Raw genomic sequence first — 56,030 nt, 5'->3', positions numbered from 1 at the left:
TTTCTCCCGCATGGAACCGGAGTTGCGCAAGGCCAATCTGGTGCAGGCGACGTTGGCCTGCCTCAAGCGCGACGGCTTCCAGGGCGCGTCGATCCGCAAGATCAGCGCCGAGGCCGGGGTGTCGGTGGGGCTGATCAGTCATCACTACTCGGGCAAGGATGAGCTGGTGGCCGAGGCCTATCGGTCAATCACCCGGCAGGTGATGGACCTGCTGCGGGATGCGATGGCCAAGGCGCCGCCCAGTCCGCGGGAGCGGCTGTCGGCGTTCTTTCGCGGCTCGTTCTCCCCCGAATTGCTCGACCCGCAACTGCTGGATGCCTGGCTGGTGTTCTGGGGGGCGGTCAAGACGGCCCCGGCGATCAACCAGGCCCACGAACACTCCTATGGCGAGTACCGCACCATCATGCGTACGGCCTTGGTGGACATGGCCGGAGAGGAGGGCTGGAAGCAGTTCGATGCCGATTTGGCGGCCATCGCCTTGAGCGCCTTGCTCGACGGCTTGTGGCTGGAATCGGGGCTCAATCCCGGCACCTTCACCCCGGAGCAGGGCATCCAGATCTGCGAAGCCTGGGTCGATGGCTTGCAGTCGGGCGGGCGCAAGCGCTTCCAGATCAAACCCTGAACTGACGATTCCGCGCCGCCTGGACGCAATGTCCGGGCCGGCATTTTCCCCTCGAAAAATATTTGCAGTTACCCGATTGCCTCCTTACTGAACACTCGTTTAGTATCGCCCCATGTCGCACCCCTCAAGCCAATTAAAATAATTCGAGGATTCCATGACTACAGATCCGTCCGTGCTCACTCAGGTGCAGGCAGGCGTTGCCTGGATCACCCTCAATCGCGGCCCCCAGCGCAATGCCCTGGACATCCCGACCCTCAAGCACCTGCACGCCTTGCTGGACGGTTTCAACCGCGATCCGGCTGTGCGCGTGGTGGTACTGACCGGCAGTGGTCGCAGCTTCTGCGCCGGTGCCGACCTTGCCGAATGGGCCGATGCCGAAGCCCGTGGCGCCCTCGAAACCTACGGCTGGACCGAAACCGCCCACGCCCTGATGACCCGCCTGCACACCCTCGACAAACCCACCCTCGCCGCCATCAACGGCACGGCGGTCGGTGCGGGCATGGACCTCACCCTGTGCTGCGACCTGCGCGTCGCCGCGCAATCGGCACGCTTCAAGGCCGGCTACACCAGCATGGCCTACTCGCCGGACGCCGGCGCCAGCTGGCATCTGCCGCGCCTGATCGGCAGCGAGCAAGCCAAGCGCCTGCTGTTCCTCGATGAATTGTGGAGCGCCGACCGCGCCCTGGCCGCCGGGCTGGTGGGCGAAGTCGTTGCCGACGAGCAACTGCATACCCACGTCGCCGAGCTGGCCACGCGCCTGGCCAACGGCCCGACCTTTGCGTTTGCCCAGACCAAAACCCTCATCCGCGAAGGCGCCGGGCGCAGCCTGCCCGAGCAGCTTCAGGCGGAACTCACCGCCGGTTTGCTGTGTGGACGCAGCGCCGACGGTGCTGAAGCCCTGCGCGCCTCGATGGAAAAGCGCCCACCGAACTTCTCCGGCAACTGATTCCCCTTCAAAACACCCTCGAACGATCGACAGGTAGCGCCATGAATTTCCAGCCCAGCCAAGAACAAGACATGTTGGTGGACGCGGTACGCAGTTTTGTTGCCAAGGAGTTGTTGCCCCACGAGGAGGCGGTGGACCGCGCCGATGAAGTTTCGCCGGAGCTTGCCGCGCAGATTCGTGACAAGGCCATCGCTGCCGGTTTCTATGCCTTCAACATGCCGGAAGACGTCGGCGGTGGCGGCCTGGATTACCTGTCACAGGCGTTGATCGAGCGTGAGTTGTCGAAAGTCTCCTGGGCGCTGCATGTGTTTGTCGCCCGGCCGTCGAAAATCCTCATGGCCTGCACCGGCGCGCAGATTGGCGAGTACCTGTTGCCGTGCGTGCAGGGCAAGAAGATCGACTGCTTTGCCCTGACCGAACCGGGTGCCGGTTCCGACGCCAATGCGATCAAGACCCGCGCCGTGCGCAGCGGTGATGACTTTGTGCTCAATGGCAGCAAGCACTTCATCAGCCACGCCGGCCACGCGGATTTCGCCATCGTGTTTGCCGTTACCGACACCTACGAACACAACGGTCGCCAACGCAATGCCGTGACCTCGTTCCTGGTGGACCGTGGCACGCCGGGCATGACCATTCGCCGGGGGCCAAAATGCGTCAGCAACCGCGGCTACCACACTTATGAAATGTTCTTCGACGACTGCCGCGTACCAGCCTCCAAAGTCCTCGGCGAAGTCGGCAAAGGTTGGGAAGTCGCCAATGCCTGGCTGACCGCAGGCCGGGTGATGGTGGCTGCCAACTGCGTCGGCCAGGCCCAGCGTGCGCTGGACGTTTCCCTGCAATGGGCGGCCGACCGCAAGCAGTTCGGCCAGCCCATCGGCACCTACCAAGGCATCTCGTTCAAGCTCGCCGACATGGCCACGCAAATCCGTGCGGCCGAACTGCTGACCCTGAACACCGCCTGGAAAATGGACCAGGGCACCATGACCGACGGCGAGGCCGGCATGGCCAAGTTGTTTGCCAGCGAAGTACTGGGCAAGGTTGCCGATGAAGCAGTGCAAATCTATGGCGGCATGGGTTTGATGGACGAAGGCCCGGTGGAGCGCATCTGGCGCAACGCGCGGATCGAGCGGATCTGGGAAGGCACTTCGGAAATCCAGCGCCACATTATTGCCCGCGAACTGTTGCGGCCACTGTTGCGTTGATCGGGTCGGAGAACGCTTATGTCCCAGGCTATTCGCGACAATCTCAAGCGCCTGCTGGCGCCCCGTCACCTGGCATTCGTCGGTGGGCGCAGCATGGCCCGTGCCCTCAAGCGCTGCGCCGAGGGTGGTTTTGCCGGCCAGATGTGGCTGGTCAACCCGCAACATGACAGCCTCGATGGCGTTCCCTGCGTGCGTCGCGTGGCCGATTTGCCGTGCGGTCCGGATGCGGTGTTTATCGCTACCAATCGCGAGCTGACCCTGACCTGTGTCGCCGAACTGGCGGCCATTGGCACCGGTGGCGCCATCTGCTACGCCTCCGGGTTTGCCGAAACCGGCGCCGAGGGCCAAGCCTTGCAGCAACAACTGCTCAAGGCCGCTGGCGAGATGGCACTGCTGGGCCCCAATTGCTATGGCCTGCTGGATTACCTGCACAGCTCGGCGTTGTGGCCGGTGGCCCATGGCGGCAAGCCGGTCGAGAAGGGCGTTGCGGTGCTGACCCAGAGCGGCAACTTTGCCTACAACCTGTCCATGAGCGACCGTTCGCTGCCGGTGGCCTATATGGCGTCGGTGGGCAACCAGGCGCAGTTGGGGGTTGCCGAGTTGATGGACGTGCTGCTCGACGAGCCGCGCGTTACAGCGATTGGCTTGCACCTGGAAGGCTTGAAGAATGTGCCGGGGTTCGCCCGTGCGGCCCACAAGGCCCTGGAGAAAGGCATTCCGATCATCGCCCTGAAAACCGGGGTGTCACAGATCGGCGCCGAGTTGGCTTTGAGTCATACCAGTTCGTTGTCGGGTTCCGATGCGCTGTACGACAGTCTGTTCGCGCGCCTGGGTGTGATCCGGGTCAGCGGGCCGGTGAGTTTTGTCGAGACCCTGAAGGCGGCGGCCTGCGGTAATCTGCCGGCGGGCAACAGCCTGATCGCCCTGGCCTGTTCCGGTGGTGATGCCGGGTTGATTGCCGACTACGCCGAGCGCAACGATTTGAGCCTGCCGAAGCTCGACGAAGGCCAGCGTGAAGAGTTGGCGCAGGTGCTGCCCAGCTACGCCAACCTGGTCAACCCGCTGGATTTCACCACGGCCATCTGGGGCAACAGCGACGCGCTAAATACGATGCTCGACACGGCACTGCGCACCGAAGCGGATGCGGCAATGCTGGTGCTCGACTACCCGGCGGAATTTACCGGTGAGCGCAAGGAGTGCGACCTGCTGCTGGAGCTGTTTTGCAGTGCGCTGACTCGCCACGGCAAGACTGGCTTTGTCACCTCTGCATTTCCCGAATTGCTGCCGGCCCACGCTCGCGAGCGTCTGCATGCCCAGGGCGTTGCCGCGTTGCAAGGCGTGGAAGATGCGCTGGCGGCCTGGGGCCGGATTGCCGACTATCAAAACAATCGCCGGGCGTTGTTGGCGCGGGGTGAGTCGATACTGGTGCCGCTGTGCCCGCAAGCGCTTGAACAACACGGACAGTCGCTTGATGAGTGGGATTCCAAGCAGGCTTTACGGGCTTTCGGCCTGACCACGCCAGCCGGTGTCTTGAGCACTCCCGAGCGGGCCATAGCCGATGCCAAAGTGCTGGGTTACCCGCTGGTACTCAAGGCCGTCAGTGCCGACTTGCCGCATAAAACCGAAGCTGGCGCCGTGGCGCTCAACCTGCAGGACGGCTTCGCCTTGACTGCTGCCCTGGCTCATATGCGCGAGCAAATCGCCGCTTATGCGCCGGATGTGCCGTTCGATCAGCTGCTGCTGGAGTCCATGGCTACGCCGCCGCTGGCCGAGCTGATTGTGGGCATCAAGCGCGAAAACGACTTCGGCCTGGCGCTGGTGATCGGCGCTGGTGGAATCCTCGTGGAGTTGCTCAAGGACAGCCGCAGCCTGCTGCTGCCCACCACCGACGACGCAATCCGCAACGCCTTGCTCGGCCTGCGCAGCGCCGCATTGCTGCAAGGCTTTCGCGGACGCGAAGTGGCCGACATGGAAGCCCTGGTGGCGGCGATTCGTGCGGTGGCCGACTACGCCTGCGCCAACGCCGGGCAGTTGCTGGAACTCGATGTAAACCCATTGCTGGTCAATGCCCGGGGCGCCACGGCGGTCGATGCATTGATCCGTCTCGCCCAGGCGTGAAGGAGATGACAATGCAAAGCAAAACCTTGACGGGCGGCCAGGCCCTGGTGCGATTGCTGGCCAACTATGGTGTCGACACGGTGTTCGGGATTCCCGGCGTGCACACGCTGGAGCTGTATCGCGGCTTGCCGGGCAGCGGTATTCGGCATGTGCTGACCCGCCACGAGCAGGGCGCCGGCTTTATGGCCGACGGTTATGCGCGGGTCAGCGGCAAGCCGGGGGTGTGTTTCATCATCACCGGGCCGGGGGTGACCAACGCCGCGACGGCGATCGGCCAGGCGTATGCCGACTCGATTCCGCTGCTGGTGATTTCCAGCGTCAACCACACCGCCAGCCTCGGCAAAGGCTGGGGCTGCCTGCATGAAACCCAGGACCAGCGGGCGATGACCGCGCCCATCACTGCGTTTTCAGCGGTGGCGTTGAGTGCCGAGGATTTGCCGGAGTTGATCGCGCGGGCCTACGCGGTGTTCGACAGTGAGCGACCGCGCCCGGTGCATATTTCGGTGCCGCTGGATGTACTGTCGGCGCCGATCAAACGGGACTGGAGCAATGAGGTGGTGCGCCGTCCCGGACGCGGTTTGCCATCGGCTGAAAGCCTTGATCAGGCAGTGGCAAAACTGGCCGCGGCCAAGCGCCCGATGATCATTGCCGGTGGTGGTGCACTGTTGGCGGCCGATGCCTTGCAGCGCTTGAGTACGCAGTTGGCGGCGCCGTTTTTCAGCAGTGTCGCCGGCAAGGGATTGTTGCCGGTGGAGCATCCGCTGAATGCCGGTTCGACCCTGTGTGTCGAGCCCGGCTGGCAGCTCATCGCCGAGGCGGATGTGGTGTTGGCCATCGGCACCGAAATGGCCGATACCGACTTCTGGCGTGAACGCCTGCCGATTAATGGCGAGCTGCTGCGGGTGGATATCGACCCGCGCAAGTTCAACGATTTCTATCCTTGCGCCGTCGCGTTGCACGGTGATGCCCAGCAAACGACGCTGGCTTTGCTGGAACGCTTGCCAGCCACGCCGCGCAACGCGGATGCCGCCACCGCTGCGGTCGCGACGTTACGCCAGGCAGTCAGCAGCGGCCATGGTCCGTTGCAACGCATTCACCAGGCGATTCTCGACCGCGTGGCCGCCGAGTTGCCGGCCAATGCCTTCATCAGCAGCGACATGACCCAACTGGCTTACACCGGCAACTACGCCTTTCCCAGCAACGCCACCCGCAGTTGGCTGCATCCCACCGGCTACGGCACCCTGGGCTATGGCCTGCCGGCCGGTATCGGCGCCAAGTTCGGCGCACCGCAACGGCCCGGCCTGGTGCTGGTGGGCGACGGCGGCTTTCTCTACACCGCCCAGGAACTGGCCACGGCCGTGGAAGAACTGGACAGCCCGCTGGTGGTGTTGCTCTGGAACAACGACGCCCTGGGGCAGATTCGCGACGACATGTTGAACCTGGACATCGAACCCATCGGCGTACTGCCGCGCAACCCGGACTTCGCCGCCCTGGCGCGGGCGTTCGGCTGCACGGTCAGCGAGCCACAGAACCTGGATGAGCTGCAGACGGATTTGCGTAACGGTTTCAAGCGCAACGGCGTGACCTTGATCGAGTTGAAGCATGCCTGTGTGAACCTTTAGAGGAGCAACACCATGAGCGAAAACAACAACAAAATGACTCAAGCGATGCACCGGCGGGACTTCCTCAAGCACAGCGCCGTAGCCGGTGCCGTGGCCGCCGCGTTTTCCATGGGCCTGCCGCTGCAGGCCTTTGCCGAGGAGGCCACGCCCAAGCCGGGCGGAGTGCTGCGCATGGGCCTGGCCGGCGGCAGCACCACCGACTCCCGCGACCCGGGATCCTGGGTCGACACCTTCACCTTCGTCGGCTTTTCGGCGGTGTACAACACCCTCACGGAAATCGCGGTGGACGGCAGCGCCATCCCCGAATTGGCCGAAAGCTTCGAGTCGACGCCCGACGCGCGCATCTGGACCTTCAAGCTGCGCCAGGGCGTGACCTTCCATAACGGCAAAAGCCTGACCGCTGACGACGTGGTGGCCTCGATCAACCATCACTTGGCAGCCAACTCCACCTCGGCGGCCAAGACGGTGATCGGCGATGTGGCCAGTGTCAGCGCCAAGGGCAGCGATGCAGTGGTGTTCGAATTGCACTCGGGCAATGCCGATTTCGCTTATGTAGTCGCCGATTACCACCTGGTGATCATGCCCGCCAAGGACGGCGCCGCCGACTGGCAGGCCGGGATCGGCACCAGCGGTTATCGCCTGAAAAGCTTCGAGCCGGGCGTACGCATGGACCTGGAGCGCAACCCTGATTACTGGAAGCCGGGCAGGGCACACTTCGCCAGCGCCGAGCTGTTGGCGATTGCCGACGGCGCAGCGCGGGTCAATGCGCTGGTCACCGGGCAAGTCGACGTGATCAACAAGGTCGACCTGAAAACCGTGGCCTTGCTCAAGCGCAATCCCACGCTGGTCATCGAAGAAACCAAGGGCGCCCAGCACTACACCTTCCCGATGTTGTGCGACAGCAACGAGTTCAAGAACAACGACATCCGCATGGCGATGAAGCATGCGATCAACCGCGAAACCCTGCTGGCCTCGGTGCTGCATGGCTATGGCCTGGTGGGCAACGACCATCCGATCCAGCCGGGCAGCCGCTTCATCAACGCCGCCCTGGAGCAGCGCACCTACGACCCGGACAAGTCGCGATTCTACCTGCGCAAGGCCGGTGTGGAGTCGCTGAAGGTGCGCCTGCAAGCTTCCGATGCCGCCTACACCGGCGCGGTGGATGCTTCGGTGCTGTTCAAGGAGCAGGCGCGCCAGGCCGGGATTGATATCGACGTGGTGCGCGAGCCGGCGGATGGCTATTTCTCCAACATCTGGATGAAGCAGCCGTTCACCACCTCGTTCTGGTACAGCAGCCTGACTGCCGACCGCATGTTCAGCATCGGCTACGCCAAGGGGGCGGCGTGGAACGAAACCCATTGGGATAACGACCGCTTCAACCAGTTGCTCAACGCAGCGCGAGGTGAGATGAACGCGCCGCTGCGCCAGGAGATGTACAACGAAATGCAGAGCCTGTGCCGGGACGACGGCGGGGCGATTGTGCCGTTGTTCGCCAGCTCCGTGGCGGCCCGCTCGAACCGCGTCAGCCATGGACCGCTGACGGCGCCGTATGGGGAACTGGATGGGTTGCGGTTGATCGAGCGATGGTGGCAGGCGTGAAGATTTCAGAAACGCCACAAATCAATTGTGGGAGCGGGCTTGCTCGCGAATGCGGTGGATCAGTCTCTATCTGTATTGGCTGACACACCGCTTTCGCGAGCAAGCCCGCTCCCACATTGAACATTTGTCGCCTTCGAGAACATGCCCCACTCATGAGAACCGAACATGAATAGCCTATTCAAACTGGTACTCCAACGCCTCGCCCTTGGCCTGCTGTCGTTGTTCGCCGTCTCGGTGATCATCTTCCTGGCGGTCGGCATGCTCCCCGGTGATATCGCCCAGGCCATGCTCGGCCAGTCCGCCACGCCGGAAACCGTCGCCGCCTTTCGCGCCCAACTGGGCCTGGACCTGCCGCCCCTGAGCCGGTTCGTGCAATGGCTGCTGCGCCTCCTGCACGGCGACCTCGGCGCTTCCCTGGCCAACCAGCGGCCCATCGCTGAACTGATCGGCGCACGCCTGGGCAACACCTTGCGCCTGGCGGCACTGGCGGCGTTGGTCTCGGTGCCCCTGGCGCTGGTGCTGGGGATGCTCGCCGCGCTGTACCGCAACAGCTGGTTCGACCGCCTGCTCAACACCTCGGCCCTGAGTGCGGTGTCGTTCCCGGAGTTCTTCGTCGCCTACCTGCTGATCCTGGTGTTTTCGGTCAAGCTGGGCTGGTTTCCCAGCCTGTCCAACCTGGCGCCGGATGCCTCATTCGCCACCATTCTCGAACGTTCGGTGTTGCCGGTGGCCACCCTGAGCCTGGTGGTGATCGCGCAGATGATGCGCATGACCCGTGCCTCGCTGATCAACCTGCTGGCCAGCCCGTATATCGAAATGGCCCGGCTCAAGGGCATCAGCCAGTCGCGGATTATCTGGCGCCACGCACTGCCCAATGCCCTGGCGCCGATCGTCAACGTGATCGCGCTCAACCTCGCGTACCTGGTGGTGGGCGTAGTGGTGGTGGAGGTGGTGTTTGTCTACCCGGGCCTCGGCCAGTTGCTGGTGGACTCGGTGTCCAAGCGCGATATCCCGGTGGTGCAGGCGTGCAGCCTGATCTTTGCCGCCACCTACATCCTGCTCAATACCGGCGCCGATGTGCTGTCCATCGCCACCAACCCACGCCTGATGCATCCCAAGGGGTAGACCATGAGCCTTCTCACACAACTGGCCCGGGCGCCATTGAGCGCGAAGTTCGGCCTGCTGGTCATCGTGCTGTACGTGCTGGTGGCGTTATTTGCGCCGGTGCTCGCACCTTACGGGGAAACCCAGGTGGTGGGTGACGGGTTTGCTCCCTGGAGCGGCCAATTCCTGCTGGGCACCGATAACCTCGGGCGGGACATGTTCAGCCGCCTGGTGTATGGCGCGCGCAACACCCTGGGCATCGCTTTTTTGACCACGGTGCTGGCGTTTTTGCTGGGCGGTTTGAGCGGCTTGATAGCCGCGATCAAGGGCGGCTGGGTCGACCAGGGATTGTCGCGGGTGGTGGATATCCTGATGGCGATCCCGCAACTGATCTTCGCCTTGCTGATCCTCAGCGTGGTGGGCACCAATGCCACCTCGCTGGTGCTGGTGATTGCACTGCTGGATTCGACCCGGGTGTTTCGCCTGTCCCGGGCCGTGGCGATGACCGTGGTGGTGCAGGACTTCGTCGAAGCCGCCCGGCTGCGTGGGGAAGGGCTGTGGTGGCTGGTCACCCGCGAAGTGCTGCCCAATGCCGCCGCGCCATTGATTGCCGAGTTCGGCCTGCGGTTCTGTTTCGTGTTCCTGTTTATCAGCGCGCTGTCGTTCCTTGGCCTGGGCATTCAACCGCCCACCGCCGATTGGGGCAGCATGGTCCGCGACAACGCGGTGCTGATCACCTTCGGCGACATCAGCCCGTTGCTGCCGGCGCTGGCAGTGGCGTTGATCACCGTCAGCGTGAATTTTGTCGTCGACTGGATGCTGCATAAATCCAGCGGCCTGAAGGAGTGTTGAGGATGGACAAGCCATTGCTGGAAATCCGCAACCTGCAGATCGAAGGGCATTACGAGGATGCCTGGCATCCGCTGATCAAGGGCATCGACCTGACGTTGCAACGGGGCGAGGTGCTGGGGTTGATTGGCGAGTCCGGCGCGGGTAAATCAACGTTGGGCCTGGCGGCCATGGGCTTTGCCCGCGACGGTTGTCGCATCACCGGTGGCTCGGTGTGCTTTGACGGCATTCAACTGTTGCAGGCCAAACCCGAAGCCTTGCGCAAGCTTCGAGGACTGCGCATTGCCTACGTTGCGCAAAGCGCTGCCGCGTCGTTCAACCCGGCCCACCGGCTGATTGACCAGCATGTGGAAACCGCCGTGATCAACGGTGGCATCAGCCGCGCCCAGGCTGAACGCGAGGCGGTGGAGTTGTACCGCGTGCTGCGCCTGCCCAATCCGGAAACCATCGGCCAGCGTTATCCGCATCAGGTCTCCGGCGGGCAACTGCAACGGGTGATGACCGCCATGGCGATGGCCTGTCACCCGGACCTGATCATCTTCGACGAACCCACCACCGCCCTCGACGTCACCACCCAGATCGAAGTGCTGGCGGCGATTCGCGATGCAGTAAAAACCTTCGGCAGCGCCGCGCTGTATATCAGCCATGACCTGGCAGTGGTCGCGCAGATGGCCGACCGCATCATGGTGCTGCGTCACGGCAAACTGGTGGAGGAGGCCGAGACCCGCACCATGCTCAGCGCCCCGCAGCAGGACTACACCAAATCCCTGTGGGCGGTGCGCAGCTTTCGCACCGAACCCAAGGCCTGTCCCCAGCAGCAGATGCCGTTGCTGGAAGTGCGTCAGGTGTGCGCCAGCTACGGGCATCAGCCGGTGCTGCATGACGTGTCGATGAGCTTGCATCGCGGCCAGACGTTGGCGGTGATCGGTGAGTCCGGCAGCGGCAAAAGCTCCACCGCACGCTTGATTACCGGGTTGCTGCCGGCTACGGCGGGGCAGGTGCTGTATGACGGTGAAGCGTTGCCGGCGGACTTTCGTCGGCGCAGCAAGGAGCAGTTGCGACGGATCCAGATGATCTACCAGATCCCCGATACCGCGCTGAACCCGCGCCAGCGCATCGTCGACATCATTGGCCGGCCACTGACCTTCTACCTCGGCCTCAAGGGCAAGGCCATGCGCGCCCGAGTCGCCGAGTTGCTGGAGATGATCGAGCTGGACCCGGCCACCTTCATGGAGCGTCAGCCCCGTGAGCTGTCCGGCGGCCAGAAGCAACGTATCTGCATCGCTCGCGCCCTGGCGGCCGACCCACAATTGATCATCTGCGACGAAGTGACCTCGGCCCTGGATCAGTTAGTGGCCGAGGGCGTGCTGAAACTGCTCAACCGCATTCAGCAGCAGTTGGGCGTGGCCTACCTGTTTATCACCCACGACGTGGCCACAGTGCGCGCCATCGCCGACGAAGTGGTGGTGATGCAGCGGGGCAGGGTGGTGGACCAGGGCAGTCGCAGCGCGATCTTCACCCCGCCGTATCAGGACTACACCGGCTTGCTGTTTTCATCGGAGCCGGAAATGGACCCCGACTGGCTCGACCATTTGCTGGCCAAACGGGCCACGCTTACTTCTTGAGGAGTTTTTATGAAGGTGTTGATTGTCCACGCCCATCCCGAGCCGCAGTCGTTTACCGCGGCCTTGCGTGACCAGGCCACGGCTACCCTGCAAGCGCAGGGGCATGAGGTGCAGGTCAGTGATTTGTACGCGATGAACTGGAATCCCGTAGCCAGCGCCTCGGACTTCACCTCGCGGGAGAACCCCGACTACCTGGTGTATGCCCTGGAGCAGCGCCTGGGGGTGAAAAGCCAATCCATCGCGGCGGATATCCAGCAGGAGTTGGACAAGCTGCTGTGGGCCGATCTGCTGATCCTCAATTTCCCGATCTTCTGGTTCTCGGCGCCCGCGATGCTCAAGGGCTGGATTGACCGGGTTCTGGTGTCGGGCGTGTGCTACGGCGGCAAGCGGTTCTATGATCAGGGCGGGCTCGCCGGCAAGAAAGCGCTCGTCACGGTCACCCTTGGCGGGCGCGAGCATATGTTTGGCGAGGGTGCGATTCACGGGCCATTGGAGGACATGCTGCGGCCGATCCTGCGTGGCACGCTGGCGTATGTCGGGTTTGAAGTGCTGGAGCCGTTTGTGGCGTGGCATGTGCCGTATATCAGCGCCGAGGCCCGGCAGACTTTCCTGCACAGTTACCAGCAGCGATTGGAAGGGCTGGCGGATGACCAGCCGTTGGTGTTTCCGAAGTTGGCGCAGTTTGATGAGGCTCTTTATCCACTTTAGTCAAGTGAATGAAGATCCAGTGTGGGAGCGGGCTTGCTCGCGAAAGCGGTGTGCCAGTTGATGCATGTGCTGGCTGAACCACCGCATTCGCGAGCAAGCCCGCTCCCACATTTGGTCTTCATTTGTCAGGCGCGATTGTGTGCCCGCAACCGTTCGGCAGCGCTGCGTAGCAGCTGTTCCGTGCCGTCCCAGCCCAGGCAGCCATCGGTGATCGACACGCCGTATTTCATCGACGGGCTCAATGGCTGGCAGCCTTCGAACAGGTGGCTCTCGATCATCATGCCGATCAGCGAGGTGTCGCCCTGCAGGCGCTGTTCCAGCACGTCGTTGAACACCGCCGGTTGGCGCAGCGGGTCTTTGCCGCTGTTGGCGTGGCTGCAGTCGACCATGATCCGCGGCGCGACTTTGCTCTTGGCAAGGTCGGCGTGAACCTGGGCCACGCTCTGGCGATCGTAGTTCGGCCCACGATGGCCGCCGCGCAACACGAGGTGAGTGTCGGGGTTGCCCGGGGTCTGGATGATCGCCGGATGGCCCTGGCTGTCGACGCCGAAGTGACGGTGCGGGTGAGCGGCGGAGCGCATGGCGTCACAGGCGATGGCCACGCCGCCGTCGGTGCCGTTCTTGAAGCCGACGGGCATGCCGAGGCCGCTGGCCATTTCGCGATGAATCTGCGATTCGGTGGTGCGCGCGCCAATGGCGACCCAGCTCAGCAGGTCATCGAAGTAGCCGGCAGCCATCGGTTGCAGCAGCTCGGTGGCGACCGGCAGGCCCAGGCGCAGCATTTCCCGCATCAGTTCCCGGGACAGGGTCAGGCCGGCGGCCATGTCGTCGCTGCCATCCAGGCGTGGGTCGTAGGCCAGGCCTTTCCAACCGATGGTGGTGCGGGGTTTTTCGACGTAGGCGCGGATCACCAGCAGCATCTGGTCACTGACTTCATGGGCCAGTTTTTTCAGGTTGCGCGCGTATTCCATGGCCGATTCCGGGTCGTGGATCGAGCACGGGCCGACAATCACCAGCAGGCGTGAGTCTTCACCCTGGAGGATGGCGCGCACGGCTTGGCGATGGGCGTGGATCTGTTCGTTGAGGAATGGGCTCAGGGGCAGTTGGTGCTTGAGCTCAAGGGCACTGGGCAAACGCTGGGTCAGCGCTTCATTGGCGCAGGACAGGGTGGAAACAGGCAGAGCGGCGATCGAGGCTTTCATATTCGGGCTTCCTGGGCAAGCGGCGGGCTGTTCCCGCACGCTCTGCCCTACTGGGGTGTTCGACAATTGGCCGTATTGGCTACGTGTGTTGGCTTGCCACCAATAGGTGACCGATCGGAGGCGGCAGGCTGTCCCGAACGGAGCTTGCTAAATCGCCAGGCGGTGGAGGTGTCGTAGCGGTAATAGGTGGCGTAGTTCATGGCGTGAGTCCTTTAAGTGTTCGGTGTGTGGCAAAAATAATAAGGGCTGAAAAAACAAAACCCCCGGTCGGGGAGCCGACCGGGGGTTAGATTTCTCTGGTAGGCGACCCCTTGAGTAGTGGGCGCCGATTTCAGGTATCAGGCGCGCCAGTGGCTAAACCAATACCCAAAATAAAAGCTGACCAGTGCGCTCAAACCGCTCACGCGGGCAGCCACGACCGAGCGCTGGGCGCTGGCAGCAGGGCAAACCTGGGTGTGGGTGAGTTGCAACATGGTGTGTCTCCAAATGATGGGGGGAGCTTAACTGAGGCGAGCGGGTGGATTCAATCAGTAATTTCTATTGAGGTTGGGTACTTACGGCTATGACCCAAGTGTCGATATGCTGCACGGACTTCACGATGATTGCCTGGATGCGACCATGACGGCCTTGACGATTGCTGCTGCCCAATCCATTTCCATTGCGGGCGACGTACCCGGAAATATCGCGCGTCACTTGGCTTTCATGCGCGTGGCGGCGGAGCACGGCGTGCAGTTGCTGGTGTTTCCGGAACTGTCCCTGACCGGCTATGAACCGTCACTGGCCGCCGGGCTGGCGATCGCGCCCGGCGATGAAGCGCTGGCGCCGCTGCGGGAGATGGCCCGTGAATTGCGCATTACCGCGGTGGTGGGCATGCCGATTCGCCTGGGGGGCGCCAGTGAGGTGTTGATCGGTGCGCTGGTGCTGGGGCCGGATGGCTCGGTGGCGGTCTATACCAAGCAGCATCTGCATCCCGGTGAAGGCGTGGCGTTTGCTGCGGGGCAGGGCGGGGCGGCCCTTGAATGGGGGGACGACCGGATCGCCCTGGCGGTATGCGCGGATTTTTCCCACGCCAGCCACCCTCGACAGGCTGCCGAGGACGGGGCGAACATCTACGCTGCGGGTGTGCTGATCAGCGAAGGCGGCTACGCGCCGGACACCGCCTTGCTACAGGGCTATGCCGCCGAGCACCGGATGCTGGTGCTGATGGCCAACCACGGCGGTCCATCCGGTGGCTGGGCCTGCGCCGGGCGCAGCGCAATCTGGGGCGCCGACGGTGGTTTGATCGCCGCTAGCCCGGGTGTAGGCGATACGCTGGTGATTGCACGACGCGACACCGGCGGCCAGTGGCAGGGAGAACAGGTGGCAATCTAGGGAGTTCAGGCACATGGCGTTTCAACTGCAGGCCGCGACCAGCCAACACCTGGCCTTCGCCCGGACCCTGACCCACCAGGCCATGGGTAATTATTATCGCCAATACGACTTGTCGTGGTCCGATGCCGGTTTCGATACCGCCTGGGCCGGACGAGAAAGCTGGCTGATCTGTCGCGATAACGAGGTGCTGGGTTTCATCAGCATCAGTCGTGACCCCAAGGCACTGTATATTCGCGAGCTGCACATCCTTGAGGCGTTTCGTCATCAAGGGGCTGGCGGCTGGGTTATCGAGCAGATGGTGTACAAGGCGCGCGCGCAAGGGCTGGGTCTTTTACGGTTGACCGTTTTCAAGACCAACCCGGCGCGAAGGCTCTATCAGCGCAAGGGCCTGGAAATCGTTGGAGCGGAGGATTGCTTCTGGCGCATGGAGCGCAATTGCCGGCCGTGATCGGGTGTGAGTACTGCCAATTTTGGGAAAACAGGCACTTGGTTTTAATAAGCGCATACTGACTTCAAGAAATGACTTCCTGATCTTGCCTTACGGTTTCTTCCTCCGTCGGAATGATCCCGTCTTTCATGCCCAACAGGACCGCCACCTTATGGGCTTCTCCACGTCGTCCCTTTTTGCGCCCAGCGAGCACTTGATAGGTGGTAGCCGGGTCCACGCCATGCTCCCGGGCGAATGCTTGAACAGATTTTCCTTGGTGTTCAAGCCAAGCCTTGGCTTGTGCAGCCGTGCGAATTCCGGGCATAGTTCAAAACCGTTCAAGTTTGTTTAACAAAGAGATGAGAGTGTCACCTCTTGGGGTGTGCCAAATAGGATCATACATCCAAATGAGTGGAATCGGTTCGCGGTTACGGCAAGAAAGAGAGCGACTTGGCCTGTCGCAGAAAACTTTTGGTGAAATAGGAGGCGTGGAAGCCAACGCGCAAGGCAAATATGAAAGTGGTGGTCGGGCGCCCAAGGCGGACTATCTGTCACGGGTAGCTGAAAGAGGTGTCGATATCCTGTACGTGCTGACGGGCACGTCTACTCCTATTCAATTGGATAACCTTAGCCAGCTGGAGGAAAAAGTCCTGGGCAATTACCGGGCAATGTTAAAGGAAGATCAAGATGCAATCCGGCGGTTGACCACTACGCTGGCCGAGCATTCAGCTTCATTGAATGGAAAAACAAAGCTCCCCCTCCAGGAATCCTGACCTTTTTCTCAGGAAATTCGGCCGCCTACCGCCCGGTAGACGGCCATTGTTCATTGAAACTCTATATATATGACGCTTGCGGCTAGGTCTGCGCCGTGGTTTTTTGCTAAGGTGTTCAGCAACCTATAAGACCATATCGCGAGGTGTCTGCTTGATTAGGGTGCTAGTAGTCGATGACCATGATCTCGTTCGTACAGGCATTACACGAATGCTGGCTGACATCGATGGCCTGCAAGTAGTCGGCCAGGCCGAGTCAGGGGAGGAATCCCTGATCAAGGCCCGGGAGTTGAAGCCCGATGTGGTTTTGATGGACGTCAAGATGCCCGGGATCGGCGGTCTTGGCGCCACTACGAAGTTGTTGCGCAGCCATCCGGATATTAAAGTCGTGGTAGTGACCGTGTGTGAGGAAGATCCTTTTCCTACACGGTTGCTACAAGCGGGCGCTGCCGGCTATCTGACCAAGGGCGCGGGCCTGGCGGAAATGGTCCAGGCCATTCGCCTGGTGTTTGCCGGCCAACGCTACATCAGCCCGCAGATTGCCCAGCAGTTGGCGATCAAGTCGTTCCAGCCCACCAGCGACTCGCCGTTCGATGCGCTGTCGGAGCGGGAAATCCAGATCGCCCTGATGATTGTCGGCTGTCAGAAAGTCCAGTCGATCTCCGACAAGCTGTGTCTGTCGCCGAAAACCGTGAACACCTACCGTTATCGGATTTTCGAAAAGCTTTCCATCAGCAGTGATGTTGAATTGACCCTGCTGGCGGTACGCCACGGCATGGTAGACGCCAGCGCCTGAAATGACAGCCTCTGAAATTAAAGTGCTGTTCGATCCGAGTGCGTTCCTTGCAACCTGCAGTGGCCGTCCTGGCGTGTATCGCATGTTCGACAGCGAAGCGCGCCTGCTCTACGTCGGTAAAGCCAAGAATCTGAAAAGCCGCCTGGCGAGTTACTTCCGCAAGACCGGCCTGGCAACGAAGACGGCGGCACTGGTGGCGCGTATCGCCCAGGTGGAAACCACCATCACCGCCAATGAAACCGAGGCGCTGCTGCTTGAGCAGACGCTGATCAAGGAATGGCGGCCGCCCTACAACATCCTGCTGCGTGACGATAAGTCCTACCCGTACGTGTTTCTCTCGGACGGCGACTTTCCGCGCCTGAGCATCCATCGCGGCGCCAAGAAGCAGAAGGGCAAGTACTTCGGGCCTTACCCCAGCGCCGGCGCCATCCGCGAAAGCCTGAGCCTGCTGCAAAAGGCGTTTTTCGTGCGCCAGTGCGAAGACAGTTTCTACAAGAACCGCAACCGCCCGTGCCTGCAGTACCAGATCAAGCGCTGCAAGGCGCCGTGCGTGGGCCTGGTTGAGCCTGCGGAATATGCCGAGGACGTGCGTCACTCGGTGATGTTCCTCGAAGGCCGCAGCAATGCCCTGGCCGATGAGCTGTCCGGCGCCATGGAGCAAGCGGCCAGCACCCTGGATTTCGAGCGCGCCGCAGAGCTACGCGACCAGATCTCCCTGCTGCGTCGCGTGCAGGACCAGCAGAGCATGGAGGGCGGCACCGGTGACGTCGACGTCATCGCCGCCTTCGTCAACCCGGGCGGCGCCTGTGTGCACCTGATCAGCGTGCGCGGCGGCCGGGTGCTGGGCAGCAAGAACTTCTTCCCCCAGACCGGTATAGAAGAGGAGGTCGCCGAAGTCATGGCGGCGTTCCTCGGCCAGTACTACGTCAGCAGCCCCGAGCGCGACCTGCCGAGCGAACTGATCGTCAACGTGGTGCACGAGGACTTCCCGGCGCTGATCGAAGCGATTCACGAACTGCGTGGCCGCGAGCTGGACATCAGCCACCGCGTGCGCGGCACCCGTGCGCGCTGGCAGCAGTTGGCCGTGACCAACGCCGAACAGGCCCTGGGCGCACGCCTGGCCAACCGCCAGCACGTCGCCGCGCGATTTGACGCCCTGGCCGAAGTGCTCAAGCTCGACGAGCCGCCCCAGCGCCTGGAGTGCTACGACATCAGCCACTCCAGCGGCGAGGCCACCGTGGCTTCCTGCGTGGTGTTCGGGCCGGAAGGGCCGATCAAGTCCGATTACCGGCGCTACAACATCGAAGGCGTCACCCCGGGCGATGACTACGCCGCCATGCACCAGGCCCTGACCCGCCGCTTCAGCAAACTGAAGGACGGCGAGGGCAAGCTGCCGGACATCCTGCTGGTGGATGGTGGCAAGGGCCAGCTGTCCATGGCCCGCGACGTACTCAACGAACTGGCGGTACCCGACCTGATCCTGCTCGGCGTGGCCAAGGGTGCCACCCGCAAGGCCGGTTTTGAAACCTTGTACTTGAATGATGCAGCCCATGAGTTCACCTTGAAGGGCGACTCCCCGGCGCTGCACCTTATCCAGCAGATCCGCGACGAAGCCCACCGTTTCGCCATCACCGGCCACCGTGCCCGACGTGGCAAAACCCGGCGTACCTCAACCCTGGAAGGGGTGGCAGGGGTCGGGCCGACACGGCGGCGGGACTTGTTAAAACATTTTGGTGGCTTGCAGGAGCTGTCCCGTGCCAGCATCGAAGAAATAGCCAAAGCTCCCGGTATCAGTAAAAAGCTCGCAGAGTTGATTTATGCAAATCTGCACAGCGAGTAGAATGCCTTCTCACCTCGTAGCCAGTTGTGCCGATGAATATCCCTAATCTGATCACCGTACTACGCGTCCTGCTCATACCGATTTTCATATTGCTGTTTTACCTGCCGTACGAATGGAGCTACATGGCATCCAGTTCGGTGTTTGCCTTCGCAGCCGCCACCGACTGGCTGGACGGTTACCTGGCCCGTCGCCTGGAACAGAGCACGCCGTTTGGCGCGTTCCTGGACCCGGTGGCCGACAAACTGATGGTAGCGGTCGCCCTGGTGCTGCTGGTGCAGGAACACGGCAACCTGTGGCTGACGTTGCCGGCGGCCGTGATCATCGGTCGCGAGATCGTGGTCTCCGCCCTGCGGGAGTGGATGGCCGAAATCGGCGCCCGAGCCCACGTGGCCGTGTCCAACATGGGCAAATGGAAAACTGCGGCGCAGATGCTTGCCCTGGTGATCCTGCTGGCCAACCCGTCGGATTTCTCCTTCTGGGTATTGCTGGGCTATGCCTTGCTGCTGATCGCTGCGGGCCTGACCTTGTGGTCCATGCTGCAATATTTGCGCGCCGCCTGGCCGCATCTGCGCACCGAGGTTGAAAAGAAATAAAACTTTTTTGAATCAAGGGGTTGACGGGTGATGAGGATTCTATAGAATGCGCATCACCAAGACGCGGGAATAGCTCAGTTGGTAGAGCACGACCTTGCCAAGGTCGGGGTCGCGAGTTCGAGTCTCGTTTCCCGCTCCAAACACAAAGAAAAAGCCACTCAATAGAGTGGCTTTTTTTTGCCTGTCATTTAAGGAATAGACGCTTCGGCGTCTTTTTTCGTTTCTACGCAAAACTACTGAAATCCGTCTCCAGCCACTTTTTTTAGTACATTTTTGAGTACATGGAATACGGGCAGTGGGCACAGCGGTTTTTGGGCGGAGCACCCCGGTCCGGCATCGTATACATCTCCTCGACCCGAAGCACTTGCCGCATTCCCGCCACCCGAAACAACAACGCCGGCAAGTGCCGGCGCTGTGTGCGGTTCAGGCATTACCCTCAGCGAAATGCCGGCACCACGTGCTTGATAAACAGCTCAAGGGATTTTTTCTTCTCCGCGTGGGGCAAGCTGTTATCACACCAGAAGCTGAACTCGTCCACACCCAGCTCCTGGTAGTACTGGATGCGCGGGATGATTTCTTCAGGCGTGCCAATCATTGCGGTCTTGTGCAGGCTTTCCAGTTCAAACTCCGGACGCCCGGCGAATTTTTCTTCCGGGCTCGGGTCAAGGAAGCCGTTGACCGGCACGGTCTTGTTGCCGAACCAGGCATCAAAGGTGCGATAGAATCGGGCGATTGCCTTGGCCCCGACTTTCCAGCCGTCAGGGTCGTCTACCGCGTGCACGTGGGTGTGACGCAACACCATCAGTTGTGGGCGTGGCACATCCGGGTTGTTGTCCAGGGCAGCCTGGAATTTATTTTTCAGGTCGAGGACTTCTTCGTCGCCCTTCATCAACGGCGTGACCATCACGTTGCAGCCATTAGCTACCGCAAAGTTATGCGAGTCCGGGTCGCGTGCGGCAATCCACATCGGCGGGTTGGGCTGCTGGATCGGCTTGGGCACGCTGGTGGAGGTGGGGAACTTCCAGATGTCGCCGTCATGGGCATAGTCGCCTTTCCACAACGCACGTACCACCGGCACCATCTCGCGCAGCGCCTGGCCGCCGGATGAGGCGGGCATGCCGCCGGCCATGCGGTCGAACTCCACCTGGTAGGCACCACGGGCCAGGCCGACTTCCATGCGTCCGTTACTGATCACGTCGAGCAGCGCGCATTCGCCTGCCACCCGCAGTGGGTGCCAGAACGGCGCGATGATGGTACCGGCGCCCAGGTGAATGGTGGTGGTTTTGGCCGCGAGGTAAGCCAGCAGCGGCATCGGGCTGGGCGAGATGGTGTATTCCATGGCGTGGTGTTCGCCAATCCAGACGGTGCTGAAACCACCGGCTTCCGCCATCAGGGTCAGTTCGGTCAAGTCTTCGAACAACTGGCGATGGCTGACACTTTCATCCCAGCGTTCCATGTGCACGAACAGGGAAAATTTCATGACGCTTACCTCGGATCTATTGTGATCGGCCTGTCGACTGCGGGCCCTTAGGTGCTCTCGCCAATGTGAAGCTTGCCAGTGATGAAGGCTATTCGGCGGATTGATTGTTGGTATACCATAATACGGAATATCTGCAAAACTTTTCTCTCCAGCGGTCGCACATTCACTTCACAAGGAAGGCGAGCTAGATGAACATAAAACAAAAATTGATCCTGGCCTTTGCGGTGATCGCCAGCCTGCCAGTCATTCTGGTGGCAGTGATGATCATCCTCAACGTGCGCCATGAGGCACGGGACGGCTTTATCGACGGCAGCGAACGCGAGATTCGCCAAGTCGACAATGCCATGCAATTGTTTTTTGAAGGTATCAGTCAGAACGTCGCCTACCTGGCGGCGCATCCGCAGTTGCAAAGTATCAACGGCGATGTGAAACGCTATCTGGCCAGCGACGCCGCCCAAGTCGCACTCGGCGAGCGCGATCAGCAGTTGTTCAAGCTGTTCGAGGGCCTGGCCAAGAGTCATTCGGCCTACACCTACCTGTCACTGGGTACTGAAGATGGCGGCTATGTATTCTGGCCGGGTGACCCGAAGCTGGCGAGCTACGACCCGCGCACCCGGCCCTGGTACAAGACGGCCATGGCGCAACCGGGCAAGACCCTGCGCACCGAGGCGTATTACTGGGCCGCCGATGACGTGGTGCTGGTCAGTACGGTGCGAAGCTTCAATGACCGCCAGGGCAACGCGAGCGGGGTGGTGAACATCGATGTTTCCCTCAAGCAACTGACCGACCTGGTCAAACAGATCAAGCTGGGTGACAGCGGCTACCTGATGTTGATGGAAGCCAATAACACCGTGTTGGTGGACCCGAATGACCCGTCTCACAACTTCAAGAAACTTAGTGAGTTGGGCGAGGGTTACCGGCAGTTGAGCGAGGCTGGGCAGGGCCTGGTGCAGGTCGAGTTGGCAGGCGAGCGCTACATGGCGTTTGTCTGGCCGTCCAGGGCATTGGGCTGGCGGTTTGTCGGGGTGGTGCGGGAAAGTGAAGTGATGGCCGGCGCGGCGCGCCTGACCTGGCTGATCGCGGCGATCGCCCTGGTGTGTGCCGTGTTGTTTGCAGTGGTGGGCGCCTGGTTTGCCGGGCTGATCGTCAAGCCGATTCGTGGTGTGGCCAGCGGCCTGGAAGGCATCGCCCAGGGCGAAGGAGACCTGACGGCGCGCCTGCCGGTAAAAGGGCGAGACGAGACGGCACAACTGGCCGGCTGGTTCAACCAGTTCCTCGAAGCGATCCGCACGCTGATCCAGCGCATCGGCCAGGCGGCCGGGCAGATCCACAGCAGTTCGGGGAGTGCCATGGAGGTCTCGGTGGAAATGGCTGAGGTCGCCTCACGCCAACGGGAGGCCGTGGACATGGTGTCCACCGCGTTTCATGAGATGGTCGCCACCTCCAATGAAGTCGCGCGCTCCTGCAGCCAGGCCGCCGACTCTGCCGACAACGGACAGCGCCAGGCGCACACCGGCCAGCAGCAGATCGACGCAGCAGTGAGCAGCGTAGGGCGCCTGAGTGAGGAAATCGGCCACTCCGCCCAGTCCATGGAGCAACTGGAAAAAGACAGCAACGACATCCAGTCGATACTCGGCACCATCCGCTCCATCGCCGAACAGACCAACCTGCTGGCGCTGAACGCTGCCATCGAAGCCGCCCGAGCCGGTGAACAGGGGCGTGGTTTTGCCGTGGTGGCAGACGAAGTGCGGGCCCTGGCCAAGCGTACTTCGGACTCCACCGGCGAGATCGACGGGCTGCTGGGCAACCTCGCCCGGCGTACCCATCAGATGGGTAAACAAATGCATGCCAGCCTGGAGGTGTCCCAGGAAACGGTGGTGTCGATCAACGACGCACGGGCCAGTTTTGGGTTGATTCGCGAGTCGGTGGACGTGATCCGCGACATGAATACGCAAATCGCAACGGCTGCCGAAGAGCAGCACCAGGTGGCTGAAGACATCAATCGGCACATCAGCCAGATTCACGGGGATGCACAGTTGGTGGCGAGCCTGGCTGATTCCACGCGCCAGGATGCGCAGCAATTGACGACGTTGTCTCAGACGTTGAATCAGTTGGTCAGCCGCTTCCGCACCTGACCGGTGGGCGCCCGGGCTGCCGGGCGCCTGCAACGGTAACGATCAGGCAATGGCGGGCAGGGCGCCCATCTTGCCGTGGCAATACACCAGTGGCCCGGCGTTCTGCCGGGGCACGATCAGGTTCTTCACCGCACCGACCATGATTGCATGGTCACCGCCTTCATACTCACGCCACAACTCGCACTCGATCACCGCCGTGGCATTGGCGAGGATCGGGTTGCCCAGTTCACTCAACGTCCATTCGATGCCCTGCGCCTTGTCTTTGCCCTTGCGCGCAAAAGCATAGGCTTCGCTTTGCTGCCCACCGGACAGCACATGAATGGCAAAGCGCTGGTTCTTGATCAGCACCGGATAGGAGTCGGAACTGTAGTTGGGGCAGAACAGCACCAGGGCCGGCTCCATGGACAACGAGCTGAACGCACTGGCGGTAAGTCCGACTATCTGCCCGTCATCATCGAGCGTGGTGATCACGGTGACTCCGGACGGAAACGAACCCATCACTTGTTTGTAGATGGCGGCATCGATCATGGGACGGTCCTCGTAGGGTGAAGCGGATTTTATAGATTTGTAGGTATGATGGTATACCGTAATACAATCTAATCAAGGGCTTTTTCAGGCGGCCGATGAACGTTGACCTTTGGTCTTATAGCCAATGAATACGGGGGTTAGCCCGCTGAATGAAGAGGGGCCGTGTGGCACAATAGCGGATCAGATGCGTGCCAGGACTACGGATCAGTCTTGTGAAAATGTTGGAATACCATAATATGGTGTTCGTATGGGGGTGGCCAGAGAGCTCCCCCGGTTTGGCGTCAAACAACTATAAGATCAGACAAACGCGAGTTCATTTCCATGCCCCAGATGTCCCGGCAAGATCCCCTGATCGAGAATCACACGGTCGATTACGTACCCTTCGCGGAGCGCCATGGAAAGGCCCGCGACCTGTTCACCCTATGGTTCAGCACCAACATTGCACCGCTGCCCATCGTCACCGGCGCTATGGTGACTCAGGTGTTCCATCTCAACCTGGTGTGGGGGCTGCTGGCGATTGCCCTCGGGCACATGCTCGGCGGTATTGTCATTGCCCTCGCGTCGGCCCAGGGCCCGCGCATGGGCATCCCGCAGATGGTGCAGAGCCGGGGTCAGTTCGGGCGCTACGGAGCGCTGCTGATCGTTTTCTTCGCGGCCCTGATCTACATTGGCTTTTTCATCTCCAACATTGTGCTGGCGGGCAAGTCCATCGTCGGCATCGTGCCGTCGGTACCGGTGCCGGCCAGCATCCTGATCGGCGCGCTCAGCGCCACGGCCATTGGCGTGATCGGCTATCGCTTTATCCATACCCTGAACCGCATCGGCACCTGGGTGATGGGCAGCGCATTGCTGGCGGGTTTCCTCTACATTTTTTCCCACGACCTGCCGGCAGACTTCCTCACCCGTGGCGGCTTCAATCCGGCCGGCTGGCTGGCGACGGTATCGTTGGGAGTGATCTGGCAGATCAGCTTCTCCCCCTATACCAGCGATTATTCGCGCTACCTGCCGGCTGATATCGGCATCACCCGACCCTTTGTCGCCACCTACCTGGGGGCCACTCTCGGCACCATTTTGTCGTTCTCCTTTGGCTTGGTCGCCGCCCTGGCGACACCCGAAGGCACTGAGGCGATGGTCGCGGTCAAGCAAGCCACCGGCTGGCTGGGGTCGATCCTGATGGTGCTGTTTCTGCTCAATATCATCAGCCACAACGCCCTGAATCTGTATGGTGCGGTGCTGTCGATCATCTCCTCGATCCAGACCTTCGCCAGCCAGTGGACACCCGGCATCAAAGTGCGTGTGGTGCTGTCCAGCGTGGTGCTGGCCGGATGCTGCGTGGTGGCATTGGGCGCGTCGGCGGACTTCATCTCGCAATTTATCGGCCTGATCCTTGCGCTGCTATTGGTGCTGGTGCCGTGGGCGTCGATCAACCTGATCGATTTCTACATCATCAAGCGTGGCGCCTATGACATTGCGTCGATCTTTCAGGCGGACGGCGGGGTTTACGGACGCTTTAACCTGCATGCGATCGTGGCGTATTTCATCGGCATCATCGTGCAACTGCCGTTTGCCAATACGTCGCTGTACGTGGGGCCATGGGCCAATCTGGTAGAGGGCGCAGACCTGTCGTGGCTGGTGGGGTTGGTGGTGACGTGTCCGCTGTATTACTGCCTGGCGACGCGCGAGCATAGCCGGAAGATGAGGACGGTAAAGTTGGGCTATACCGACTGATCATCGAATGAACTGAAATGCCCGGCCAATGCCGGGCATTTTTTTTATCTGCAGTTAAGGCCTGCCGATGCAGCCGTATCCTTGTAGCAAGCTGGCTTGATGATCAATGACATCCGGCCAGGTCCAATGTTAGCAGGCAAAAAAAGGCCGCCACAACCCGACGTTGTGGCGGCCCAAGGGTGACTCAATGGGCGCCGGCGGCCTTGTTCAGATCGCTTTCAGCCCATGCGGTATAGACGCAAGCATCCGCCGTGGCCCAGCGCACGCGCACCGGGTCGCCGGCCTTGAGTGGCATGCCCGCAGCAGACAACGCCTTGACTGTCATCGAGGTGCCGCCAAGGGTTTTCACGGTGCAGGTCTGGCTTTCGCCGAGGAACAGCACCTCGCCTACAATCGCTGACACCTCATTCCAACCCGCCGCCAATGCCTGCTCGGTAGCTTGCTCGACACTCAGCGCCAAGGCTTTTTCCGGGCGTACCATCAACAGCACCTCCTGCTCGGTTTGCAAGCCGCTGGTCAGGCGGATCGACAGCGATTGGCCTTCAAACGATGCCACCGCATTCCCCTGCGCCTTGAGCTTGAGGAAGTTGGAGTTACCGAGGAACGAGGCTACAAACGCATTTGGCGGGTTCTGGTACAGGTCGTAGCCACTGCCCAGGCCGACAATCTTGCCGTGGCTGAAAATCGCGATGCGCTGGGACAGGCGCATGGCTTCTTCTTGGTCGTGGGTTACGTAGACGATGGTTATGCCCAGGCGCCGATGTAATTGGCGCAGTTCGTCCTGCAGGTCTTCACGCAGTTTTTTGTCGAGGGCGCCGAGGGGTTCGTCCATCAGCAGGATGCGCGGCTCGTACACCAGCGCCCGCGCGATGGCGACGCGTTGCTGCTGGCCGCCGGAGAGTTGCGAAGGGCGGCGATGGGCAAATTGCTCAAGCTGCACCAGCTTGAGCATGGCGTCGACGCGCTTCTCGCGCTCGGCGCTGGCCAGTTTGCGAATCGCCAGGGGGAAGGCGATGTTGTCGCGCACCGACAAATGCGGGAACAGCGAGTAACGTTGGAACACCATGCCGATGTCGCGTTTGTGCGGCGGCACATTGACCAGGGATTGGCCGCTCACCAGGATCTCGCCGCTGCTTGGCGTTTCAAAGCCTGCGAGCATCGACAGGGTGGTGCTTTTGCCAGAGCCGCTGGAGCCGAGGAAGGTCAGGAATTCGCCGTCCTTGATGTCCAGCGAGATGTTATCCACGGCGGCAAATTCACCGTAGTACTTGTTCAGGTTGCGCAAGCTGACCAGGGGTTGGCCATGGTTTTGCGCGGTATCTTGGATCACTGCACTCATGTCTTGCTCCTGGGCGCTCAAGCGCGGGTTTCTGTGCGCCGGCGAAGGGCGGCGGCGATGACCATGACGAGCACCGAGAGGCCGATCAGCAACGTCGAGGCGACGGCAATCACAGGCGTCAGGTCCTGGCGCAGGGTGGTCCACATTTTTACGGGAAGGGTTTGCAGGGTCGGGCTGGCCATCATCACGCTGAGCACCACTTCGTCCCATGAGACGAGAAAGGCGAACAACGCGCCGGCCACCATTCCCGGGCGAATCGCCGGGAATGTCACCTTGAATACGGCCTGCAGGCGCGATGCGCCGCAGATCACCGCCGCATCTTCAATCGATTGGTCGAACAGCTTGAGCGAGTTGATGATCGAGATAATGGTGAACGGCAGCGCGACAATCACATGGCTCACTACAAAGGCGAACATCGTGCCGGTATAGCCGAGCTTGAGGAACAGTGCGTACACCGCCACCGCGATGATCACCAACGGCACGATCATCGGCAGGGTGAACAGGCCGTAGAGCAACTCGCGGCCAGGAAATCGCCCACGCACCAGGGCAAATGCGGTGGGCAGGCCCAGCGCCACGGCGAACACGGTGGTCAGTACCGCAACCTTGAGGCTCGCTACCGCCGCGTTCATCCAGTCGGCATTGGAGAAGAACTGGCCGTACCATTTCAGCGTCCAGCCCGGTGGCGGGAACACCAGCCATTGGGACGAGCCGAACGACAGCAACACGATGAACACGATCGGCAACAGCAAGAACAGGCCAATCATGCCGGTGGTGGTGTAGAGGCCCAGGCGCATCCTGCGGCTCATGGCATTGGAAGTCAGGAGCATGACGGCTTACCTCGCGTTGCTGGCGCCAACCGGGGATTCCGGCTGAAGCTTCAGGTAGAAGTAGAACAGCACCAGCGTGATAAAGATCAGCAATGCGGCGCCGGCACTCGCCAGGCCCCAGTTGAGGAACGACTGCACCTGCTGGATGATGAACTCAGGCAGCATCATGTTCTGCGCGCCGCCGAGCAGCGCCGGGGTGACGTAGTAACCGAGGGACATCACAAACACCATCAAGCCGCCGGAAAACAACCCCGGTCGGCACAGCGGCAGGAACACCCGGAAGAAGTTGGTCCAAGGGCTGGCACCGCAGATGGAGCCGGCCTGCAGGATCATCGGGTCGATGGCCTGCATGGTTGCCTGCAATGGCAGCACAATGAACGGGATCATGATGTAGCTCATACCGATCACCACGCCGGTCAGGTTGTGCACCATCTCCAGCGGCTGGTCGATGATGCCCATCGCCATCAGTGCCTTGTTGATCACCCCGGAGGCTTGCAGCAATACCAGCCATGAATAGGTGCGGGCGAGCAGGCTGGTCCACATCGACAGCAGCACGATGTTCAGGATCCAGCGCCCCCAGCCGCGTGGTACCAGGGTAATCACCCAGGCCAGCGGGAAGCCCAGCAACAGGCTGAACAGGGTCACCAGGCCGGCCACCGAAAAGGTATTGAGCAGTACCCGGGCGTATGCCGAGTTAGCGAACAGTTGCTCATAGTTGCCAAGGCCCGGTACGGGCTCCAGCACGCCGCGCAGCAACAGGCCGATCAGCGGCGCGAGGAAGAACAGGCCGAGGAACAGCAGCGCCGGGATCAGGTTGCTCGACCCCCGCCAGCGCTGCGCCAGGGATGGCGCACCTGGTTTGCAGGAAACTGCGCCAGCAACGCCGAGGGCGCTCCCGGTCGGCGTGGTTGCCGTCATTTTCATTTGACTAGCCATTCATTCCACCGTGTCGCAATGGCCGGACCGTTCTTGGCCCAGTAGGCGAAATCGAGGGTGATCTGGTCCTTGGCATACGCCGTCGGCAGGTTGGGCGCCAGCACTGAGTCCAGGCGCTGCACACTGTCGATGTTCACCGGTGCATAAGCGGTCAGGTTAGAGAAGTCGGCCTGGCCCTTGGCGCTGCTGGCACTGGCCAGGAACTTCATCGCCGCGCCTTTGTTTTTGCTGCCTTTAGGCACGACCAGGATGTCCGCCATCACCAGATTCTGTTTCCAGCTTACGCCTACGGGTGCGCCATCTTCCTGCAGGGCATGAATGCGGCCGTTCCAGAACTGACCCATGCTGACTTCGCCCGAGGCCAGCAGTTGCTGGGACTGTGCGCCGCCGCCCCACCAGACGATGTCTTTCTTGATGGTGTCGAGTTTCTTGAAGGCGCGGTCCAGGTCCAGGGGGTAGAGCTTGTCGGCTGGAACGCCGTCAGCCAGCAGCGCCAGTTCGAGCACGCCAGGGCTTGGCCATTTGTAGAGGGCACGTTTGCCGGGGTAGGTTTTGGTGTCGAACAGCGCGGCCCAGTCCTGTGGCTTGCCAGCGCCGAGCTTGCCCTCGTTGTAGCCGAGTACGAAGGAGAAGAAAAACGAGCCGACGCCATGGTCGGAGACAAACCGCGGGTCGATCTTGTCGCGCTGGATCACCGAAAAATCCAGGGGTTCGAGCAGCCCTTCAGCGGCGGCGCGCAAGGCGAAGTCAGCCTCCACGTCTACCACGTCCCACTGCACGTTGCCGCTCTCGACCATGGCCTTGAGCTTGCCATAGTCGGTGGGACCGTCCTGCACCACAGTGATCCCGCTGGCCTTGCTGAAAGGATCGGCCCACGCCTGCTTTTGCGCATCCTGGGTGCTACCGCCCCAGCTCACGAAATTGACGCTTTCGGCCGCCAGGGCCGCGTGAGTGGCCGTGGCCAGCAAACCCGCGAACAGCATCGCGGTTGCACGTTTGTTCAACACCATTTTCACGCCCTCATTTGTTTTGTTATTGAGCGGGCCTGGTAATGCCCGCCTATCGGGAGCAGTAGGTCTCTCGAAGCCTCTATTGCGAAGCCTCAAAAGTCGACCGTACCAAGGCTTGTTACTGGCGCTATCCCTGGCATGCGCAATTGGCAAAAGTACTCGGTCGATGGAATATCATATTATGGTATTCCAAGCTTTGTGCAAGCACTTTGCCTTACCGGTTATCCGTCATTCGGTGAACGGAATGCTCTCCACCACCTCCAGGTCGTAGCCTGTCAGCCCGGCGTATTTCAGCGGAGGGCCAAGGTGGCGCAGCTTGCAGACGCCAAGGTCCTGCAATATCTGCGCGCCGGTGCCGACTTCCGAATAGATCCGCGACTGCGAACGGCTGAACTGGCGCGGCGTCTGGGTCAACTGCGGGACGCGTTCGAGCAGGGCCTGGGAGGATTCATGATTGGCCAGCACCACCACCACGCCGCTGCCTTCTGCCGCGACGCGTTGCAGGGCGGCCCATAAGGTCCAGTTGGAGGGGCCGCTATACTCGGCGCCCACCAGGTCGCGCAGCGGGTCGATCACGTGCACGCGCACCAGGGCGGGCGTGTCGCGGTGTAACTGCCCCATGACCATCGCCATGTGCACGCCGCCATCAATGCGGTCCTCAAAGGTGATCAGGCGGAACGTGCCGTGCACTGTGGGCAGGTCGCGCTCGCCGATGCGCACTACGGTGCGCTCGGTACTGAGGCGGTAGTGGATCAGATCGGCGATGGTGCCGATCTTGATCCCATGCTTGTGCGCGAACACCTCAAGGTCAGGGCGACGTGCCATGGTGCCGTCATCGTTCATCACTTCGACGATCACCGAGGCTGGTGTGTGCCCGGCCAGGCGCGCCAGGTCGCAACCGGCTTCGGTGTGCCCGGCGCGCGTCAACACGCCGCCATCCTTGGCGCGCAACGGGAAAATATGCCCCGGTTGCACGATGTCGGCCGGCCCCGCATCGGCATTCACGGCCGCGGCCACCGTGCGCGCCCGGTCGGCGGCGGAGATGCCGGTGGTCACGCCGGTGGCGGCTTCGATGGACACGGTAAACGCGGTGCTGAACACGCTGCCATTGCTCGGCACCATCTGCTGCAGGCCGAGGCGCTGGCAGTGTTCGTCGGTGAGGGTCAGGCAAATCAGGCCACGCGCTTCCCGGGCCATGAAGCTGATAGTCTCGGCGGTGCAGCACACCGCGGGCAGCAACAGGTCGCCTTCGTTCTCCCGATCCTCGTCGTCCACCAGGAGCACCATTTTGCCTTGGCGGTAGTCTTCGATGATGTCTGCGATGTTGTTGAAAGACATGGTGGCTGCTCGATTTATTGGTTGTATGTATTATGGTATACCACAAAACCAAGCAAGAGGATGTCACGATGAAGGCTTACTGGATTGCCCATGTAAATGTGTCCGATGCAGAGCAGTACACGCAGTACACCCAGCGCGCGCCTGCGGCCTTCGCGAAGTTTGGCGGGCGCTTCCTGGCCAGGGGCGGGCGCAGCGCCGCGATGGAAGGCGGGCCTGCCAGGCAACGTAATGTGGTGATCGAGTTCGACAGCTACGAGCAGGCGCTGGCCTGTTATGAGTCTGCGGAGTATCAGGAGGCAAAGGCGCGTCGTGAAGGGGCGGGCGAGGCGCAGATCATCATCGTGGAAGGGCTGGTGCCTTAGGGGTATCAGGCATACACCACATTTTTGATCCGTGTCGGGTCTGACGATCAGCGGATGAAGTGAATCTTGCCGCTGTCGTCGTTACCGATGTAGATGCCATACACCCCAGCCTGGCGTTCCTCGATATAACGCTCGAGGATCTGCCGGATCGCCGGGTAGTAGATGCTGTCCCAGGGAATGTCCTCGGGCGCGAAGAACTTGTAGTCGAGGGTCTCCGGCCCGAACTGGCCGGTGATCTGCAGCGCGATGGCGCGGAAGATGATGTACACCTCGCTGATCTTCGGCACGCTGAAAATCGAGTAGGGCGAGAGGATCTCCGCGCGTACGCCGCTTTCTTCCCAGACTTCGCGTAGTGCGGCCTGTTCAGTGGTTTCGCCACCTTCCATGAAGCCGGCCGGCAGCGTCCAGGTGCCAGGACGCGGCGGGATGGCCCGCTGGCAAAGCAGATATTTGCCGTCCTGCTCGATGATGCAGCCGGCGATAATCTTCGGGTTGATGTAGTGGATGTAGCCGCAGCCCCGGCACATCAGGCGCTCATGGGTATCACCCGGTGGCAGCTGGTGACCGAGGTCACTGCTGCCACATGTCGGGCAAAAACTGGGGCTGGGCATGGTCAGTGACCTATGCGCGGTTCTTTGAGGGCGATGGGCAGTGTGATCTCGGGGATCTTGCCGGTCTCTTCCTGCTTGCGCTTGAGGTAATCCAGGGCCACGGCGGCGGCGGCGCGCACGTGGTCGACACAGGCCTGGTGGGCGGCGAGCGGGTCGCCGCTCTTGATCGCCTGGACCATACGCTCCATTTCCTGGTTGCTGGTACCGCGACGGTTTTCCTGGGATACCGAGGTCGCGCGCAAGTAGCTGATACGTGCCTGCAACTGACGCAGTTGGGTGGCCGCCACGTGGTTGCCGGAGCCTTCGAGCAACACGTCGTAGAATCCTTGTACCGAATCAATGACCTGTTGCAGCTCACCGTCCTTGAGGGCCTTGCGGTTTTCCTCGAGGGCTTTTTCCAGTGCCTTGATGTCCTTGGCCTTGGCGCGCAGGGTGAACAACTGCACGATCAAGCCTTCGAGCACGCAACGCAGTTCATAGATGTCGACGGCATCGGCCAGGGTGATGATCGCCACTTGCGGGCCCTTGGCATCGGCGAACTCCACCAGGCCTTCGGACTCCAGGTGGCGCAAGGCTTCGCGCACCGAGGTGCGGCTGACGCCGAGGCGGTCGCAAAGGTCGCGTTCCACCAGGCGGTCACCCGGCAGCAGTTGGAAGTTCATGATGGCGCTGCGCAGTTTTGCCAGCACGATTTCGCGCAGGGTGACCGGGTTGTGATTGACCTTGAAGCTGTCGTCGAGTGGCAGGCGTTTCATGGGGGCTGCTCTGAATGTTGCGGTTAACTGGAGGCCTCGGCGTCGGTTTCGGCGAAGGCTTCACGGGCCAGTCGGAAACTGTCCACGGCGGCGGGAACCCCGCAATAAATGCCGACCTGAAGCAGAATTTCGCGTATTTGTTCACGACTCAGCCCGTTACGCAAGGCGCCGCGCACGTGCAGCTTGAGTTCATGGGGCCGATTGAGGGCCGAAATCATCGCCAAGTTTATCATGCTGCGTTCTTTAAGCGACAAACCCTCACGGCCCCACACATGGCCCCAGCAGTATTCGGTGACCATCTCCTGCAGGGGGCGAGTGAAGTCGTCGGCGTTCTCGATCGAACGTTGCACATAGGCTTCGCCCAGCACTTGCGTACGGATTTTCAGGCCCCGTTGGTACTTGTCGTCGCTCATCAATCAGCTCCTCAGGCCAGGGTGGGCAGCGGGCCCAGCTTGCCCTTGTGGTAGATCATCGGTGTGACCGGTTGCTCGGGCAGGATCAGGTTTTTCACCGCTCCGACGATGATCGCGTGATCGCCACCGTCGTATTCGCGCCACAACTCGCACTCGATGATCGCCGTGGCCTTGGCCAGCAGCGGATTGCCCAGTTCGCTCAAGTGCCACTCGATGCCCTTGGCCTTTTCCTTCCCCTTGCTGGCAAAGGCATAGGCTTCGGCGGTCTGGTCGGCGGACAGCAAATGAATCGCAAAGCGCTTGCTGTCGCGCAGGATCGGATAGGTGTCCGATGCATAGTTGGGGCAGAACAGGACCAGTGCCGGGTCGATCGACAGCGCACTGAATGCGCTGGCGGTGATGCCGACGATGCCGCCATCCGGGTCGAGGGTAGTGACGACCGTCACCCCGGACGGGAATGAACTCATGACGTCTTTGTAAATGCCGGGTTCGATCATGGTCGGGGTCTCTTAACGCATCACAAAAGGATCAGGCATGGGCGCCTGGGAAAGGTTGATCCACACCGTCTTCAGCTCGGTGTAAGCCAGTACTGAATCGATGCCACTTTCACGTCCATAGCCGCTGTTCTTGAAGCCGCCAATGGGCGCCATGGCCGAGACGGCGCGGTAGGTGTTGACCCAGATAATCCCCGAACGCACGTCGCGGGCCAGGCGGTGGGCACGACCGAGGTCGCGGGTCCAGATGCCGGCGGCGAGGCCGAACTGAGAGTCGTTGGCGATGGCCAGGGCTTCGGCTTCGTCCTTGAAACGGATGACCGAGGCCACTGGGCCGAACACTTCTTCCTGCATGATCTTCATCGAGTTGCGGTCGCACTCGAACAGGGTCGGCTCATAGAACCAGCCTTCGCCCAGGTTCTGCGGACGCTTGCCACCGGTACGCAGGCGCGCACCTTCAGCGATGGCATCCGCCACCAGGCCTTCGACCACGGCCAGTTGCTGTGCGGTGGCCATGGGGCCCATTTCACTGGCGTCGTCCTGCGGGTTGCCGATGCGAATGCGTTTGGCGCGCTCTACCAGGCGCTCGACGAATTCGTCGTAGATTTCATCCTGCACCAGCAGGCGCGAGCCAGACACACAGCTTTGCCCCGACGCCGCGTATATCCCGGCAATCGCACCATTGATGGCGCTGTCGAGGTCGGCATCGGCAAAGATGATGTTCGGTGACTTGCCGCCCAGTTCCAGCGACAGCTTGGCGAAGTTCTCGGCGCTGCTGCGTACTACGTGCCGCGCCGTGGCTGCGCCGCCGGTAAAGGCGATCTTGCGCACCAAAGGGTGGCGGGTGAGGGCGGCGCCGGTGCTTGGGCCGTAGCCAGTCACCACATTGACCACGCCCGGCGGAATGCCAGCCTCCAGGGCCAGGCGCGCCAGTTCGAGGATGGTCGCCGAGGCGTGCTCCGACGGTTTGATCACGATGGTATTACCCGCTGCCAGGGCCGGCGCGAGTTTGATCGCGGTCAAGTACAGCGGGCTGTTCCATGGAATGATCGCGGCCACCACGCCCATGGCTTCGTGCACGGTGTAGGCGAAGAGGTCCGGCTTGTCCAGCGGCAGGGTGCCGCCCTCAAGCTTGTCGGCCAGGCCTGCCGTGTAATGGAAGAACTCCGGCAGGTAACTGACCTGACCGCGTGTCTCGCGGATCAGCTTGCCATTGTCGCGGCTTTCGAGCTGTGCCAGTTGTTCCTTGTTTTCGGCAATCAAATCTCCCAGGCGGCGCAGCAGTTTGCCCCGCGCGGTAGCGGTGAGGCCACGCCAGGCCGGGCTGTCGAAGGCGCTTTGCGCGGCCTGCACGGCGCGCTCCACATCCGTCTCGTCGGCGTCGGGCAGTTGCGCCCAGGGTTCGGCCAGGGCCGGGTTGAGGCTGTCGAAAGTCTTGCCGGACAGGGCATCGACCCATTCACCGCCGATGCACATCTGGAAGCGTGCGAGTGTCATGCAACGATCCCCTTTATTGGATTTTTTTGGGTGTACACCGTGTCAAGAAAGCCCAGCAGCAGTTGGTTGACCAGCCGCGGCGATTCCACTGGCATCATATGCCGTTGCTCGGCCAGCACTGCAACCGTCGCACCGGGAATGCGATCGGCCAGTTGCCGGGCCATCTCCGGGGTCGAGCCCGGGTCGAGTTCACCGGTGGCGACCAGGGTCGGCGTGCGCAAACCCTTGAGGTCGTCGGCGCGGTACATGTCCTGGGTCGCGAACAGCTCGTACGTGGTGAGGTAGCCCTGGGGGTCGTTGCCCGCCAGGGTTTCACGCAGCGCAGCGATCTGCGCCGGGTTGGCTGCCTGGTACTCGCGGCTGAACCAGCGTGACAGCGCGGCTTCGGCATTCGCATCCGGGCCATGCTCGGCGGCCTGGGCAGTGCGTGCGATCACCCCGGCACGCTGTTCGGCGCTGCGGTTGAACACACTGTTGAGCACCACCAGGCCTTGCAGGCGTTCGGGGTAATGCAAGGCAAACGCCCGCGCAACCAGGCCGCCCATGGAAAACCCGATCACCGTTGCCTGAGGCAGTTGCAGGTGGTCGAGCAGTTCCAGCAACTGGTCGGCATACCCCAGCAGCGGGGTGCCGGCAGCCGGGCGTGGGCTGGCGCCATGGCCCAGCATGTCATAGGTGATCACGCGATAATTCGTGGCCAGGCCAACGACTTGCCCGCCCCACATTTCTTTATTCAGGCCCACGCCGTGGATCAAAACCACAGGCTGGCCTTGGCCGGTCGCCAGATAACTGGTGCCAGCCGGGGTGCGATCAGCGGTGAGCTGAATCATGGAGCGCTCCTGCATGTTTTTTGTTTGGGTGACCGGTCTTGCTTACTGGGCTTTCTCGGCTGCCAGCTCTTCCAGGTCGATGTAACGGTTGCCGATGCGTGGGTGCAGGCGGCCGCCGTCGGCGCACCCAAGGACCACCACGATCTCGTCGGCACGCGGGGAATCTTCTATCTGCATTTCCAAGGTGATGTAGTGCGAGCGCAGCCCTTCGTCATCCTTGTGCATCATCGGGATTTGAATCGATGTGCCCGGGCCACCGCGCTTGTTGGTAAAACTCAGGTAGCTCTTGGCCTTGACCGCTTCGCGGTAGTGGTTGCCAAAGCGCAGGGTATGGATGATTGCCGAGGCGTGTTCGATTTCACCGTCGGCACCGACCACGGCGGCCTTGCCATAGGCTTCGATGTTGTCTGCACCACCGATAATGCCAATCAGGCGCTCCACCATCAGTGCGCCGAGATCCGAGCAGTTGGCACGGATTTCCGGTTTCAGGTCTTCGACAAAACCGCGACCCAGCCACGGGTTTTTCAGGACGACAGCCAGGCCCACCATAGTCACTGGCGTGTCGGAGGCCTTGCCGCCTTCAATAAAGGTTTCTTCTACATAGCTGACGATCTTGCGGATTTCAAAACTCATGGCTGCTCCACCTAGGTGCTGATTGGTTTGTGTATGATGGTATACCATAATACCGCAAGCGCAAGAGCTGCAAGCAAACTGAAGATGGGTTCGCGCGATAAAAGGTCGAGCGGATGGCTTTTTCTGGTCTTGAGATCCCAGTGGCTCTTATGCAGGGCGGGGCCCCAGGACGGCTTTCAATCCCAAGAACAGGTCTATCAGGGGATAACGTTGCAGCTATTAGAGTTTTCTGCGAACGAGGCTAATCTTTGAAAACGTCACTAAAAGGTGTGCCAAGCATGTCAACTGAATCGAAATGCCCTTTCAACCACGCTGCGGGTGGCGGCACCACGAACCGAGACTGGTGGCCCCAGCAACTGAACCTGAAGATCCTGCATCAGCATTCCTCCCTCAGCGACCCCATGGGTCAGGGCTTCGATTACGCCAAGGCGTTCAAGAGCCTTGACTTCGAAGCGGTCAAGCAGGATTTGCGCGATGTCATGACGCAATCCCAGGACTGGTGGCCGGCGGACTTTGGCCATTACGGCCCGCTGTTCATTCGCATGGCCTGGCACAGCGCCGGGACCTACCGTACCGCCGACGGTCGCGGCGGTGCCGGTTCCGGTCAGCAGCGCTTTGCACCGCTCAACAGCTGGCCTGACAACGTCAGCCTGGATAAGGCCCGTCGCCTGATCTGGCCGGTCAAGCAAAAGTACGGCCGGCGGATTTCCTGGGCCGATTTGATCGTACTCACCGGTAACGTCGCGCTGGAGTCCATGGGGTTCAAGACCTTCGGGTTCTCCGGCGGTCGCCCGGATGTCTGGGAGCCGGACGAGGACGTTTACTGGGGCGCCGAGACCACGTGGCTGGGGGGAGAAGAGCGTTACGGCGTGCAAAAGAAAATGCAGCAGCCGGGTGATGGTCCGTTGGTGGCTGAGCCGCAGAACCATGGCAACGAAGAAAGCCGCACCGGGGGCGGTGAGCGCAACCTGGAAAATCCCCTCGCCGCTGTGCAGATGGGCTTGATCTACGTGAACCCGGAAGGGCCTGAAGGTGTTCCGGATCCGGTCGCCTCGGCGAAGGATATCCGTGAAACCTTCGGTCGCATGGCGATGAATGATGAAGAGACCGTAGCCCTGATCGCCGGCGGTCACGCCTTCGGCAAGACCCACGGCGCAGGTCCGGCGGATAACGTCGGCCCGGAACCGGAAGCGGCTGGCCTGGAAGAGCAGGGGCTGGGCTGGAAAAACAGCTTCGGCAGCGGCAAGGGCGGTGACACCATCACCAGCGGGCTGGAGGTGACCTGGACTTCGACGCCGACAAGATGGAGCAATGAGTACCTCGAAAACCTCTTCGGCTTTGAATGGGAACTGACCAGGAGCCCGGCGGGCGCCCACCAGTGGACGCCGAAGAACGGTGCTGGCGCCGGCAAGGTTCCGGATGCCCATGACGCCGGCAGGCGGCATGCGCCGAGCATGCTGACCTCGGACCTGGCGCTGCGCTTCGATCCGGCGTACGAGCAGATCTCCCGACGTTTCCTGGCCAACCCGGACCAACTGGCAGACGCCTTTGCCCGTGCCTGGTTCAAGCTTACCCACCGCGACATGGGCCCGCTTGCGCGTTATCTCGGCCCGGAAACCCCCGCGGAAGAGTTGCTGTGGCAGGACCCGATTCCTGCGGTCGATCATCCACTGGTGGATGAGCAGGATGTGGCGGCGCTCAAGCAAAAGATTCTCGCCGCCGGGCTGACGGTCTCGCAGCTGGTTTCGACGGCATGGGCAGCGGCGTCCACCTTCCGCGGCTCCGATAAACGCGGGGGAGCCAATGGCGGGCGCCTGCGCCTGGCTCCGCAGAAGGACTGGGCGGTCAACCAGCCTGAGCAACTGTCGGGCGTACTGAAGCGTCTCGAAGCTATTCAGGGCGACTTCAATGCCGCACAGACGGGAGGCAAAAAGATTTCCCTGGCCGATCTGATCGTGCTGGCGGGCAGTGTGGGGGTTGAGCGGGCGGCCAAAAATGCCGGCCGCCAGACCACGGTGCCTTTCACGGCAGGGCGCACGGATGCTTCCCAGGAGCAGACGGATGTCGAGTCGTTCGGTTTCCTTGAACCGGTCGCCGATGGCTTTCGCAACTACCAGAAGGGGCACTACAAGGTGTCGGCCGAAGCGTTGCTGATCGACAAGGCGCAACTGCTGACATTGACCGCACCCGAAATGACGGTGCTGTTGGGCGGACTGCGGGTCTTGGGTATCAATGTCGGGGAAAGCAAGCACGGGGTGTTCACCGAGCGCCCGGGAACCCTGACCAATGACTTCTTCAGGAACCTGCTGGACATGGGCGTTGAATGGAAGCCAGTCACCGGCACCCACGATACCTTTGAGGCGCATGACCGCAAGACCGGTGCCGTCAAGTGGACGGGCACCCGGGTCGACCTGGTGTTCGGTTCGCATGCCCAGTTGAGGGCGCTGTCCGAGGTCTATGGCAGTGCCGACGCCGAGGAAAAGTTCGTCGAGGACTTCGTGGCGGCCTGGACCAAGGTGATGAACCTGGATCGCTTTGAACTGGCCTGACACTGGCGCCTGACGTTTACAGGCCCACGCTGTGGGCCTGTTCGCTAGCGGCCTGGGCTTATCCAGGTTTCCAGGTCCGTTGCGGTCATGGGCTTTGCTATCAGGTAGCCCTGCGCTTCGGAACATCCCCACTGTATCAAGAGGTCGAGGATTTCCTGGTTTTCTACGCCTTCGGCAACGACTCGGTAGCCGAGCCCTTTCGCCAGGCCTATCAGGGTTTTAACCAACTGCTTGTCATTTTGATTGCTGCCCAGCCCGCTGATCAATGATTGATCCAGCTTGACGGTAGTGGCCGGCAGTTCCTTCAGGTACGCCCAGTTGCTGTAGCCCGTGCCGAAATCATCAACCGCGACCTCTATGCCAATCTGCCGAACGCGCTGCAGTTGCCGGATGACTTCCTCAGGGTTGGTCATCAACATGCTTTCGGTAAACTCAAGTTCAAAGTCGGCAGGGTCAAGGTCATGCCGGTGAAGCTCATGAATCATCGCGTCCACGAACTCGGAGCTTTCCAGATCGCTGACGGTAATGTTCATCGCTATTCGCAGGCGCACGCCTTGTGCTTTCCAGGCTGCGGCTTGCCGGATGATTGCGTTGAGCACCCATAATCCAACGGACGGTATCAACGCGGTTTTTTCGGCCAGGGGGATGAACTCGGCAGGGCTGATGGGGCCAAGCAACGGATGGGTCCAGCGTAGCAATGCCTCTACCGAATCACAGCTTCCCGAGGGCAGTTTGACTTTGGGCTGATACACCAGGCTGAACTGTTTGTCGCAGCTGACCGCTTCCGGCAATGAACTCAACAGCATGAACGCGCGTTGTTGAGCCGCATCAAACTGGGGTTCATAAAGAGACCAGCCCAGCTTGCGGTCACGCGCCTCATCTGCCGCACTCACCAGCAGGCGCAGCCAGTCTTGCTGGCCGGAGTGGTGAATGGGCAGCACGCCAATCCCGACTTGCATGAGGATGGGGATGCCGTGGCATTCAACAGGCTTTTTGAAGTCCTTGAGAATACTTTCGCAGATGTGCTCGGTGGTTTGATTCTCCTCAAGGATGAAGCCAAACCGCGTCGGGCTGATTTTGTAAAGCAGGCACTGCGCGGGTAACAGGTTTTGCAGGCGAGATTTGATCGCCAGAACCAGGTCTCCGGCAAAGCTGTAGCCCAGGGCCTTTACAATATCGTTGAGAAACTTTGGCGAGATAATGTCAACTGCGTACACATGGCACGCGTTTTCAAGCTTAAGCGCTTGACGTATATCTTCCTCAAGCCTGAGTCGATTGAATAGCCCAGTCGGTTGGTCTACGAAGTTGCGGGACCGCATGCCCTGTATGCGCATCATGACCAGCTCGGCAAAGTCGTTGAGCATTGCACTGTCACGCTCGCTCATGGGAGGGCGGGGGACAGTATCAATGATGCAGAGACTTCCCAGGGTAAAGCCATCCTCCGTGATCAATGGCGCGCCCGCGTAATAACGAATATGCGGCGGCCCCGTGACCAGGGGATTGTCTTTGAAGCGGGCATCCAGCGTTGCGTCCGACACCTCCAGCAGGGCGTTGTCCAGGGTAGAGTAGGCGCAAAAAGACACTTCTCGCGGTGTCTGCGTTTCTGTAATTCCCACCCGTGCCCTGAACCATTGCCGGTGTTTATCGACAATTGAAATCAGTGCGATGGGGGCGTTGTAATAGGCAGACGCCATCTCGACGATCTTTTCGAATACATCATCACTATCGCTGTCGGTTGGACAAAATTTCGCGACCTCTTTTAGCCGTTCAATTTCATTCGGCGGAATAGGAGCGCCTTCGCCCATGACAATCCTCAAAGTGGTTATGTTCGTACAACAAGGTATCAGACAGTGCCATCATTATGATGTTGTTTTTCTATTCATCAGATAGCTCAAGGGTATGGCGTCCGGGTGATCTCTTCCTGCGTATCTCCCTAATTCTTGCGCCCTGCGGATGAATGTACGCGCGAGGCAGCGAAGTGGATGCACGGCATTAAAAATTTTTCCGGCATTTCCGCGCTTCTAGTTCACCCGGGGCGCCGCCTTGATGGCCATGTACGCATCCTTGATGGGCTCAAAACCATATTTCTCTTCCAGCCGTTTCACGATGAAGTGCCCCCGCGCCATGTCCTGGTAGAAGTGGGTGAACAGCGTATTGATCGTCGCCCCGGTAAAGGCGCCCATCACCGGAACGGCCTGGGCTGCGAACTTGCTGGAAATGGTAAAGCCAAAACGTGTCGCGACTTTATCGATGAGGATCGCCAGCCATTTCCCGGCTTGGCCCGGGGACAAGCTGCTGATGGCCTTGGAGCCCTGCTTGGCGGCGATCCCCGCCAGTTCCTTGGACAGTTGTTGCATGGCCTGGGTGGTGAAGCTGCGGGTCATGTAGTAACCGGTCTCCGTTGCATCGTCGGCCTGGCTGGTGCCACCCATGGCAAACACCTCGATGCAGGCTTGTTTGGTCGAAAAGTCGCCCAGGTCGAAACCCTCGCTGCGCGCCACGTCGGCGACCGCGCGCATCATGATGGTGGTGGAGATCGGCAGCTCGATAAACAGCGCCGCGAAACCGAAGGCCCCGCCGATGGCGCCCGAGGTGGCCGCAAAAGCCTTGTGCAGCCGGGTCGAGGCCGGTTTTCTCGGACTGTTGTCCAGGCTTTTCAGCGCCGCGCCGGCGGATGAATGCAGCGCTGCCGCCACCGCGCCATCGATCCGTTTGGAAACCACCCCCGGCAATGCCTTTACCGCGCTTTCAATCGGGGAGCCGATCATGCCGGACAGCCTGGCCGTCAGGGAGGGTGACTCCAGCAAACCGACGGCCCGCTTGAGATCCTGATAGTCCTCGGGATTGTCTCTGATGCTCACAGGCGTCTCCTTGAAATTTTTCCGGCTTTGATAAAACAAAGACCCGCGAAGAGGGCCATCGTGCCGTCACGCTTTACCCATTCTTTACCTGCGCGGGTGCTGCGTTCGCCGGCGGGTCGGTTAGGCTGCCAGTTACCTTGAACTGAACGGCGGTGTGAATCGAATGAACCTTCAACCTCGGTACTGGCTGGCGGTGAGCGCCCTGGTGGGCAGCCTGGGATTGATTGCGGGGTGTGCGGGCGATCCGCCAAACCCGCGGGCCGAATTCAGCGAGCGGGTCAACAAGGAACTGAGCACCGCGTATCAACCGTCCCATTATGAAACGTCCGGCTGGGGCGCGACCTGGCAGCTCGACAAGCAATCGGTGAACGTTGCGTGGCTGGCACCGGTGACCCATGAGCGCCTGCCGCTGATTATCTACTTGCCGGGTTTGGGTGAGCCGGCCTCGGGCGGGGTGGCGTGGCGCAAGGCTTGGGCGCAGGCCGGTTATGCGGTGCTGTCGGTTCAGGAGCCCGCCCATGATCAGTCGATCTTTGCCTCGCAGCAGGCGGTATATGGTGACTTTCGTGGGATGGCGAGCAGTCATTACTCCGCCGCCGCCCTGCGTGACAGGCTGTCGACCTTGCAGAAAGTCCTGAGCGAAGTTCGGGCACGGGCCGCCAAAGGCGACGCGCAACTGGCGGCCATCGACTGGAACCAGGTGGTGGTGGCCGGCTTTGATTTTGGCGCGCAGACCGCTGAGGCACTCGCCGGGGCGCTGGAGCCCGGGGCCACCCCGGGCGTCGGGATTCAACCCAAGGCGGTGTTGCTGCTCAGCCCTTATGTGGACGCCGATGCCCGGCCGGACGTGTTCGCCCGGATAACGGCGCCCGTGCTGTCGATGACCGGCCAGCAGGATGAAGACCCGTTCAACTGGGTCAGCTCTTACCGTCAGCGAGAGGTGTTGGGCGAGTCGGTGACAGCGGCGGGCAGTGTTCAGCTGGAGTTGAACAGTGCGACGCACAAGACCTTGTCCGGGAGCGAGCTGTTCAGCCGGCCGGCGAAAAGGGCCGACAAGGGCAGTGCTTCGTCTGGCGACGCGCCCAAGGGGCGGGGGCACAAGCACGGCGCCAAACCTGGCGGCGGCGGCCCGATGGCGGGCGAACCGGCGCCGGACCCCAAGCAGGTGGCCGCGATTCAGGCCATGGGTGTGGCGTTCCTGGATAGCCGGGTCAAACACAATCCCGCCGCCACCGAATGGTTGCAACAGGGCGCGTCAACCTGGCTGGGTGAGGCGGGACGGTTGAAATAATGGCGGCGGGCTTCCCCCCGCCAAGCGTGATGTATAAGTTTCTCAAACGTCATCAACCATCTTTTTCCGGCGTGATACGCTAGCCTTACTTTTGAATTGGCACTGGTCGTTCCCGCGTATACGGCGACAGTGAGGAGTGAACATGTCGAAAATTTCCCACCAGGATCTACGGCGCTCGTTTCGCGAGCTGCTGGCCTCCCAACACTGCTTTCACACCGCCTCGGTGTTCGACCCGATGTCCGCCAGGATCGCTGCAGACCTGGGCTTCGAAGTCGGCATCCTGGGAGGCTCGGTGGCGTCATTACAGGTCCTGGCTGCACCGGACTTCGCGCTGATTACCCTGAGTGAGTTCGTCGAGCAGGCCACCCGCATCGGCCGGGTGGCGCAGCTTCCGGTGATCGCCGACGCCGACCACGGCTACGGAAATGCACTGAACGTGATGCGCACCGTCCAGGAACTGGAGCGTGCTGGCGTCTCGGCGCTGACCATTGAAGATACCCTGCTGCCCGCGCAGTTCGGGCGCAAATCCACCGACCTCATCAGCACGGAAGAGGGCGTGGGCAAGGTCAAGGCGGCCCTGGAGGCCCGGGTCGATCCGCAGCTTTCGATCATCGCGCGGACCAACGCCGCCGTGTTGCCAGTGGAAGACGTTATCCATCGCACCAAGGCGTATCAAGAAGCTGGTGCAGACGGCATCTGCATGGTGGGTGTCCGTGACTTCGACCACCTTGAACAGATCGCCGAAGGCCTGACGGTCCCGTTGATGCTGGTGACCTACGCCAACCCGCATCTCAATGACAACGAACGCCTGGCCAAATTGGGTGTGCGGATTGTGGTTGCCGGGCACGGCGCGTACTTCGCCTCGATCAAGGCCACCTACGACAGCCTTCGCGAACAGCGCAACCTCACACGCAGCACGTCAAACCTGACCGCCAGCGAACTGACCCACACCTACACGTTCCCCGACACCTACGTGAGCTGGGCCAAAGAGTTCATGGATGTCCAAGAGTGACATGACCCTGCAGGAGCGAGCTTGATCGCTCCTGCAGAAGCTCTAAGCTAATTCCATAAAATTATTTATTTTATTTTTTATAGATCAATATCATCTAACTGAGTTGACCCTTGGAGAGCCGGAGTCCGCGCTGTTCAAGTCTTATCCGCTCAGGAATCTATAAAAATGAACACGCTGAAACTGGCCCGCAACCTCCTCTCGGCCGTGGGCCTCGCTGTCCTCTCCCTAAGCGCTCAATCCGCTGACCTCACCATCGGCTACATCAACGGCATCGACCCGATCAAACGCGCCATCGCCGATGGCGAATATGAAAAAGGTATCGGCCAGAAGATCGATTGGCGCAGATTCGACGCGGGCCCGGCCGTCCTGGCCGCCATGGCTTCCGGTGATGTGCAGATCGGCAACCTGGGTTCCAGCCCGTTGGCCGCGGCGGCTTCGCGAAACATGCCGCTGGTGGCGTTCATTGTCAGCGCGCAGATTCGCAGTTCCGAGGCCCTGGTGGTTCGCGACGGCAGCGGGATCAAGACCCCTGATGACCTGATCGGCAAAACCATTGCCGTGCCCTTTGTGTCGACCTCCCATTACAGCCTGCTGGGCGCGCTGAAGCACTGGAACCTGGACCCGCGCAAAGTCAACATCGTCAACCTGACACCGGCACAAATCACCGCCGCCTGGGCCCGCGGCGATATCGACGGGGCGTTTACCTGGTCGCCTGCCCTGGGTGAAATCCGTAAGACCGGCAAGATCCTCACGGATGCTGCCGAAGTTTCCAACTGGGGCGCCCCGACCTTTGAAGTGTGGGTAGCGCGCAAGGATTTCGCTGAAAAGAATCCGAAGGTCGTTGCCGATTTTGCCAGGGTCAGCCTGGCGGCGATTGCCGATTACGCCGCGCATAAAAAAGACTGGACCGCTGATTCTGCCCCCGTGAAGAGCATCGCCCGACTCACAGGCGCCAACGCTGCGGACATTCCCGAGCTGCTCGAAGGCTCGTCGTTCCCGACGGCCGCCGAACAAAAAAGCGCGCAATACCTCGCCGGTGGCACCGCCAGGGAAATCGGCAAGACCGCCGAATTTCTGAAAGAGCAGGGAAAAATCGAAAAGGTCCTGCCTGACTATTCCGCCTTCGTCAGCGACAAGTTCATCGGAGAATAATCATGGGCCTGACGCTTCATCCCCTTGGCCCTACCATCGGCGCGGAGGTTGAGGGGCTGGATATGGCCCTGCCTCTGACGGATCAACAACACGACTGGGTGGAGCAAGCACTGCTGCAGCACCAGGTGTTGTTCTTCCGTAACCAGGCCATTACCCCCGGGCAGCACGTGGCATTTGCCGCGCGGTTTGGTGATTTGCACCGGCATCCGATTTACCCGCACGTTGACCGGCACCCGGAATTGCTGCTTATCGACACCGCCGTGACCGATGTCCGCGACAACGCCATCTGGCACACCGATGTGACCTTCCTCGCCGCACCGGCGATGGGCTCTGTGTTGGCGGCCAGGCAAGTGCCTGCGTTCGGCGGGGATACGTTGTGGGCCAATGGCGTGGCTGCGTTTGAAGGGTTATCGGCCCCCGTCAGGCAACTGCTCGACGGCCTGACCGCCACCCACGAATTGACCAAATCATTTCCCACCGAGCGCTTCGGCAGCACGCCCGAAGCATTGGCGCGCTACGAAAAAGCCCGGAAGGATCACCCGCCGCTGTCACACCCGGTGGTCAGGACGCATCCTGCCACCGGGCGCAAGGCGTTGTTTGTGAATGAAGGCTTTACCACGCGGATCAATGAGCTTGAGGCGGCGGAAAGTGATGCGTTGTTGCGGTTATTGTTCAGCCACGTGAGCCGTCCGGAATTCACCGTGCGTTGGCGATGGAAGGCGAATGATGTAGCGTTCTGGGATAACCGCATTACCCAGCATTACGCGATTGATGATTACCGACCGCAAAGGCGGGTGATGCACCGCGCGACGATTTTGGGCGACGTGCCTTTTTGATGGAGGATCGGTCGATGGACTTGCCCTTGGTGATCAACCCTGACGACTATCTGGAAACCGAGTTCGGCAGGGAATTCACGCCTGAACGAAATCGACAGGCATGGCAGCTCGCGTATGCGCGGTTGAGGCACGAGCTGTCACAGGCGGCAAAGGGCACTCATGTGTACGTGGTCATGGGCGTGCAGGGGGCGGGCAAGTCTCGCTGGGTGGCGGAAAACCTTGAGCGATTGGGGCACGGCGCAATCGTCTTCGATGCTGCTTTGCCGGCGCGGCGTCATCGGGAGGAGTTGCTGTCCATCGCGAGGGAATATGCAGTCCCGGTGATCGGCATCCTGGTGAGCGCACCGCTGGAGCTGGCGTTATCGCGAAATGCCCAACGCAATGCCGACAAAAAGGTGCCGGAGGACGCGCTGAAAAGCGTGTTCAGCATGCTCGAGCCACCCAGTGAAGACGAAGGATTCGTGTGGGTGCAAACCATTGAACAGCAGGCGCCGCTGCCCACAACCCTGCAAACTGACCGGATGACCCTGGTTGCGCCTGATGTGGCGCTCGCTGAAAAACTCGCCGATGCCTTGAACGCCAGTTACGCACTGCACCGCCGGTTTCTCGTATGGAGCAAGCCGCACTGGACGCGGGAGGACACGCAGGAAAGCCTGCAGCGCGCGGCAAAAGACTTCGATGCGCCTGTCGGGGAGAAACGGTATTTCCTGTTATCTCGCGACGATCCCCAGGCATTGGTGGGCTGTATCGGCCTGCTGCCGCTGGCCGATGAGATTCACAGCTACGAAGTTGGCTATTGGGGCAATCAGGCACACGCCGGTCATGGGCTGATGAGGGAGGCATTGAACGCTCTGGTTTCGCAGTTGAGCGGGCACACACTGCGCCTGACCACTTCTTCGGCGAACATATCCAGTCAACGACTGGCTGAGGCAACGGGGTTTGAATGGGTGGAAACCCTTCAAGGCGCGCGGCGCTGCGAGTACTTTGGCGTACGCGATACGCTGGTTTACCGCCGGACCGCGCGCTGACCCTAAAGGTACTCACACTCCCCACGCAGCAGCGAAAGCTGAACCAGGTCTTGATGAGCTGCGTTCCAGTAACCCGCCTGCCTCAACGTTCCTTCACGCACGAACCCGGCTTTCTCAAGCAGGTTCAGTGACCGAGCGTTGTCAGGATGAACCAGCGCCTCGATCCTGTTGAGTTCCATGTGCTGGAACGCCCATCGAAGGGCGGCGTAAACCGCCTCCTTCATGAGCCCCTGTCCCTGTGCCGATTGCGCCATCTCAAACCCGATGGCACAACTGCGCCACATACGATTCCATTTGAAGAAACCACAGGTGCCGATCAGCGCTGCCGTGGCTATGTCTTCAATCCCCCAGCGAATCCCCGGATTGGGTGAGGTGCGCCAACTGGCAAACAGCTCGATCAGTTGCTCCGCTTGATGAGGCTCGGTAATTGGGTCGGCACCGAACCACTTCATTGCTTCAGCGTCGCTATGAATCGCAAACAACCCCACCGCATCCTCCTGTGTAAGTTCTCTGAGGGTCAGGCGTTCGGTTTTGAGAGTCGGAAAATCGGACACTGCGGGCGTCACCTTTTAGAAAAACGATTCGCTAAGGTGTGTCGTGCGGAATAAAAAATCAATCTGTTCAGTGGTGACGCAGGGCGTCACGGGATACGAACACACGCTCCTGATCAACTGAGATCAACTGTGGGAGCTGTCGAGCCCCAGCGAGGCTGCGATGCAGGCGCCGCGGTCTGGCAGGTACGGCGCGGCGACCCCATCGCAGCCTCGCTGGGGCTCGACAGCTCCCACATTGGTCTCAGCACTCACTCCTCGCGTTTGACCACCAACGTCAAGATGTCATAACTGGCCACCAGCTCACCCAGCTGGTTGGTCACCTCCACATCCCACGCCACCACGCCTTGCGGAATGCCCTGGGGGCTCTTCTTGCCCTGGTCGATCTTGCGCTTGCAGGTCAGCCGCGCCTGGATGGTGTCGCCAATGCCCACCGGGTTGATAAACCGCAGGGTGTCCAGTCCGTAGTTCGCCAGCACCGGCCCCGGTGCCGGGGACACAAACAGCCCGGCCGCCGCCGACAGCACAAAGTAACCATGGGCAATGCGTTTGCCGAATTGCGATTCCTTGGCGGCGATGTCATCGAAGTGCATGTAGAAGTGATCGCCCGACAGGCAGCCGAAGTTCACCAGGTCGGCCTCGGTGACGGTACGGCGGTGGGTCAGCAGCGATTCGCCAATCTGCAGGTCCTGGAAGAAGCGGCGGAATGGGTGTACTTCGGTCTCGATGACCTTGGCGCCGCGTACGTACTCGCCGGTGACCGCCGCCAGCATGGTCGGTGAGCCCTGTACGGCTGCGCGTTGCAGGTAGTGTTTCACGGCGCGCAAGCCGCCGAGTTCTTCGCCGCCACCGGCGCGGCCCGGGCCGCCGTGCTTGAGTTGCGGCAGGGGCGAGCCGTGGCCGGTGGATTCGGCGGCGGATTCGCGGTCGAGCACCAGCAGGCGGCCGTGCCACGCGGCAGCCACCGGGATGGCTTTGGCAGCGATCTGCGGGTCTTTGGTGATCAGGCTCGCGACGAGGCTGCCTTTACCGCGTGCGGCCAGGGCCAGGGCTTCGTCGAGGTCGTCGTAGGCCATCAGCGTGCTGACCGGGCCGAAGGCCTCGATGTCGTGGGCGCCGCCTTCCGCATGCGGGTCGCGGGCTTGCAGCAGGGTCGGGGCGAAGAACGCGCCCTGGCTGACGTTTTCACCGCGGGGTTCAAAGCCGTCGCGGGCGCCGAACAGCATATCGCTGCTCTGCAGCAGGCTTTCCAGGCGTTCGGCCACGTCTTTCTGCTGGTCGTGGGAGGCCAGTGCGCCCATGCGCACGCCTTCCACCGACGGGTCGCCCACCACGACTTTTTTCAGGCGGTCCCGCAGGCGGGTGGCGACGGCGTCGATATGTTTGGCCGGCACGATGGCGCGGCGAATGGCGGTGCATTTCTGCCCGGCCTTGGTGGTCATTTCCCGGGCGACTTCCTTGATGAACAGCTCGAACTCTTCGTCGTCCGGGCTTACGTCCGGGGCGAGGATCGCGCAGTTCAGCGAGTCGGCCTCGGCGTTGAACGGCACCGAGTTGCGGATCAGGTTCGGGTTGACCCGCAGCTTGGCGGCGGTGTCGGCGGAGCCGGTGAAGGTCACCACGTCCTGGCCTTGCAGGCGGTCGAGCAGGTCGCCGGTGCTGCCGATCACCAGTTGCAGGCTGCCGGGTGGCAGCAGGCCGGATTCGTCCATCAGGCGCACCACGGCTTCGGTCAGGTAGCTGGTGGCGCTGGCCGGCTTGACGATGCATGGCATGCCCGCCAGGAAACTCGGGGCGAATTTTTCCAGCATGCCCCAGATCGGGAAGTTGAACGCGTTGATGTGCACCACCAGGCCGCCACGAGGCACCAGGATATGGGTGCCGGCAAAGCTGCCGAGCTTGCTCAGCTGCATCGCGGGGCCTTCGTGGACGATATTGCCCGACGGCAATTCCCGCGAGCCCAGGCTGGCGTAGGTGAACAGCGTGCTGTTGCCGCCTTCGATATCGATCCAGCTGTCGGCACGGGTCGCGCCGCTGTGGTGGGAGAGGGCGTAGAGCTGTTCCTTGCGCTCGCTCAGGTACAGCGCGATGGCCTTGAGGCGCTGGGCCCGCTGCTGGAAATCCAGGGCCATCAGCCCGCTGACACCCTGGAGGCGCCCGTGTTCGATGGCTTCGGCGAAGTCCGGGCGCTCCTCGTGAGTGCGTGCCAGCTCGTGGCCGTCAATGGCGCTGCGCAGCACCTGGGCGCCGTGTTGGCCGATCCAGCGGCCAGCGATAAAACTTTGCAGGGTAGGGGCGTGAGACATCACGATTCCTCCGGGTTGGAAAATGAGAGTTAGTGTTTGCTGGCGCCTGCGGCACCAATGCCGGTCATGGAGCGAATGAACTGCGCCAGGTAACGCCCGCGTTCAACGGCAGCGCGGGGCGAGCGGTCGGTGACGGAAAAGACCCAGGCGCTGAAAAACGCCAGGCTCATGGAAAACAGGGCAGGGTTGGAATAGGGGAACAGCGCCTTGTCGTAATGCAGTACGTTGACCCACACCGCCGGGCTCAGCACCAGCAGCACGATGGCCGAGACCAGTCCCGCCAGGCTGCCGGTCACCGCGCCACGGGTGGTCAGGCCCTTCCAGTACATCGAGAGGAACAGCACCGGGAAATTCACCGAGGCGGCGATCGCCAGTACCAGGCCGGACAGGAACGCGATGTTTTGCGACTCAAACAGCAGGCCGAGGATGATCGCCAGCACGCCGATGCACAGGGTGGCGATGCGCGACACGCGGATTTCCTGCTGCTCGCTGGCCTGGCCCTTGCGGATCACGCAGGCATACAGGTCGTGGGACACCGCCGACGCGCCGGACAACGCCAGCCCGGCGACCACGGCCAGGATGGTCGCGAAGGCCACCGCCGAAATGAACCCGAGGAACAGGTTGCCGCCCACGGCCTGTGCCAGGTGCACGGCGATCATGTTGCCGCCGCCGATGATCGCGCCGTTGGCATCCCGGAAGCTTGGGTCAGTACCCACCATGACGATGGCGCCGAAGCCGACGATGATCAGCAGCAGGTAGAAGTAGCCAATGAAACCGGTGGCGTAGAACACGCTCTTGCGCGCTTCCTTGGCGTCGCTGACGGTAAAGAAGCGCATCAGGATATGCGGCAACCCGGCGGTGCCGAACATCATGCCCAGCCCCAGGGAAATCGCATCGATCGGGTTCGACAGCAAGCCGCCCGGCGCCATGATCGCGCTGCCCTTGGCGTGCACGGAGGTGGCCCCGGCGAACATCGCCTCGGTGCTGAAACCAAAGTGCTTGAGCACCATGAACGCCATGAAGGTGGTGCCGAACAGCAACATCACCGCCTTGATGATCTGCACCCAGGTGGTGGCGAGCATGCCGCCGAAGGTCACGTAGAACACCATCAGCACGCCCACCAGCATCACCGCGTACAGGTAGTCGATGCCGAACAGCAGCTCGATCAGCTTGCCGGCGCCCACCATCTGCGCCACCAGGTACATCAGCGCCACGGTCAGGGTGCCGAAGGCCGAGGTCAGGCGCACCGGGGTCTGCTCCAGGCGGTAGGACACCACATCGGCAAACGTGTACTTGCCCAGGTTGCGCAGGCGCTCGGCGATCAGGAACAGGATGATCGGCCAGCCGGCCAACACGCCCAGGGCGTAGAGCAGGCCGTCATAACCGTTGAGGAACATCATCGCCGAGATGCCGAGGAATGACGCCGCCGAGATCATGTCGCCGGCAATCGCCAGGCCATTCTGGAAGCCGCTCATGCCGCCGCCGGCGGTGTAGAAGTCGCTGGCGGAACGGGTGCGCAGGGCGGCCCAGCGAGTCACGCCGAGGGTGAACAGCACGAACACCAGGAACATGCCGATGGCGTTCCAGTTCAGTGGCCGGGATGCGCCGTCGTCGGCGACTGCAAGGTCCGTGGCCAATGCCAGCGGCAGGAGAAACCACGCTACCAGCCGGCTCATGCTGTGCACTCCTGCTTGAGCTTGTCGTTCAGCGGGTCGATCACGTGGTTGGCGCGGTACACATAAAAGCCGGTCAGCGCGAACGCCAGCAGCACAATCACCACACCCACCAGCATGCCCACGGTGGTCACGCCGCCGCTCAACGACTGCCCGAGGGTAGCCGGGGAGAACGCCACCAACAGCACAAACCCGAAATAGATCACCAGCATGATCAGCGACAGCGACCAGTACAGGTTCTGTTTGCGGCGTACCAACTGGATGAAATCGGGATGTCGACGGATGCGCTCGATATCGTCGGGGGTCATGGTGGTGTGCTCCTTTTTATTGTTGTTGTGGTTAAACCTGCGTCCTGTAGGAGCGAGCTTGCTCGCGAAAAACCTGAGGGCGCCGTGTTGATTCAGGCTACCCGCGTCATCGTTAACGATCTTCGCGAGCAAGCTCGCTCCTACAGGGGAGCGGTGTGTCCTTAAAGCTGATCGAAATCCAGTACCACCTTGTCGCTGACCGGGAATGCCTGGCACGACAGCACATAGCCGGCGGCCACTTCGTAGTCTTCGAGGGCGTGGTTGCTGTCCATCTCCACTTCGCCTTCGATGACTTTGCATTTGCAGGTGGAGCACACGCCGGCCTTGCACGAATACGGCAGCTCGGCGCCCTGGGCATTGCCCGCGTCGAGGATGCTCTGAGTGTTGCGGGGCAGGTCGAAGGCGAGGGCGCGGCCATCGCTGATCACCGTGATCTGGCTGACCGCCGCATCCACTTGCCGCGCCGCTTCGCGGGCCTCGCGCTTGTGCTGGCTGCCGGCGGCGGCGAACAGTTCGAAATGGATGCGCTCGGGCGCCATGCCCTTGGCCTTGAGGCTGTCGCGCACGGTCTCGGTCATCTCCTGCGGGCCGCAGATAAAGGCCGCGTCGAGGGCTTTCACGTCGAGCCAGCGGGAGAACAGTTGCTCGCACTTCTCGGCATTAATGCGGCCGTTGTAAAGGTCGACATCCTGCTGCTCGCGGCTGAACACGAAGATCAGGTTCAGGCGCTGCAGGTAGCGGTTCTTCAGGTCTTCCAGCTGTTCGCGAAACAGTGCACCGGAGCTGGAACGGTTGCCGTACAGCAGCGTCACGCGGCTGTGGGGCTCGGTTTGCAGGGTGGTCTTGATGATCGACAGGATCGGCGTGATACCGCTGCCGGCCGCCACTGCCAGGTAATGGCCGTGGCGAGCCGGATCAAGGTCCACATGAAAATGCCCGGCGGGCGGCATCACTTCCAGGCTGTGCCCGGCCTTGAGCTGTTCATTGGCAAAGGCGGAGAACCGTCCACCGGCCACGCGCTTGATGGCGATGCGCAGTTCACCGTCATTGACCCCGGTGCAGATCGAATAGGAACGGCGCACTTCCTCGCCATCCAGCTGGGTGCGCATCACCAGGTGCTGGCCCTGGGTGAAGTGGAAGCTGTCTTGCAGATGCTGCGGAATCTCGAAGGCGATGGACACCGCGTCACGGGTCTCGTTGCGCACATCCTTGATGGTCAGGCTGTGAAATTTGCTCATTGTTGTTCTCCAACCAAGCGGGCCGCTGGCCCCTCAGATGCACTTGAAATAGTCGAACGGTTCCAGGCAATCGCGGCAGCGGTGCAGCGCCTTGCAGGCGGTGGAGCCGAATTCGCTGAGCACTTCGGTGTGGGTGCTGCCGCATTGCGGGCAGGCAATCACCGGGCTTTCTCCCAGCAGGCTGCGTTTGCTGCTACTGCCTTGGGGCGGTGCGATGCCGTAGGCCCGCAGGCGTTCGCGGCCGCTGCTGGTGATCCAGTCGGTGGTCCAGGCCGGGGTCAGCTTGCGTTCCAGTTGCGGCGCGCGGAAACCTGCCAGCTCCAATGCATCGCGGATGTCGCCCTCGATCACTTCGGTGGCGGGGCAGCCGGAGTAGGTCGGCGTGACCACCACATGCAAGTGGCCGGCCTGCCAGTCCAGGTCGCGCACTATGCCCAGGTCGACCACGCTCACCACCGGCACTTCCGGGTCCATGACCTGCGCCAGGGTGGCCCACGCGGCAGCCAGGTCGGTGGGTTGCGCCGGGCGTGCGCCCTGGTCGCTGGCGATCAGCTCACCAGGTTGCATCGGGGTACGCTCGGGGCAAAAACTGCATTTCCGCCAACAAAATTCCCAGGTGCTCGCTGTGCAAACCGCGGCGTGCATCCAGGTAGAAATAGCTCGCAGCAGGCGGCAGGGGCAGGGTGGCGCTGGTAAAGATTTCGCTGACCTGGGTCTGCCACGCTGCGGCAACCTGAGCGGCGTCCGGCGTAATGCCGGCGGCGTGCAGGCGCTGTTCACTGTCGTCGGCGCCGGTCAGTTCCACGGTGAACCGCCACAGCTCGGGGATCGCCGCGAGCATGCGTTTATGGCTTTCCTCGGTGCCGTCTCCCAGGCGCTCCACCCACTCGCCGGAGCGGCGCAGGTGATAGGTGACTTCCTTCACCGCCTTGGCCGCGATGCCGGCGATGCGTTCGTCGCTGGATTGGGCCAGGCCGCTCAACACCGGCAAGTGCCAGGCGTCATACAGGAATTGCTTGAGGATGGTCACCGCGTAGTCGCCGTTGGGTTGTTCCACCAGCAGCAGGTTGCGATAGGCCCGCTCATCCCGGCGGAAGGCCAGGTGATCGGCGTCGCGCCCGTCGTCCAGCAGCTCGGCGGCGTATTCCAGCCAGTTGCGCGCCTGGCCCACCAGGTCGAGGCCGACGTTCATCAGTGCCAGTTCTTCTTCCAGCGCCGGCGCATGGCCGCACCACTGGCACAGGCGCTGGCCCTGGATCAGGGCGCTGTCGCCGAGGCGCAGCAGGTATTCGATCAGATCGGTTTCAGGGTTCATGGTCGACCTCACATATGCCCGACTTCGGCCGGCAACTCGTAGAAGCTGGCGTGGCGGTAGACCTTGTCATCGGCCGGGTCGAACAGCGGGTCTTTCTCGTCCGGCGACGAGGCGGTGATCAGCGCGGAAGGCACTACCCACAGGCTCACGCCTTCACTGCGGCGGGTGTACAGCTCCCGGGCGTTTTCGATGGCCATGGTGGTGTCGGCGGCATGCACGCTGCCCACATGCTTGTGATTCAGGCCGTGCTTGCTGCGCACGAAGACTTCAAACAGGGTCCATTCAGACATAACGGTGACTCCACATCAGGTGGCCGATCAGGCGGCGTTCTTGTTCTGTTTTTTACGGGCGTAGGCGACGGCGGCTTCGCGTACCCAGGCACCGTCTTCAATCGCCTTGCGGCGGGTGGCGACGCGTTCCTGGTTGCACGGGCCGTTGCCCTTGAGCACTTCGTAGAACTCGCTCCACTGGATCTCGCCGAAATCGTAATGGCCGCGTTCGGCGTTCCACTTCAGGTCCGGGTCGGGGCAGGTGCAGCCCAGCAGCTCCAGCTGCGGGATGGTCTGGTCGATGAAGCGCTGGCGCAGTTCGTCGTTGCTCTGGCGCTTGATTTTCCAGGCCATGGACTGGGCGCTGTTGGGGGAGTGTTCGTCGCTGGGGCCGAACATCATCAGCGATGGCCACCAGAGGCGGTTGATCGCGTCCTGGACCATGTCTTTTTGCGCCTGGGTACCCTGGCGCATCATGGTCAGCAGCAGTTCGTAGCCCTGGCGCTGGTGAAAGCTTTCTTCCTTGCAGATGCGCACCATGGCCCGGGAGTAGGGGCCGTAGGAGGTGCGCTGCAGTACCACCTGGTTGACGATGGCGGCGCCGTCTACCAGCCAGCCTACTGCGCCCATGTCGGCCCAGTTCAGGGTGGGGTAGTTGAAGATGCTGGAGTACTTGGCCTTGCCGCTGTGGAGCTTGGCGATTTCTTCGTCGCGGTCGGCGCCCAGGGTTTCCATGGCGCTGTAGAGGTACAGGCCGTGGCCGGCTTCGTCCTGGATCTTGGCCATCAGTTGCAGCTTGCGTTTGAGGGTGGGGGCGCGGGTGACCCAGTTGCCCTCGGGCAGCATGCCGACGATTTCCGAGTGGGCGTGTTGGGAGATCTGGCGGATCAGGGTTTGACGGTAGGCGTCGGGCATCCAGTTCTTGGCTTCGATCTTGATTTCGGCGTCGATTTTTTCCTGGAAAGCGCGTTCCTGGTCGGACATCTCGGAGAGGTCCTTGATGCGCTTTACTCCGGTTTCTACAAGCTGTGCGTACATGGGGGGTCTCCCGCCTTGTGTTTTGTCGTAGGCATGGAGGACTTTATAAGCGATACGGAAATTAATATCAAACACAAAATATGGTGTCGTTATTTGATTTTGTATCGCTTTGCGGGAAGGGAGCAGATATCTGTCGCTACGGTAACGGCGGCATAGGGTTCCCGGTCATCGTGGTAAGCAGGGCCAGTAGGCAAAAAACAGGGCCGCTTTATGTGGGAGCGGGCTTGCTCGCGAAGAACCTGAGTGCGCCGCGTTGAATCAGGATGCCCGCGTCATCGTTAACGACCTTCGCG

The 56,030-nt window shown here is 61.5% G+C and carries 53 protein-coding genes, 1 tRNA gene and 1 pseudogene (1 of these 55 running past the window's edge); 27 read left to right on the top strand and 28 right to left on the bottom strand.

Annotated features, from left to right (window positions below):
- The 10 genes from HX869_RS26860 to HX869_RS26815 all read left to right on the top strand — a co-directional run.
- On the top strand, window positions 1–622 hold the 3' portion of the coding sequence (locus tag HX869_RS26860) for a TetR family transcriptional regulator C-terminal domain-containing protein (protein WP_102605443.1). 17 nt of this gene lie to the left of the window's left edge; 622 of the gene's 639 nt are visible here — the last part of the coding sequence; the start codon falls outside the window, past its left edge; it ends in the stop codon at window positions 620–622.
- 154 nt (window positions 623–776) lie between these two features.
- The gene (locus tag HX869_RS26855; RefSeq protein WP_178903917.1) at window positions 777–1,568 is read left to right on the top strand and encodes an enoyl-CoA hydratase/isomerase family protein; all 792 of its coding nucleotides are present in this window, start codon (window positions 777–779) and stop codon (window positions 1,566–1,568) included.
- Between the two features lie 41 nt (window positions 1,569–1,609).
- Window positions 1,610–2,770: an acyl-CoA dehydrogenase family protein gene (locus tag HX869_RS26850; RefSeq protein WP_008436052.1), complete on the top strand. Its 1,161-nt coding sequence runs from the start codon at window positions 1,610–1,612 to the stop codon at window positions 2,768–2,770.
- Window positions 2,771–2,788: 18 nt separating this feature from the next.
- On the top strand, window positions 2,789–4,888 hold the full coding sequence (locus HX869_RS26845; RefSeq protein ID WP_177022038.1) for an acetate--CoA ligase family protein: 2,100 nt from the start codon (window positions 2,789–2,791) through the stop codon (window positions 4,886–4,888).
- 11 nt (window positions 4,889–4,899) lie between these two features.
- The gene (locus HX869_RS26840) at window positions 4,900–6,510 is read left to right on the top strand and encodes a 5-guanidino-2-oxopentanoate decarboxylase (protein ID WP_008436054.1); all 1,611 of its coding nucleotides are present in this window, start codon (window positions 4,900–4,902) and stop codon (window positions 6,508–6,510) included.
- Between the two features lie 12 nt (window positions 6,511–6,522).
- The gene (locus HX869_RS26835; protein WP_178903916.1) at window positions 6,523–8,109 is read left to right on the top strand and encodes an ABC transporter substrate-binding protein; all 1,587 of its coding nucleotides are present in this window, start codon (window positions 6,523–6,525) and stop codon (window positions 8,107–8,109) included.
- Window positions 8,110–8,274: 165 nt separating this feature from the next.
- A complete protein-coding gene (locus HX869_RS26830) occupies window positions 8,275–9,234 on the top strand; it encodes an ABC transporter permease (protein ID WP_003208950.1) in 960 nt (319 codons plus the stop codon).
- A 3-nt stretch (window positions 9,235–9,237) separates the two neighbouring features.
- Window positions 9,238–10,065: an ABC transporter permease gene (locus HX869_RS26825; RefSeq protein ID WP_003208948.1), complete on the top strand. Its 828-nt coding sequence runs from the start codon at window positions 9,238–9,240 to the stop codon at window positions 10,063–10,065.
- Between the two features lie 2 nt (window positions 10,066–10,067).
- On the top strand, window positions 10,068–11,687 hold the full coding sequence (locus HX869_RS26820) for an ABC transporter ATP-binding protein (RefSeq protein ID WP_178903915.1): 1,620 nt from the start codon (window positions 10,068–10,070) through the stop codon (window positions 11,685–11,687).
- A gap of 9 nt (window positions 11,688–11,696) precedes the next feature.
- Window positions 11,697–12,395 carry an NAD(P)H-dependent oxidoreductase gene (locus HX869_RS26815; protein ID WP_177020177.1) on the top strand — a complete coding sequence of 233 codons (699 nt, stop codon included), beginning with the start codon at window positions 11,697–11,699 and terminating at the stop codon, window positions 12,393–12,395.
- A gap of 125 nt (window positions 12,396–12,520) precedes the next feature.
- Here HX869_RS26815 and HX869_RS26810 read toward each other — a convergent pair whose 3' ends face one another.
- Both HX869_RS26810 and HX869_RS31640 read right to left on the bottom strand, forming a co-directional pair.
- Complete coding sequence (locus HX869_RS26810) at window positions 12,521–13,597, bottom strand: 3-deoxy-7-phosphoheptulonate synthase (protein WP_177040172.1); 1,077 nt, start codon at window positions 13,595–13,597, stop codon at window positions 12,521–12,523.
- Between the two features lie 338 nt (window positions 13,598–13,935).
- Window positions 13,936–14,070: a hypothetical protein gene (locus tag HX869_RS31640; RefSeq protein ID WP_003208942.1), complete on the bottom strand. Its 135-nt coding sequence runs from the start codon at window positions 14,068–14,070 to the stop codon at window positions 13,936–13,938.
- 145 nt (window positions 14,071–14,215) lie between these two features.
- Here HX869_RS31640 and HX869_RS26805 point away from each other — a divergent pair, with 145 nt between their 5' ends.
- Window positions 14,216–14,968 (top strand): carbon-nitrogen hydrolase family protein, encoded by a 753-nt coding sequence (locus HX869_RS26805; RefSeq protein ID WP_178903919.1) that lies wholly within the window; start codon window positions 14,216–14,218, stop codon window positions 14,966–14,968.
- A 13-nt stretch (window positions 14,969–14,981) separates the two neighbouring features.
- The gene (locus HX869_RS26800) at window positions 14,982–15,416 is read left to right on the top strand and encodes a GNAT family N-acetyltransferase (RefSeq protein ID WP_178903914.1); all 435 of its coding nucleotides are present in this window, start codon (window positions 14,982–14,984) and stop codon (window positions 15,414–15,416) included.
- Between the two features lie 64 nt (window positions 15,417–15,480).
- On the opposite strand, the gene HX869_RS26795 is transcribed toward HX869_RS26800, so the two are convergent.
- A complete protein-coding gene (locus HX869_RS26795) occupies window positions 15,481–15,720 on the bottom strand; it encodes a DNA-binding protein (protein WP_177040174.1) in 240 nt (79 codons plus the stop codon).
- Window positions 15,721–15,802: 82 nt separating this feature from the next.
- Here HX869_RS26795 and HX869_RS26790 point away from each other — a divergent pair, with 82 nt between their 5' ends.
- From HX869_RS26790 to HX869_RS26770, 5 genes are all read left to right on the top strand, one after another.
- Complete coding sequence (locus HX869_RS26790; RefSeq protein ID WP_177040175.1) at window positions 15,803–16,168, top strand: helix-turn-helix domain-containing protein; 366 nt, start codon at window positions 15,803–15,805, stop codon at window positions 16,166–16,168.
- A gap of 151 nt (window positions 16,169–16,319) precedes the next feature.
- Window positions 16,320–16,961 carry a UvrY/SirA/GacA family response regulator transcription factor gene (gene uvrY, locus HX869_RS26785; protein WP_008436066.1) on the top strand — a complete coding sequence of 214 codons (642 nt, stop codon included), beginning with the start codon at window positions 16,320–16,322 and terminating at the stop codon, window positions 16,959–16,961.
- Between the two features lies 1 nt (window position 16,962).
- Window positions 16,963–18,801 (top strand): excinuclease ABC subunit UvrC, encoded by a 1,839-nt coding sequence (gene uvrC, locus HX869_RS26780; RefSeq protein ID WP_218170317.1) that lies wholly within the window; start codon window positions 16,963–16,965, stop codon window positions 18,799–18,801.
- 32 nt (window positions 18,802–18,833) lie between these two features.
- Window positions 18,834–19,394: a CDP-diacylglycerol--glycerol-3-phosphate 3-phosphatidyltransferase gene (gene pgsA, locus HX869_RS26775; protein ID WP_003208929.1), complete on the top strand. Its 561-nt coding sequence runs from the start codon at window positions 18,834–18,836 to the stop codon at window positions 19,392–19,394.
- Between the two features lie 63 nt (window positions 19,395–19,457).
- Window positions 19,458–19,533, top strand: a tRNA-Gly gene (locus tag HX869_RS26770).
- Between the two features lie 297 nt (window positions 19,534–19,830).
- Here the strand turns inward: HX869_RS26770 and HX869_RS26765 are convergent.
- Entirely contained in the window at window positions 19,831–20,874 is a 1,044-nt protein-coding gene (locus HX869_RS26765; protein ID WP_102368697.1) for an LLM class flavin-dependent oxidoreductase, read from the bottom strand.
- A 188-nt stretch (window positions 20,875–21,062) separates the two neighbouring features.
- On the opposite strand from HX869_RS26765, the pseudogene HX869_RS31895 reads away from it, so the two are divergent.
- Both HX869_RS31895 and HX869_RS31890 read left to right on the top strand, forming a co-directional pair.
- Window positions 21,063–22,151, top strand: a pseudogene (locus HX869_RS31895) (cache domain-containing protein); the annotation flags it as partial.
- A gap of 72 nt (window positions 22,152–22,223) precedes the next feature.
- A complete protein-coding gene (locus HX869_RS31890; protein WP_371132958.1) occupies window positions 22,224–23,009 on the top strand; it encodes a methyl-accepting chemotaxis protein in 786 nt (261 codons plus the stop codon).
- Between the two features lie 42 nt (window positions 23,010–23,051).
- Here HX869_RS31890 and HX869_RS26755 read toward each other — a convergent pair whose 3' ends face one another.
- Window positions 23,052–23,537 carry a flavin reductase family protein gene (locus HX869_RS26755; RefSeq protein ID WP_087694309.1) on the bottom strand — a complete coding sequence of 162 codons (486 nt, stop codon included), beginning with the start codon at window positions 23,535–23,537 and terminating at the stop codon, window positions 23,052–23,054.
- A gap of 321 nt (window positions 23,538–23,858) precedes the next feature.
- On the opposite strand from HX869_RS26755, the gene HX869_RS26750 reads away from it, so the two are divergent.
- Window positions 23,859–25,265 (top strand): cytosine permease, encoded by a 1,407-nt coding sequence (locus HX869_RS26750; RefSeq protein WP_178903913.1) that lies wholly within the window; start codon window positions 23,859–23,861, stop codon window positions 25,263–25,265.
- Between the two features lie 184 nt (window positions 25,266–25,449).
- Here HX869_RS26750 and HX869_RS26745 read toward each other — a convergent pair whose 3' ends face one another.
- From HX869_RS26745 to ribBA, 5 genes are all read right to left on the bottom strand, one after another.
- Window positions 25,450–26,604: an ABC transporter ATP-binding protein gene (locus HX869_RS26745; protein ID WP_087694307.1), complete on the bottom strand. Its 1,155-nt coding sequence runs from the start codon at window positions 26,602–26,604 to the stop codon at window positions 25,450–25,452.
- Window positions 26,605–26,621: 17 nt separating this feature from the next.
- Window positions 26,622–27,431: an ABC transporter permease gene (locus HX869_RS26740; protein ID WP_087694306.1), complete on the bottom strand. Its 810-nt coding sequence runs from the start codon at window positions 27,429–27,431 to the stop codon at window positions 26,622–26,624.
- A 6-nt stretch (window positions 27,432–27,437) separates the two neighbouring features.
- Entirely contained in the window at window positions 27,438–28,355 is a 918-nt protein-coding gene (locus HX869_RS26735; protein ID WP_168197505.1) for an ABC transporter permease, read from the bottom strand.
- Window positions 28,352–29,377, bottom strand: coding sequence for an ABC transporter substrate-binding protein (locus HX869_RS26730; protein ID WP_087694314.1), 1,026 nt, complete (start codon window positions 29,375–29,377; stop codon window positions 28,352–28,354). The genes HX869_RS26735 and HX869_RS26730 overlap by 4 nt, the downstream gene beginning before the upstream one ends.
- A gap of 228 nt (window positions 29,378–29,605) precedes the next feature.
- Window positions 29,606–30,715: a bifunctional 3,4-dihydroxy-2-butanone-4-phosphate synthase/GTP cyclohydrolase II gene (ribBA, locus tag HX869_RS26725; protein ID WP_087694304.1), complete on the bottom strand. Its 1,110-nt coding sequence runs from the start codon at window positions 30,713–30,715 to the stop codon at window positions 29,606–29,608.
- Window positions 30,716–30,783: 68 nt separating this feature from the next.
- Here ribBA and HX869_RS26720 point away from each other — a divergent pair, with 68 nt between their 5' ends.
- Window positions 30,784–31,077 carry a DUF1330 domain-containing protein gene (locus HX869_RS26720; RefSeq protein ID WP_087694313.1) on the top strand — a complete coding sequence of 98 codons (294 nt, stop codon included), beginning with the start codon at window positions 30,784–30,786 and terminating at the stop codon, window positions 31,075–31,077.
- 47 nt (window positions 31,078–31,124) lie between these two features.
- Here the strand turns inward: HX869_RS26720 and HX869_RS26715 are convergent, their stop codons facing one another.
- Genes HX869_RS26715 through HX869_RS26685 form a run of 7 tightly spaced genes read right to left on the bottom strand, consistent with a single transcriptional unit; the run spans window position 31,125 to window position 36,310 of the window.
- Entirely contained in the window at window positions 31,125–31,688 is a 564-nt protein-coding gene (locus HX869_RS26715; protein ID WP_087694303.1) for an NUDIX hydrolase, read from the bottom strand.
- A gap of 2 nt (window positions 31,689–31,690) precedes the next feature.
- On the bottom strand, window positions 31,691–32,443 hold the full coding sequence (locus tag HX869_RS26710) for a GntR family transcriptional regulator (protein WP_087694302.1): 753 nt from the start codon (window positions 32,441–32,443) through the stop codon (window positions 31,691–31,693).
- A 23-nt stretch (window positions 32,444–32,466) separates the two neighbouring features.
- The gene (locus HX869_RS26705; RefSeq protein WP_087694301.1) at window positions 32,467–32,856 is read right to left on the bottom strand and encodes a carboxymuconolactone decarboxylase family protein; all 390 of its coding nucleotides are present in this window, start codon (window positions 32,854–32,856) and stop codon (window positions 32,467–32,469) included.
- A gap of 11 nt (window positions 32,857–32,867) precedes the next feature.
- The gene (locus HX869_RS26700; protein WP_010567340.1) at window positions 32,868–33,353 is read right to left on the bottom strand and encodes a flavin reductase family protein; all 486 of its coding nucleotides are present in this window, start codon (window positions 33,351–33,353) and stop codon (window positions 32,868–32,870) included.
- Between the two features lie 12 nt (window positions 33,354–33,365).
- Window positions 33,366–34,847: an aldehyde dehydrogenase gene (locus HX869_RS26695; protein WP_087694300.1), complete on the bottom strand. Its 1,482-nt coding sequence runs from the start codon at window positions 34,845–34,847 to the stop codon at window positions 33,366–33,368.
- Window positions 34,844–35,677: an alpha/beta fold hydrolase gene (locus HX869_RS26690; RefSeq protein WP_087694299.1), complete on the bottom strand. Its 834-nt coding sequence runs from the start codon at window positions 35,675–35,677 to the stop codon at window positions 34,844–34,846. The genes HX869_RS26695 and HX869_RS26690 overlap by 4 nt, the downstream gene beginning before the upstream one ends.
- 42 nt (window positions 35,678–35,719) lie before the next feature.
- On the bottom strand, window positions 35,720–36,310 hold the full coding sequence (locus tag HX869_RS26685) for an amino acid synthesis family protein (protein ID WP_087694298.1): 591 nt from the start codon (window positions 36,308–36,310) through the stop codon (window positions 35,720–35,722).
- 278 nt (window positions 36,311–36,588) lie between these two features.
- Between HX869_RS26685 and katG the strand changes: the two genes are divergently transcribed.
- On the top strand, window positions 36,589–38,859 hold the full coding sequence (gene katG / locus HX869_RS26680) for a catalase/peroxidase HPI (RefSeq protein WP_178903912.1): 2,271 nt from the start codon (window positions 36,589–36,591) through the stop codon (window positions 38,857–38,859).
- Between the two features lie 44 nt (window positions 38,860–38,903).
- On the opposite strand, the gene HX869_RS26675 is transcribed toward katG, so the two are convergent.
- On the bottom strand, window positions 38,904–40,664 hold the full coding sequence (locus tag HX869_RS26675; RefSeq protein WP_008436073.1) for an EAL domain-containing protein: 1,761 nt from the start codon (window positions 40,662–40,664) through the stop codon (window positions 38,904–38,906).
- Between the two features lie 216 nt (window positions 40,665–40,880).
- A complete protein-coding gene (locus tag HX869_RS26670; RefSeq protein ID WP_178903911.1) occupies window positions 40,881–41,720 on the bottom strand; it encodes an EcsC family protein in 840 nt (279 codons plus the stop codon).
- A 163-nt stretch (window positions 41,721–41,883) separates the two neighbouring features.
- Between HX869_RS26670 and HX869_RS26665 the strand changes: the two genes are divergently transcribed.
- From HX869_RS26665 to HX869_RS26645, 5 genes are all read left to right on the top strand, one after another.
- Window positions 41,884–43,011: an alpha/beta hydrolase gene (locus HX869_RS26665; RefSeq protein ID WP_178903910.1), complete on the top strand. Its 1,128-nt coding sequence runs from the start codon at window positions 41,884–41,886 to the stop codon at window positions 43,009–43,011.
- Between the two features lie 142 nt (window positions 43,012–43,153).
- Window positions 43,154–44,023: an oxaloacetate decarboxylase gene (locus tag HX869_RS26660; protein ID WP_003208921.1), complete on the top strand. Its 870-nt coding sequence runs from the start codon at window positions 43,154–43,156 to the stop codon at window positions 44,021–44,023.
- Between the two features lie 165 nt (window positions 44,024–44,188).
- Complete coding sequence (tauA, locus tag HX869_RS26655; protein WP_087694293.1) at window positions 44,189–45,175, top strand: taurine ABC transporter substrate-binding protein; 987 nt, start codon at window positions 44,189–44,191, stop codon at window positions 45,173–45,175.
- A gap of 2 nt (window positions 45,176–45,177) precedes the next feature.
- Entirely contained in the window at window positions 45,178–46,011 is an 834-nt protein-coding gene (gene tauD / locus HX869_RS26650) for a taurine dioxygenase (RefSeq protein ID WP_087694292.1), read from the top strand.
- A 14-nt stretch (window positions 46,012–46,025) separates the two neighbouring features.
- Window positions 46,026–47,039, top strand: coding sequence for a GNAT family N-acetyltransferase (locus HX869_RS26645; protein WP_178903909.1), 1,014 nt, complete (start codon window positions 46,026–46,028; stop codon window positions 47,037–47,039).
- Between the two features lie 2 nt (window positions 47,040–47,041).
- On the opposite strand, the gene HX869_RS26640 is transcribed toward HX869_RS26645, so the two are convergent.
- The 9 genes from HX869_RS26640 to paaA form a co-directional block, all read right to left on the bottom strand.
- On the bottom strand, window positions 47,042–47,593 hold the full coding sequence (locus HX869_RS26640; RefSeq protein ID WP_177036940.1) for a GNAT family N-acetyltransferase: 552 nt from the start codon (window positions 47,591–47,593) through the stop codon (window positions 47,042–47,044).
- A gap of 248 nt (window positions 47,594–47,841) precedes the next feature.
- Window positions 47,842–49,896: a phenylacetic acid degradation bifunctional protein PaaZ gene (paaZ, locus tag HX869_RS26635; RefSeq protein ID WP_008436089.1), complete on the bottom strand. Its 2,055-nt coding sequence runs from the start codon at window positions 49,894–49,896 to the stop codon at window positions 47,842–47,844.
- Between the two features lie 29 nt (window positions 49,897–49,925).
- Complete coding sequence (locus HX869_RS26630; RefSeq protein WP_178903908.1) at window positions 49,926–51,572, bottom strand: cation acetate symporter; 1,647 nt, start codon at window positions 51,570–51,572, stop codon at window positions 49,926–49,928.
- Window positions 51,569–51,877, bottom strand: coding sequence for a DUF485 domain-containing protein (locus HX869_RS26625; RefSeq protein WP_003208907.1), 309 nt, complete (start codon window positions 51,875–51,877; stop codon window positions 51,569–51,571). The genes HX869_RS26630 and HX869_RS26625 overlap by 4 nt, the downstream gene beginning before the upstream one ends.
- A gap of 161 nt (window positions 51,878–52,038) precedes the next feature.
- Window positions 52,039–53,115, bottom strand: a complete 1,077-nt coding sequence (gene paaE, locus HX869_RS26620; RefSeq protein WP_003208905.1) for a 1,2-phenylacetyl-CoA epoxidase subunit PaaE — start codon at window positions 53,113–53,115, stop codon at window positions 52,039–52,041.
- 33 nt (window positions 53,116–53,148) lie between these two features.
- Window positions 53,149–53,682, bottom strand: a complete 534-nt coding sequence (paaD, locus tag HX869_RS26615; RefSeq protein WP_003208903.1) for a 1,2-phenylacetyl-CoA epoxidase subunit PaaD — start codon at window positions 53,680–53,682, stop codon at window positions 53,149–53,151.
- On the bottom strand, window positions 53,669–54,430 hold the full coding sequence (gene paaC / locus HX869_RS26610; protein WP_003208901.1) for a 1,2-phenylacetyl-CoA epoxidase subunit PaaC: 762 nt from the start codon (window positions 54,428–54,430) through the stop codon (window positions 53,669–53,671). Before paaC ends, paaD begins: the two co-directional genes overlap by 14 nt.
- A gap of 8 nt (window positions 54,431–54,438) precedes the next feature.
- Complete coding sequence (gene paaB / locus HX869_RS26605; RefSeq protein ID WP_003208899.1) at window positions 54,439–54,720, bottom strand: 1,2-phenylacetyl-CoA epoxidase subunit PaaB; 282 nt, start codon at window positions 54,718–54,720, stop codon at window positions 54,439–54,441.
- A gap of 27 nt (window positions 54,721–54,747) precedes the next feature.
- Window positions 54,748–55,737 (bottom strand): 1,2-phenylacetyl-CoA epoxidase subunit PaaA, encoded by a 990-nt coding sequence (gene paaA / locus HX869_RS26600; RefSeq protein ID WP_177036944.1) that lies wholly within the window; start codon window positions 55,735–55,737, stop codon window positions 54,748–54,750.
- Between the last annotated feature and the right edge of the window lie 293 nt (window positions 55,738–56,030).

Source organism: Pseudomonas sp. P7779 (genome assembly GCF_013386315.1).
Lineage (GTDB): Bacteria > Pseudomonadota > Gammaproteobacteria > Pseudomonadales > Pseudomonadaceae > Aquipseudomonas.
Note: the sequence above shows the minus strand (reverse complement) of the source record. Positions and strands in the feature narration are given on the sequence as shown.

Bases quoted from the DNA above. Each gene is read 5' to 3' on its own strand.
- HX869_RS26855 (WP_178903917.1), top strand. From the start codon at position 777: ATGACTACAGATCCGTCCGTGCTCACTCAGGTGCAGGCAGGCGTTGCC.
- HX869_RS26850 (WP_008436052.1), top strand. From the start codon at position 1,610: ATGAATTTCCAGCCCAGCCAAGAACAAGACATGTTGGTGGACGCGGTA.
- HX869_RS26845 (WP_177022038.1), top strand. From the start codon at position 2,789: ATGTCCCAGGCTATTCGCGACAATCTCAAGCGCCTGCTGGCGCCCCGT.
- HX869_RS26840 (WP_008436054.1), top strand. From the start codon at position 4,900: ATGCAAAGCAAAACCTTGACGGGCGGCCAGGCCCTGGTGCGATTGCTG.
- HX869_RS26835 (WP_178903916.1), top strand. From the start codon at position 6,523: ATGAGCGAAAACAACAACAAAATGACTCAAGCGATGCACCGGCGGGAC.
- HX869_RS26830 (WP_003208950.1), top strand. From the start codon at position 8,275: ATGAATAGCCTATTCAAACTGGTACTCCAACGCCTCGCCCTTGGCCTG.
- HX869_RS26825 (WP_003208948.1), top strand. From the start codon at position 9,238: ATGAGCCTTCTCACACAACTGGCCCGGGCGCCATTGAGCGCGAAGTTC.
- HX869_RS26820 (WP_178903915.1), top strand. From the start codon at position 10,068: ATGGACAAGCCATTGCTGGAAATCCGCAACCTGCAGATCGAAGGGCAT.
- HX869_RS26815 (WP_177020177.1), top strand. From the start codon at position 11,697: ATGAAGGTGTTGATTGTCCACGCCCATCCCGAGCCGCAGTCGTTTACC.
- HX869_RS26810 (WP_177040172.1), bottom strand. From the start codon at position 13,597: ATGAAAGCCTCGATCGCCGCTCTGCCTGTTTCCACCCTGTCCTGCGCC.
- HX869_RS31640 (WP_003208942.1), bottom strand. From the start codon at position 14,070: ATGTTGCAACTCACCCACACCCAGGTTTGCCCTGCTGCCAGCGCCCAG.
- HX869_RS26805 (WP_178903919.1), top strand. From the start codon at position 14,216: ATGACGGCCTTGACGATTGCTGCTGCCCAATCCATTTCCATTGCGGGC.
- HX869_RS26800 (WP_178903914.1), top strand. From the start codon at position 14,982: ATGGCGTTTCAACTGCAGGCCGCGACCAGCCAACACCTGGCCTTCGCC.
- HX869_RS26795 (WP_177040174.1), bottom strand. From the start codon at position 15,720: ATGCCCGGAATTCGCACGGCTGCACAAGCCAAGGCTTGGCTTGAACAC.
- HX869_RS26790 (WP_177040175.1), top strand. From the start codon at position 15,803: ATGAGTGGAATCGGTTCGCGGTTACGGCAAGAAAGAGAGCGACTTGGC.
- uvrC (WP_218170317.1), top strand. From the start codon at position 16,963: ATGACAGCCTCTGAAATTAAAGTGCTGTTCGATCCGAGTGCGTTCCTT.
- pgsA (WP_003208929.1), top strand. From the start codon at position 18,834: ATGAATATCCCTAATCTGATCACCGTACTACGCGTCCTGCTCATACCG.
- HX869_RS26765 (WP_102368697.1), bottom strand. From the start codon at position 20,874: ATGAAATTTTCCCTGTTCGTGCACATGGAACGCTGGGATGAAAGTGTC.
- HX869_RS31890 (WP_371132958.1), top strand. From the start codon at position 22,224: ATGGAGGTCTCGGTGGAAATGGCTGAGGTCGCCTCACGCCAACGGGAG.
- HX869_RS26755 (WP_087694309.1), bottom strand. From the start codon at position 23,537: ATGATCGATGCCGCCATCTACAAACAAGTGATGGGTTCGTTTCCGTCC.
- HX869_RS26750 (WP_178903913.1), top strand. From the start codon at position 23,859: ATGCCCCAGATGTCCCGGCAAGATCCCCTGATCGAGAATCACACGGTC.
- HX869_RS26745 (WP_087694307.1), bottom strand. From the start codon at position 26,604: ATGAGTGCAGTGATCCAAGATACCGCGCAAAACCATGGCCAACCCCTG.
- HX869_RS26740 (WP_087694306.1), bottom strand. From the start codon at position 27,431: ATGCTCCTGACTTCCAATGCCATGAGCCGCAGGATGCGCCTGGGCCTC.
- HX869_RS26735 (WP_168197505.1), bottom strand. From the start codon at position 28,355: ATGAAAATGACGGCAACCACGCCGACCGGGAGCGCCCTCGGCGTTGCT.
- HX869_RS26730 (WP_087694314.1), bottom strand. From the start codon at position 29,377: ATGGTGTTGAACAAACGTGCAACCGCGATGCTGTTCGCGGGTTTGCTG.
- ribBA (WP_087694304.1), bottom strand. From the start codon at position 30,715: ATGTCTTTCAACAACATCGCAGACATCATCGAAGACTACCGCCAAGGC.
- HX869_RS26720 (WP_087694313.1), top strand. From the start codon at position 30,784: ATGAAGGCTTACTGGATTGCCCATGTAAATGTGTCCGATGCAGAGCAG.
- HX869_RS26715 (WP_087694303.1), bottom strand. From the start codon at position 31,688: ATGCCCAGCCCCAGTTTTTGCCCGACATGTGGCAGCAGTGACCTCGGT.
- HX869_RS26710 (WP_087694302.1), bottom strand. From the start codon at position 32,443: ATGAAACGCCTGCCACTCGACGACAGCTTCAAGGTCAATCACAACCCG.
- HX869_RS26705 (WP_087694301.1), bottom strand. From the start codon at position 32,856: ATGAGCGACGACAAGTACCAACGGGGCCTGAAAATCCGTACGCAAGTG.
- HX869_RS26700 (WP_010567340.1), bottom strand. From the start codon at position 33,353: ATGATCGAACCCGGCATTTACAAAGACGTCATGAGTTCATTCCCGTCC.
- HX869_RS26695 (WP_087694300.1), bottom strand. From the start codon at position 34,847: ATGACACTCGCACGCTTCCAGATGTGCATCGGCGGTGAATGGGTCGAT.
- HX869_RS26690 (WP_087694299.1), bottom strand. From the start codon at position 35,677: ATGATTCAGCTCACCGCTGATCGCACCCCGGCTGGCACCAGTTATCTG.
- HX869_RS26685 (WP_087694298.1), bottom strand. From the start codon at position 36,310: ATGAGTTTTGAAATCCGCAAGATCGTCAGCTATGTAGAAGAAACCTTT.
- katG (WP_178903912.1), top strand. From the start codon at position 36,589: ATGTCAACTGAATCGAAATGCCCTTTCAACCACGCTGCGGGTGGCGGC.
- HX869_RS26675 (WP_008436073.1), bottom strand. From the start codon at position 40,664: ATGGGCGAAGGCGCTCCTATTCCGCCGAATGAAATTGAACGGCTAAAA.
- HX869_RS26665 (WP_178903910.1), top strand. From the start codon at position 41,884: ATGAACCTTCAACCTCGGTACTGGCTGGCGGTGAGCGCCCTGGTGGGC.
- HX869_RS26660 (WP_003208921.1), top strand. From the start codon at position 43,154: ATGTCGAAAATTTCCCACCAGGATCTACGGCGCTCGTTTCGCGAGCTG.
- tauA (WP_087694293.1), top strand. From the start codon at position 44,189: ATGAACACGCTGAAACTGGCCCGCAACCTCCTCTCGGCCGTGGGCCTC.
- tauD (WP_087694292.1), top strand. From the start codon at position 45,178: ATGGGCCTGACGCTTCATCCCCTTGGCCCTACCATCGGCGCGGAGGTT.
- HX869_RS26645 (WP_178903909.1), top strand. From the start codon at position 46,026: ATGGACTTGCCCTTGGTGATCAACCCTGACGACTATCTGGAAACCGAG.
- paaZ (WP_008436089.1), bottom strand. From the start codon at position 49,896: ATGTCTCACGCCCCTACCCTGCAAAGTTTTATCGCTGGCCGCTGGATC.
- HX869_RS26630 (WP_178903908.1), bottom strand. From the start codon at position 51,572: ATGAGCCGGCTGGTAGCGTGGTTTCTCCTGCCGCTGGCATTGGCCACG.
- HX869_RS26625 (WP_003208907.1), bottom strand. From the start codon at position 51,877: ATGACCCCCGACGATATCGAGCGCATCCGTCGACATCCCGATTTCATC.
- paaE (WP_003208905.1), bottom strand. From the start codon at position 53,115: ATGAGCAAATTTCACAGCCTGACCATCAAGGATGTGCGCAACGAGACC.
- paaD (WP_003208903.1), bottom strand. From the start codon at position 53,682: ATGCAACCTGGTGAGCTGATCGCCAGCGACCAGGGCGCACGCCCGGCG.
- paaC (WP_003208901.1), bottom strand. From the start codon at position 54,430: ATGAACCCTGAAACCGATCTGATCGAATACCTGCTGCGCCTCGGCGAC.
- paaB (WP_003208899.1), bottom strand. From the start codon at position 54,720: ATGTCTGAATGGACCCTGTTTGAAGTCTTCGTGCGCAGCAAGCACGGC.
- paaA (WP_177036944.1), bottom strand. From the start codon at position 55,737: ATGTACGCACAGCTTGTAGAAACCGGAGTAAAGCGCATCAAGGACCTC.